Raw genomic sequence first — 56,511 nt, forward strand, 5'->3', positions numbered from 1 at the left:
CTATTGTTTTGTCGCCCCCACCCTTTTTCGTCTTGTCAAGGCGTCTTTCCAGCCTTGACAAGACGAAAAAGGGTGGGATAATTGGCGCAATCGGGGGTTAGCCCACAACGCCCACGCAGCCCACACCTTTCAGGCACACTGACAACGTGGTCGACACCGAAGTCCGAAAACGACGACGCGTAGGCGGCGGCGCGATGTCGGCGTTCATCGTCCTGCTGACCATCGCGTTCCTCCTGGCAGCAGGCCTCAGGCTGCTGGGCATCGACGGCACCCGCTACATGATCGCCACCACAGCCCTCACCCCGTACACCACCGCCGCCGGCGTCATCCTGGGCTGCCTGGCTCTCCTCCTCCGCCGCTGGGCAGCAGGCACAGTAGTGCTCCTGGTAGCCGTCGTACTCGTAGCAGCAGTAGCACCCAGAGCCTTCCCAGACTCCCGCCCCAACGGCGTAGGCACCGCCCTCCGAGTGATGTCCATCAACATGCTCGCAGGCCAAGCCAACCCAACGGCGATCGTGAACGCCATCCGCAACAACCAGGTGGACGTCCTCACCCTCCAGGAACTCACGACCCAAGCCGTGACAGCCCTGGACAACGCAGGACTCCGAGACCTACTCCCCAACCGCGTGTTCCAAGCCGACCCAACCGCCAGTGGCTCCGGCATCGCCTCCCGCTACCCCCTGACGGCGAAATCCCTCACCCCACCAGCCACGATGCGCCAACCGGCCGCCCTCGTAGACCTCCCAGGCAAACAGGACATCGAGGTCATCGCCGTCCACACCCTCCCCCCGACAGCACCCGAGGGCCCGGAAACCTGGCAGCGAGAACTGGCGGGCCTCCCCACCCGAGACCTCAACGGCCCACCCAGAATCCTCGCGGGCGACTTCAACGCCACCCTCGACCACGTGGGCCTCCGCAGACTCCTCCTCAACGGCTACGTCGACGCCGCAGACGAAACAGGCGCGGGCCTGGCTCCAACCTGGCCGGCAACCACCTTCTGGCCACCCCCGGTCACCATCGACCACGTCCTGGTCGACAACCGCTGCCCGGTGGACACCTACGCCACCATCACCATCCCCGGCTCAGACCACCGAGCCGTGGTCACCCAGTTCGTCGTGCCAGCTCCGTAAGCGCCTCAGCCGCCCCCATCGCCAACGACACCCCACGCCCGTGCCGCACCTCAGGCTCCCGAGGATTGATCCGGATCAACGCCCCACGAGCCGCACTGGCCAGTTCAGCCTGCCGCCGCACCGTAGGAATAGCGCTACCAGCACCGATCTCCACAACCACCAGCGACTTCCCGCGCAACCCCCGCCGCCAAGCCGCCAACGAATCCAACGCCACCTGACTACGCGCCCCGACCCACCCGTAATCCCCGAACATCAGGATGTTGGGCCGCGCCAACCCCCCACAGTTCCGACACCGAGGCAACGGCCCCACCGCACGCATCGTCTCCACATCCACCACCACGGACAACGAATCCGCAGCCCAAATGTCCTCGCTACAAGGCTCCACGCACTGAAGATGATGGATAGACCCGTGCACCTCGGCCACGTCCACGAACCCGGCCCGCTGGAACTGCCCGTCCACATTGGACGTGAACACCCTCTGCTCCGCCCCCCACCCGCGCAGAAGATCAAACCCCACATGCGGCACGGTGTCGCGGTACAGGTGCATCCGGTGCCCGTAGAACCCCCAAGCCAACCCCGGATCATCAGCGAAGTGCACCGGATCGGCCAGTTCGACGAAGCTCAGGCCGAGCCGCTCGTAAGGCGGGTACGCCTGCCAAAACCCCTGGTCCCCGCGAAAATCCGGCAGACCGGAGTCGACCCCCATGCCCGCACCGGCGCAGATCAGGACCGCGTCGGCGCGGGCGAGCAGCTCGGCTGCCTGCTCAAGCATCCTTGTGCGGGGTGGAGCTGAGCACGACCTCGAACTCCAGCAGGTCAGCCCCGCTGGCCACCGGCTTCGCGCGCTCCCCTGCGTGGGCCTCGCGAGCGCCGCCGTTCTTCCAGTTCTCGAAGTCCTCGTCGGTCTCCCAGCGGGTGTAGACGAAGTACCGGTCGTCACCCTGGACGGGGCGGAGCAGTTCGAAGCCCAGGAAGCCGGGGGACTGGTCCACCGTGCCCAGTCGGGCGGCGAACCGCTTCTCCAGCTCGGGGCCCGCGCCCTCGGGGACCTTGATCGCGTTGATCTTCACGACTGCCATGCGCTCCACCTTATCGGCGCAGCGTGCCCGGCAGCAGGTACTCGTCCGAGGGACGCTGGTCACCCCGGAACCACGCCGCGAAGAACCCCTTCAGGTCCTGTCCGGCGATCTTCTCCACGTGCTGCTCGAACTCCGGCCACGTCGCGTTGCCGTCCTTGTGCTGCGACGTCCAGCCCTTCAGGACCTGGTCGAACGCCGGGTCGCCGATCTGCCTGCGCAGCGCGTGCAGCGCGAGGATGCCCTTGTCGTACACGCCGCGGAACTCGTTGCCGCGCCCCATGTCGTAGAGCTTGTTGCCCCAGTAGCCGTCGTTGTCCTTGCGCTTCTCGATCTCGGCGCGGTACCGGTCGTCGAGGTTCGCGCCTTCCTTGGCCTCGGCCCACAGCCATTGCGAGTAGCTCGCGAAGCACTCGTTCAGGCAGATGTCCGCCCACGTCGACACCGACACCGAGTCGCCGAACCACTGGTGCGCGTTCTCGTGGACCACGGTCTCCAGGTCGGCCCACTGCGCGTAGATCGGCCGGGTCTGCGTCTCCAGCGAGAACCCGATGTTGTCCGACAGGTAGATGCCACCGGCCTCGTCGAACGGGTACGGCCCGAACTTCTCCGACAGGAACGCGAGGATCTCCGGCAGCTTGTTCTGCTGCGCCTTCTTGCCCTCCGCGCCGGGCGCGTAGGCGTTGACGATCTTCGTGCCGCCCGGCAGCTCCGACCGCTCGAACTGCCACTTGTCGATCGCCACGGTCGCCAGGTACGTCGCCAGCGGGGTGTCCTCGGTCCAGTTGAACGTGGTCCAGCCGTCCGCGCTGGCCGACGCGCCCTCCCGGCCGTTCGAGATCACCGACCAGCCGTTGGGGACGCGCGCGGCGAGGGTGAACTTCGCCTTGTCCTTGGGGGTGTCGTTGGCCGGGAACCACGCCGTCGCCGAGTGCGGCTCCCCGGCCGCGAACGCCCCGCCGGACGCGGAGATCTGCCACCCGCTCGTGCCCAGCGCCTTGTCGTCGAACGCTTGCGGCTCGCCCGCGTACGCCACGACCACGGTGAACGGCTGGTTCGCCGCCAGCGTCGCGGCGGGCGTGATCACCAGCTCGTGCTCGCCCTCCTGGGAGAACTTCGCCGACTGGTCGCCCACGCGCACCTCGCTGACCGTCAGCTTGTGCAGGTCGAGGTTGAACCGGGTGAGGTCCTCGGTCGCCTTGGCGGTGATCGTCGCCTTGCCGTCCAGCTTCTTCGTCGCCGGGTCGTAGCTGATGGCGACGTCGTACCGGTCCACGTCGTAGCCGGTGTTGCCGTCCGTCGCGTAGTACGGGTCACCGGCGCCGTCCCCGCCGATGCCGGGGGGAGTGGTGGGCGTGGGCGACGTCGACGTCGCCACGGCAGACCCGTCGGTCTGGCCGGGGAGTCTGGCGACCACCACACCGACGACGACCAGCACGACCGCGAGGATCAGCAGGTACGGGCGCGCCTTCGAGCTGATAGCCATGCGGCAATGATGCACGCATGGGCACCATCGAGTTCGGCGGATCCGGCCAAGGGATCCTCCTCCTGCACGGTCTGATGAGCCGCGCCAGCACGTGGTGGACGGTCGCGCGGTGGCTCACGCGGTACGGCCGCGTGGTCGCCGTCGACGCCCGCGGCCACGGCCGGAACGCCCGCGGCGGGCCGTGGCGCACCGAGGACTTCGTCGCCGACATCGCCGACACCGTCCGGGAACTGGACCTCGGACCGGCCGTCCTGATCGGCCACTCGATGGGCGGCCTGCACGCGCTGGGCGCCGCCGCGACGCACCCGGAACTGGTGTCCGCGCTGGTCGTGGAGGACGCCGTGCCGGACAACACCGGCAAGTCCGTCGAGGACTGGAAGTGGTACTTCGACGCGTGGCCGGTGCCGTTCCGGTCGCTGGCGCACGTGCGGTCGGTCGTGGACGTGCCGCGCGTGGAGGAGTTCTTCGAGGAGCGCGACGACGGCTACCACCTGCTGGCCCGCATGGAGGACCTGTACGAGATCGCCGCCGAGTGGGGCGTCCGCGACTACTGGCACCTCGTCGACGCCGTGAGGTGTCCACTTCTCGCCATCGAGGCCGGCCGCGGCGGGATGCGGCCGGGCCAGATGGCCGAGATGGCCCGCCGCACGGGTGGGACGCACCTGCTCGTGCCCGAGTCCGGCCACGTCGTCCACGACGAGGCCCCGGAGGTGTTCCGCGGCGCCGTCGAGGCGTTCCTGGCTAGGTGAGCTCGTCGACCTCGCCGGTCGCCGAGTCGACCACGCACACCCGCCCGACCTTGGCGCGGATCGGCGGCACCGGGTGCAGCGCGCCGAACCCGGCCACCATCTGCTCGTCGGACAGGCCGACCGCGAGCGTGCAGTGCGGCACCCAGTGGCCGGGCAGGTAGTACGCCGAGGAGTTCTTGACCTTGCGCGCCAGCACGTCGTGGATCGCCGAGTGCACCGCGAGCAGTTCGCTGTCCACGACGGCCGCGAGCATCAGCACGTTCTCGCTGGTCGCGAACGACGACAGGTTCTCCAGCGCCATGCCGGGAAGCCAGAGCCTGCCCAGCTCCTCGCGCAGCGCGGTCCGCGCCTTCGCCGGGATCGACCCCGCCAGCGCGTACGTCAGGTGCGGCGGGACCTTCTCGTCGGTCGGCACGCCGACCTCGGCCAGCTTCCGCCACAACGCCCGCACGGCCGCGTCTGCCTCGTCGTCGAAGAAGACGACCACCGCCTGCGCCATCAGTCGTGCTCGCCGGGCAACGCGAACAGGCCGGTCGCGGTCTGCTCGACCAGGCCGTCCACCAGCAGCGAGTGCAGGCACTTGTCCCGCTGGCCCGCGTCCGACCACACCACGTCCAGCTTCGCCTTGGGCACCGCGTCGCTGGTGCCGCGCAGCACGTCCAGCAGCAACCCGCGCACCTGCCGGTCCGTGCCCGCGAACTTCTGCGCCACCTTCGCGGGCCCGTCGTAGGCCGGTTTGCCCGCGATCTGCCACGCGCAGTCGCCGAACACCGGGCAGTCCGCGCACCGCGGCGCGCGCGCCGTGCAGATCAGCGCGCCCAGCTCCATCAGGCCCGCCGAGTAGACGGCGGCCTGCTCCTCCGGCAGCAGCGCGTCCACGTCCGCGAGGTCCCGCGTCGTCGACGGCGGCCCGGCGTCCGCGGCCCCGTGCACCGCCCGCGCGACGACCCGCCGCACGTTCGTGTCGACCACCGGAACCTTCTGCCCGTAGGCGAAAGCGGCCACCGCCCGCGCCGTGTACGCGCCGATCCCCGGCAGTCCCAGCAGGGTGTCCACATCGGACGGCACGACGTCGTCGTGCTCGGCCGCGATCACCGCCGCGGCGGCGTGCAGCCGCAGCGCCCGCCGCGGGTACCCGAGCTTCCCCCACGCCCGCACGACCTCGCCCTGGCTCGCGGCGGCCATCGCGGACGGCACGGGCCACCGCTCCAGCCACTCGCGCCAGATCGGCTCCACGCGGGCCACGGGCGTCTGCTGCAACATGATCTCGCTGACCAGCACGCCCCACGCCGTGCACTCCGGACGCCGCCAGGGCAGGTCACGGGCGGTTTCGGCGAACCAGTCGAGCACCAACTCGGTATCCAGGCTCATAACGCCGCCGATTCTCCCAGGCGTCGACGGCTCGCCACCAGCAGGGCGACCCCGAACGCGATCTCCCACGCGGTGATCGAGTACACGCCGCCGCGCTCCCAGACCCCGTCGATCTCCCCGGCCCCGACCCGGCCGAGCAGCAGGATGCTGACCAGGCCCGTTAAGGGCAGCACCGCGCTCAAGACCTTCAGCGGACTGCCCTTCGCGGTGCCGATGGTGAACGCGGCCGCGTTGCCCCCGGCGATCGCGAGGGTCGCGCCGATCACGTGGAAGCTCGATCCGGTGGAGCTGGGGAAGGCGGCGACCAGGACGTTGCCGACGGCGTGGGCGACGACGAACGCGGTGATCGGCAGGCGACGGGGGTGGTGCCGGGCCAGCAGCAGCCCGACGACCAGGAAACCCAGTCCTTGCAAGACGAACGCCGTGTTCATCACCGCCGACAACGGCGAGTCGATCACCCGTTGACCGCTGTCCGACCGGGGACCGGGCACCCCGAGGTCGCTGATGTAGTTGTAGGCGTACCGGTAGCTCGGGTCGTTCCACGCGGCCGCCGCGACGGCCTCCAGCACCACGTACTGGATCCCCGTCACCACCGCGAGCAGTCCCGCCCATGCCCTCATCACGAGTCCTCGGCGAGCAGGTGGCGCAGGTAGGTCTCCGGCCGTGCCAGGAACTCCCGCATGAGCCGCACCGGCAGCGCCTCGTCGTAGGTCGTGCGGGTGATCGCGCCGTCCTCGTCGATCTCGAAGATCGTCGCCTCCGGCAGTGCCAGCAGCACGGGCGAGTGCGTCGCCACCACGAACTGGCACCCCTGCGTGCTGAGGTCCGCCAGCCGCGCCAGCACGGCCAGGCACCCCCGGACGGACAGCGCGGCCTCCGGCTCGTCCAGGAAGTACAGGCCCTCCGGCCCGAACCGGTGGCTCACCAGGTCGACGAACGACTCGCCGTGCGACCGCTCGTGCGGCGACACCCCGCCGTAGGAGCGCAGGTGGCCCAGCCGCTCGATCTCGGTGGCCACGTTGTAGTACGACTCGGCTCTGAGGAAGAACCCGGTCTGGGGCTTGCGTCCCGACCACGACAGCACCAGCTCGTCGCCCAGCGACGACTCGGTGGCCCGCGTGGCGAACCGGAAGTTCTGGCTGCCGCCCTCGGCGTTGAACCCGCACGCCACGGCCATGGCCTCGACCAGCGTCGACTTCCCGCTCCCGTTCTCGCCCACCAGGAACGTCACGCCCGCGTCCAGGTCGAGCCCGTCGCCGATCAGCGCTTTGACCGCGGGCAGCGTGTACGGGTACCGCCGGGTGTCGGACAAGGGCTCGACCCGGACCCGCCGCACGAACCCGCCCGGCCCGCGCCGGGCTCGCCGCACCCTCATGGCCGCCAGGACCGCCGGACGTCGTCGAGCATCGCCGCCGTCGCGACCCCGCCGCCGTCCAGTGCTTCGAGCAGCGCCGCCACCTCCGGGCGCAACGCCGCCATGCGGGTCATCAGCCACCGGTAGACGTCGGTGTCGGCGTCCGAGCTCAGGAAGTCGTCCCACACCAGCTCGTGGTCCTCGTCCGGCGTGGTCGCGAAGCGGGTCAACCACTTGCGGCCTTCCTCGGTCAGCTCCGCGGGGTCGTCGTCCTCGACGTTCTCGCCCGCCTCGGCCAAGGCGGACAGGCAGCTCCCCAGCACCTCGACGGGAAGCTGTTGGGCGCGCAGGACGCGGATGAGCCACGCGAACGCGTCCGGGCTGGCGGGCCAGATGCTGGACTGGTGCACGATCGCCGACCCGAAGTGGCGGGCCGCGGCGACCTGGGCCTGCTCGTCGTCGCCCAGCAGCGCGACCAGGTGGCCGGGCGTGTCACGGGCGCTGCCGTACGCGTGCGGCCACGTCGTCCACTCCGCGCCGCCGAGGCCGTCGATCTCCAGCCGCAACTCCGTCACGTTCATGGCGTGCACCGTAGGACCACGATCCACTCCCCACGACGCCTAGGGCGCCCTGGGATGGGCCCCCGAAGTCACGACGGTAGCGCGGGGGTCCGACATCTCCACGAGATCAGGCCTCGGACCTGCTCGTTTCCTCGTGCAGCACGCCGGTGAGCAGCAGGTCGGTCAGCCGTCGGACGGCGGGCGTCGCCACGTCGACCGGCAGCCCCCGGAACGACGCGATGGCCATCAGGGCGACGCGGGCGTCCTCGACCGTCACCCGCGGGCGCACGGACCCGTCCGAGCGGGCCCGGCGCACCAGTTCGGCGAACGCCTCCGCGTGCGCGCGGCGCTGGTCGGCGTACCGCGGGGCCAGCAGCGCCTCGGTGAGGCCGCGGTCGCGCACCTGGCCCTCGCCGAACCAGACGATGGTGTCGCGCAGCGCCCGCCGGGGGTCGGGGTCGGCGAGCGCGGCGCGCAGCCGGTCGGCGCACCGCCGCACCTGCTCGTCCAGGACGGTCGCGAGCAGGTCCTGCCGGGACGGGAAGTGCCGGTAGACGGTGGCGACGCCGACCTCGGCGCGGCGGGCGACCTCGCGGATCGGCAGGTCCACGCCGTCGGCGGCGAACGCGGCCCGCGCGGTGTCCAGGACGTGCCGCCGGTTCTCCTCGGCGTCCGCACGGCGTTTCCGAGTCACTGCCGCTCCCGTGCTTCTCACTTCGCGTCGACCGAGCCCTTCGCTCCTACCGTAGGCCCGGAAGGAGGCCATCGTGCTCGCAGTCCAGTTCGACCGGTTCGGTCCGCCCGAGGTCCTGTTCGTCGGCCCGTTCGCCGAGCCCCACGCCGGGCCGGGGGAGGTGCGCGTCCGAGTCCGGGCCGCTGGCGTGTCGCCGGTCGACCTCGCGATCCGCGCCGGGAAGTCCTCCATGGCGGCGGTGCTGCCGCACGTCCCCGGAGTCGACGCGGCGGGAGTCGTCGACGAGGTGGGCGAGGGCGTCACCGGGGTCCGGATCGGCGACGAGGTGTTCGGCTCGGTCGACGTGAAACGGCTCGGCGGGGCCACCGCGGAGTTCGCCGTGCTGGCGTTCTGGGCGGCGAAGCCCGCGGCGTTGCCGTGGGAGCAGGCGGGCGCGGGCGGCACGAGCATCGAGACCGCGACCCGCGCGCTGGACCTGCTGGACGTGCGGCCGGGAAGCACCCTGCTGATCGACGGCGCGGCGGGCGGGGTCGGCAGCGTGGCCGTGCAGCTCGCGGGGGCCCGCGGCGCGCGGGTGATCGGCACGGCGAGGCCCGAGAGCCACGAGTTCCTCACCGGACTCGGCGCGATCCCGTGCGTGCGGTGGAACGGCGAGGTCGACCGGGCGCTCGACGTCATCGGCAAGGGCACGCTGCCCGAGCTGGTCGCGCTCACCGGCGACCCGGCCCGCGTCGTCACCCTCGCCGACTTCACCGGCCCGGAGCACGGCGTCCGGCTCTCGGTCGGCGACTTCGGCGGCGAGCCCCACGGCCGCCACGGACTCGCCGCGGCGGCCGCCCTCGCCGACGAAGGTCGGTTCCACGTGCCGGTGCAGGCGGTGTTCCCGTGGGAGCGGGCCGCCGAGGCCCACTCCGCTCCGGGACCGCGTCAGGGCAAGATCGCCCTGACCGTCACACCACCTCGGTGAGCACGCCGGTGCGCACGTCGTAGACGAACCCGCGCACCTGGTCCTTGTGCGGCAGGAAAGCGCTGTGCCGCAAGCGGTTCATCGACCCGCGCACGCTGTCCTTCACCTCGCGGAACGCCTCGACGGCCCACGTGGGGCGCATCCCGGAGTCCGTCTCCAGCTCGTCCTTGAACCCGTCCTCGGTCACGAGTTCCAGCCCGCAGTTGGTGTGGTGCACCAGCAGCACCTCGCGGGTCCCCAGCTTGCGCTGCGACAGCGCGAGCGAGCGGATCATGTCGTCGGTGACGACCCCGCCCGCGTTGCGCAGGACGTGGGCCTCACCCTGCTTGAGGCCGAAGATCTCGAACACCCGGATGCGGGAGTCCATGCACGTCAGGATGGCCACCTGGAGGGACGGCTTGGGGGTCGAGCGGTCTCCGGGCACGATGTTGCCCAGGTCGTCGTTGCGGCGCAGCAACTCGTCGATCGCGGTCACGGCACACCTCCTGTTCCCCACCATTGCAACGGGTGTTCACGCAGGTGCCAAGGGCTTTCGACGAACGTCACCTTTCACCGCATCGGGTTACTCCAGCGTCCCGCCCGCGACGGGTCCACCCGGTTACCGTCGGTGTCGTGATCGAGCCCACAGGGCCGCGACCGGCCTCGGTGTACTGGCGCCGTCGAGCGATAGCGCTCGGCGCGTCGCTCGTCGCGCTGCTCCTCGTGATCTGGCTCGTGGCGAGCCTCGTCGGCCACTCGGACCCGCAGCCGGAGTTGCAGGCGCTGACGTCCACGCCGCCGTCGACCCCGCCGTCCACGGCGCCGCCGAGCAGTTCCAGCACGTCACCGCCGCCGCCCCCGCCGCCCGCGGCCCCTCCGACGCCCACCCCGCCGCCCGGACCGCCCGCGGCCTGCGACGACGCGTCGGTCAACGTCGCCGCCGAGGTGGCCAAGCCGAGCTACGAGGTCGGCCAGCAGCCCGAGTTCAAGATCCACGTCTCGAACGTCGGCGCGCTGCCGTGCACGAAGGACATCGGCCGCGCGCTCCGCGAACTGGTCGTGACCAGCGCCGATGGCGCGACGCAGCTGTGGTCGAGCAACCACTGCTTCGCCACCGAGGGCTCCGAGGTGCGGGTCATGCAGCCGCGCGAGGTCTTCACCTACGGCCTGAGCTGGGCGGGCAGCACCTCGGACGAGGGCTGCCGCACCCACAGCAGGGTCGGGCCGGGCGACTACCTGCTCGTCGCCAAGGTCGCGGGCAAGGCCAGCAACCCCGTGGTGTTCCGGCTCAGCTGATCACGGCCCGAACCAGCGCTCCTCGGTGATCGTCCGGGGAGCCGCGGCGGTCGAGCCCGCGATGAGTTCCGTGCTCAGGTTCACCGAGCGGGGCCGGGTGCGCTCGCCGACGTCGAGCAGGAGCTTGCCCGCGGCGCGGCCCTTCTCCAGCACCGGCTGCCGCACCGTCGTGAGACCGACGCGCTCGGCCTCCTGGATGCCGTCGAACCCGGTGATCGTCAGGTCCTCCGGCACGCGCAGGCCGCGGCGCTTGGCCTCGTTCATCGCGCCGAGGGCCAGTATGTCCGAGGTGCAGATCAGCGCCGTGATGGACGGGTCGCGGTCGAGCACCTGGGCCGCGGCGGACTCGCCGGACGCCGTGTTGTGGTCGAACCGCTCGACCACGGGCACCTTCGACCAGTCGACGCCCGCCTCGCTGAACGCCATCGCGAGACCCGCGAGGCGCGCGCGCTGGACGTGGAAGTGCGCGGCGTGCTGCCGGTCGACCGACACGTAGCCGTCGTTGCGGTCGCGCGCCAGGCGCATGCAGACGACGCCGACGCGGCGGTGGCCCATCGCGATCAGGTGCTGCGCCAGCTCGTACATGGCGGCGCGGTCGTCGATGCCGACCCGGTCGACGTTGCCGATGTCCGGCTGGTCGCAGACGACCGTCGGCACCGGCCGTTCGAGGACGGCCGCGAGGTGCGGGTCGTCGTCCGGCACGGAGTAGACGACGAAGCCGTCCACGCCCGCGCGGTGCACCGCCGCCACGTCCTCGCGCTCCGGGCTCGCCGGGATCAGCATCAGCCCGGTCCCCGCGTCCTCGCACGCCAGCGCGAGGCCCTCCAGGAACCCGAGCGCCGCCGGGTCGCGGAACGCGTAGGACAGGTTCTCGGTGAGCAGCAGCCCGACCGCGCCCGCTTTTCGGGTCCGCAGTGACCGGGCCACGGGGTCCGGGCCCGGATAGCCGAGTCGCCTTGCCGTCTCCAACACCCGTCGACGCAGCTCTGGCGAGAGCTGGTCGGGCCGGTTGTACGCGTTGGACACCGTTGTCCGGGAAACGCCCAGCTCAGCGGCCAAGGAGGCCAGCGTCGCCGGACGTCGCACATGCATCGACCGCGCCATGGAGTGACCGTAACGGTTCAGAACCAATTACAGAAGCAAGTCGGGACGTGCGTCACGAGGTTACTGCATATGCCCAGGTCGGACCGTCTTGCGTGGAGAGTATTTGGTCTGGACCAATTAGGGGCGCCTCGGAGGGGCCGTGGACTCCCTCGACACCAGCCTAGGGCGGAAGACCCGCGTGTAGTTGCCCGATCCGCGCCTCTTCCTGTCCGGATCGAGCCGGTTCACCAGTTCGTCCACCGCCGCGGCCGCCATCTCCTCGATCGGCTGCGCCAGCGTGGTCAGCGAGGGGGAGCAGTAGGACGCGGGCGGGATGTCGTCGAACCCGACGATCGACAGGTCCTCCGGCACCGAAAGCCCCCGTTGGTGGGCTTCCCGCAGCGCGCCGAGCGCCATGTGGTCCGACGAGCAGATCACCGCGGTCGGCCGCACGGTGTCCAGCAGCGTCCCCAGTGCCGCAGCCCCGCCCGCGGGCCCGAACGGGCCGTGCGCCACGAACTCGGACTCCGCGGGCAGCGAGTCCTCCTCCAGCGCGGCCGCCCAGCCCGCGCGCTTCAGCCGCGACGGCAGCGACCGCGACGGGCCGGACACGAACCCGATCCGCCGGTGGCCCAGCTCGATGAGGTGCCGCGTGGCGGCGTAGCCCGCGAGCTGCTCGTCCACGGTCACGTCCGGCACGTCCAGCGCGGGCGTCGCGCCGTTGACGAACACCATGTGCACGCCGTCGGCCAGCAGCTTCGCGTAGTAGCTCGGCCGCGGCGCCTGCCCGAGCGGCACCTCGACGTTGGTGATCTCCGGCGACACGAACACCATGCCCTCGACGCCCCTGGCGAGCAGCATCCGGACGTACTCCTCCTCGCCCATCGCGGCCGTGCCGGTGCCGCGGGTGTTGCAGAGCAGCGACGAGTAGCCGAGCCGGGCGGCCCGCGTCTCCAGGGCCTCGGCGAACGCCGGGAACACCGGGTTCGACAGCTCGGGCACGAGCAGGCCGATCACACCGGTCCGCTGCAGCGCGCCGAGTCCGCGCGGGGTGTAGGGCATCTCGGTGAGCACGGCCAGCACGCGCTGCCGGGTCTCCTCGTTGACGCCCGCCCGCCGGTTCAGCACCCGGCTGACCGTAGAGATGCTCACCCCCGCGGCCCTGGCGATCTCGGACAACCCCGACAACCGTGCCTCCTCGTGTCGGGGCAAGCCTGCTCCGTGACGGCAAGTTCTTGCAACCGAAACACCCGAACGGTCCTGGGTTAACACTTCCGGCCTCGTCCGTTAAGGCGCAACTACGGGATAACCCTTGACCACCTTGGGTTCACGGGTATGAAATCCGCGGCAACCTTGATGCAAATCCTTGCAACATCCTCGTCGTCGCGACACGTCGGTGAGGCAAGCAGGAGGGAACGACAGCAACGATGCGACGTACAACCCTCGTGACAGCCACGGCAGCCTGTCTGACCGGCGCTCTGGTCCTCACCGCGTGCGGCGGCGGGGGCGGCTCGACCGACGCGGGCTCCGACACCGGCGAGGTGACGTTCTGGGACACCAGCGGTCCCAACGAGAGCCCGGTGTTCACCAAGATCGCCCAGGACTGCGCGACCAAGGGCGGGTACAAGGTCAAGACCGAGACGGTCGCCTTCGACGCGGCGCTCAACAACTACAAGACCGCCGCGCAGGGCGGGCAGGGCCCGGACGTGTTCCGCGCCGAGGTCGCGTGGGTGCCGCAGCTCGCGAAGAACTCCCTCGTGGTCGACCTCACCGACACCGACCTGGCGAAGGACACCTCCGACTTCCTGGAAACCCCGTTGGGCTCCACCAAGTTCGAGGGCAAGTCCTACGGCGTCCCGCAGGTCACCGACTCGCTCGCGCTGTTCTACAACAAGAAGCTGCTCACCGCCGCGGGCGTCCAGCCGCCGAAGACGTGGGCCGAGGTGAAGGACGTGGCCGCCAAGCTCGGCGGCGAGAAGTCGTTCTTCCTCAACAACGACGCGTACTACGCGCTGCCGTTCATCTACGGCGCGGGCGGCGACCTCGTGGACGCGGACTCGAAGAAGATCGTGGTGAACTCGGCGGCCAACGTGAAGGCGTTGCAGACCGCGAAGGGCCTGCTCGACGCGAAGGCGGCCTCCACCGCGCTGGACCCGAGCAACTCCTACAACAACATGCAGGCCGGGTTCTCCTCCGGCGAGGTCGCCATGGTCGTCAACGGTCCGTGGTCGGTGGCCGACTACCTCAAGGGCGCGGCCTTCACCGACGCGACGAACCTCGGCATCGCCCCCGTCCCCGGTGACACCGCGGGCAAGGGCAGCGCCCCCGTCGGCGGCCACGACTACGTGATCCGCCAGGGCACCAAGGCGAAGGCGTCGTCGGTCAAGTTCATCCAGTGCATGAGCGGCACCGACGCGCAGGTGCAGGTGGCGAAGGAGTTGGGCCTGCTGCCCACCCGCAAGTCCGCCTACGACAACGCGGACGTCAAGGCCCAGCCCGTCGTGGCCGCGTTCGAGCCGGTCGCGAAGGCCGCGCACGCCCGGCCGTGGATCCCCGAGGGCGGCCAGCTCTTCGACCCGTTGAAGATCGCCTACGCCGACTTCCTCGCGGGCAAGAAGGACGCCAAGACCGCGCTCGACGAGGTCGCCAAGGCCTACCAGGACCAGGTCGTCCCCGAGTACTCGATCGGCTGACCGGGCGGCCGCGGGCCAAGAGCCCGCGGCCTTCCCGTTCGGGGAATGGGGTTTCCGTGCGCAGATTCCTGGAACGCCACTGGTACGCCTACGCGATGGTGCTGCCGGTCGTGGTCGTCATCGCCGTGCTGGTGCTCTACCCGCTGGCGCAGGGCGTCTTCTTCACCTTCACGAACATCAACGAGGCCAACATCGCCAACCCGGTCCTCGACCGCGCGGCGACCTACATCGGCGTGGGCTTCCGCAACTACGCCCACGTCCTCTCCGGCGACACCAGCTACGGCAATTTCTGGTCCACGCTCGTCCGCACCTTGATCTGGACGTTCTCCTGCGTCTTCTTCCACTACGTCATCGGCCTGGGCCTGGCACTCCTGCTCAACCGCGAGGTCAAGGGCAGGTCGGTCTACCGGGTGCTGCTGATCCTCCCGTGGGCGGTGCCCGCGTTCATCAGCGCGTTCACGTGGAAGTACATGTTCAACGCCCAGTACGGCATCATCAACCAGGCCCTGAGGGCGGTGGGCGTCGACAACCCCCCGGTCTGGCTGGGCCAGAACGACTGGGCCTTGGTCGCGGTCATCATCGTCAACGTCTGGCTGGGCGTCCCGTTCATGATGGTGGCGCTGCTCGGCGGCCTCCAGTCCATCCCCGGCGACCTCTACGAGGCGGCGGAAGTGGACGGCGCGACCCCGTGGCAGCGCTTCCGCCACATCACGCTGCCGGGCCTGCGCTCGGTCTCCAGCACCGTGGTGCTGCTGGGCATCATCTGGACGTTCAACATGTTCGCGATCATCTACTTGATCACCGGCCCGAACCCCAACACCAGGATCCTGGTGACCTACGCGTTCGAGCGCTTCTTCTCAAGCGCGTCCCGCGACTACGCCATCGCGTCCACCTACGGCGTGCTGATCCTGTCGGTGCTCCTGGTGTTCGCCGGGGTGTACCGCCGAGCACTGCGCAAGCAAGGCGAGGTGTGGTAAATGACCTTGGACGCCAGCTCCCTCCAGGTAGTCCGCCCGGACCGCGTAACCCACAAACGCCACCACCGCACCCGCGCAGCCAGCACCGCCCTGCACGCAACGCTGGTGATCGCCTCCCTGATCGCGGTGTTCCCGGTCTTCTGGGTCCTGGTCACCTCGTTCAAACCAGACGCAAGAGCAGTCGAAACCACCCCGAAACTGCTCAACGAGTCCTCTTTGGACAACTACGCCCGCATCCTCTCGGGCGACAAGGGCAGCTTCCTGACCTGGTTCGGCAACTCGGTCCTCATCGCCCTGATGACCACCGTGGTAGCGGTCTTCCTCTCGGCTACAACGGGCTACGCCGCCAGCCGCTTCCGCTTCCCCGGCAAGCGAACGTTGATGATGTCTTTCCTAGTGGTCCAGATGTTCCCGTTCGCGGTACTCATCGTCCCGCTCTACAACATCCTCCTGACCCTGGGCCTGCAAGGCGAACAGTTCGGCCTGGTCCTCGTCTACTGCACCACAGCGGTCCCCTTCTGCACCTACATGCTGAAGGGCTACTTCGACACCGTCCCAACAGACATCGACGAGGCGGGAAGGGTGGACGGCCTGTCCCCGTTCGGCGTCTTCTGGCGCCTCATCCTCCCCCTGGCAAAACCCGGCCTGGCGGTAACGGCCTTCTACGCCTTCATCACCGCCTGGGGCGAGGTGGCCTTCGCCTCAGCATTCCTGTCAGCAGCAGACGAGTCGAAGACCTTGGCAGTAGGCCTACAGGTGTTCGTACAACAGAACCGCACCGAATGGGGCCACCTGGCAGCCGCCTCAATCCTGGTCGCAATCCCAGCCATCGCAGTGTTCTACCTGGTCCAGCGCTTCCTCGTAGCCGGCCTAGCCTCCGGAGCCGTCAAGGGCTGAGCACAGAGTCCGAGAACTCGCACCGCACGGGACTGGACCAAATATCTTCCGGCCCCCGGCCGGCACTCGCACCGATCGGGACCGGACTAAAAATCTTCCGGCCCCCGGCCGGCACCTGCACCGCACCAAAACCGCAACGTGCCGGCAGGGTCTTTCAACCCCCAACCCTGGCGGCCCCCGGTTGTTTTTGCGCCCCCACCCTCTTTCGTCTTGTCAAGGCGTCTTTCCAGCCTTGACAAGACGAAAGAGGGTGGGACAATCGGCGCAACCGGGGGTTCCCCCGAAGCACGGGACCACTCCAACAGGCCCTCAAGCGGACACACACCCTCGGGCCCTCCGGAGGACCACCCAAGCCCACCCCATCCCACCCCACCCAGAACTAGACCAATCCCCCCATTCCCGTAAGCGCTTGCAATCCATACGTTGGCCTCATCGCTAGGGATTGGAAAGGTGCGTCACATGGCTGAGGTCGCGTACGTCAAGGCTTCGCGGATCTTCTCCGGCAACCCGCCGGTCCGCGCGGTGGACGAGTTGTCCCTGGACGTCGCCGACGGCGAGTTCCTCGTGCTGGTCGGCCCGTCGGGCTCCGGCAAGTCCACTGCCCTCCGCATGCTGGCCGGGCTCGAGGACATCGACGAGGGCGCCATCGAGATCGGTGGCAAGGACGTCACGAACGTCCCCCCGAAGGGCCGCGACATCGCCATGGTGTTCCAGTCCTACGCCCTCTACCCGCACATGACGGTCGCCGAGAACATGGGCTTCGCGCTCAAGCTGCGCGGCGTCAACAAGGCCGAGATCAAGGAGAAGGTGGGCGAGGCGGCGAAGCTGCTCGACCTCACCAAGTACCTGGACCGCAAGCCGAAGGCGCTCTCCGGTGGTCAGCGCCAGCGCGTCGCGATGGGTCGCGCGATCGTCCGCGAGCCCGCCGTGTTCCTCATGGACGAGCCGCTGTCCAACCTGGACGCGAAGCTGCGCGTGGAGACCCGCGCGAACATCGCCGCCCTCCAGCAGCGCCTCGGCACGACCACGATCTACGTGACGCACGACCAGGTCGAGGCCATGACCATGGGTCACCGCGTGGCGGTCCTCAAGGACGGCCTGCTCCAGCAGTGCGACACCCCGCGCGCGCTGTACGACAAGCCCGCCAACGCCTTCGTCGCCGGTTTCATCGGCTCGCCCGCGATGAACCTCAAGACCGTGCCGCTGACCGCCGAGGGCGCGAAGCTCGACGGCATCGTCGTGCCGCTGCCGCGCGCCGCGCTGGACGCCGCGTCCGGCAAGAGCTTGTCCGAGGTCACGTTCGGCATCCGCCCGGAGGCGCTCGGGATCATCCCGTCGTCGTCCACCGAGGACGGTCTGGCGATGACCGTGGAGCTCGTCGAGGAGCTGGGCGCGGACGCGCTCGTGCACGGCGCGGTCCGGATCGGCGACTCGTCCGAGCGCTTCGTGGTCCGCGTCGACGGCCGCACGCCGCCCACGCTGGGCCAGGAGGTCAAGGTCGCTGTGCGTGACGCGTCCGAGATCCACCTGTTCCACCCGGAGAGCGGCGACCGCCTCACCGACTGACCCACCCGCAGCACCGACGAGGGCCACCCGTTCGAGGACGGGTGGCCCTCGTCGCACGTGGGGTGCTGGACAAAGTGGTCGCCGTCCGTTCTAAGATGAACTCGACAACGGTTTCCATCCCCAAAGCTTCACCCCGTCGAGGAGTTCACTGATGACGCTGCGTCACCTCCGTGCGGGCGCGGCCGTCGCCGCCGCCCTGCTCGCCCTCACCGCGTGCGGCGGCGGCTCCGACGCCCCGGCCGCGGCCGACGGCAAGGTCGCCGTGGTGGCCTCCACCAACGTCTGGGGCAGCGTCGTGCAGGCCGTGGGCGGCGATGCCGTGACCGTGCACTCGATCATCGACGACCCGTCGGCCGACCCGCACTCCTACGAGTCCAAGCCCGCCGACGTCGCCGCGCTCGCCAAGGCGAAGGTGGTCGTGTTCAACGGCGGCGGCTACGACGACTTCTTCACCAAGCTCATCGCCGACTCCGGCGACAGCGGCGCCAAGCAGGTCGACGCGTTCGGCCTCTCCGGCAAGGCCGACGGCACCAACGAGCACGTCTGGTACGACCTGCCGACCGTCAAGAAGGTCGCCGACAAGGTCGCCGAGGAGCTGTCCGCCGCCGCGCCGGACAAGAAGGACGCCTTCACCGCCAACGCGGCCAAGTTCGACCAGCAGGTCGACTCCCTCGCCGCCTCCGTCGCGAAGCTCGGCACGGACCACCCCGGCAGCAAGGTCGTCGTCACCGAGCCGGTGCCGCACTACCTCCTGGAGGCCGCGGGCGTCACCGACGCCACCCCGACCGAGTTCAGCGAGGCCATCGAGAACGAGACCGACGTCCCGGTCGCCGCGCTGACCGCCGCCACGGACCTGATCACCGGCAAGCAGGTCACCGCGCTGGTGAACAACACCCAGACCGAGAACAGCGTCACCCAGCAGCTCGTTTCCCAGGCCGGGACCGCGGGCATCCCCGTCGTCGGGGTGACCGAGACCCTGCCCGCCGGCGTTTCCGGATACCTTGACTGGATGACGAAGCAGGTGGACGCGTTGTCCACCGCCCTCAGCAAGAAATGACGCCATGACGACCGCACCGTCGACCACCACCGACGTGACACCGGCAGACCGCCCCGCGCAGCCGCGCGGGGCGGTCTCGCTGCGCGGAGCCGCCCTCGCCTACGGCAGGCGCGTGCTCTGGGACGGCCTCGACCTCGAGGTCCAGCCGGGCGAGTTCCTCGCCATCCTCGGCCCGAACGGCTCCGGCAAGACCAGCCTCATGCGGGTGCTCCTCGGCCTCCAGCCGCTGTCCGGCGGGGCCGTGGAGATCGCGGGCAGACCGCCGGGCCGGGGCAACCGCGAGATCGGGTACATCCCGCAGCAGCGCTCGCTCGACCCGACGCTGACGCTGCGCGGCCGCGACCTCGTCGGACTCGGGCTCGACGGCCACACGTGGGGCCTCGGGCTGCGCGGCCGCAAGAACCGCAGGGCCCGCGTGGACGAGGTGCTCGCCGCCGTCGGCGCCACCGACTACGCGGACGCCCCGATCGGCCTGCTGTCCGGCGGCGAGCAGCAACGGCTGCGCGTCGCCCAGGCGCTCGTCGGCGACCCGCGAGTGCTGCTGTGCGACGAGCCGCTGCTGTCGCTGGACCTCGCCCACCAGCGGGTCGTGAGCGACCTGATCGACACCCGCCGCAAGGCCGCCGACACCGCGGTCCTGTTCGTCACGCACGAGATCAACCCGGTGCTGCCGCTCGTGGACCGGGTCCTGTACCTGGTGGACGGTCGCTTCCGGATCGGCCCGCCGAGCGAGGTCATGACGTCGGAGACCCTGTCGGAGCTGTACCGCACCACGGTCGACGTCGTGCGGGTGCGCGACCAGATCCTGGTCGTCGGCGCCACCGGCAAGCTCTGCGAGGACCAGCCGCACCACGTCGTGGATGAGAGCTGATGGACACCTTCTTCGACTTCGGCCTCACGGCGGAGCTGCTCGGCCTGGACATCGTGCACCGGGCGCTGATCGCGGGCGCCGTGCTCGGCCTGCTCGCGGGCGTGCTCGGGCCGCTCGTGGTGACCCGCAAGATGTCGTTCGCCGTCCACGGCACCAGCGAGCTCGCCTTCACCGGCGGCGCGGCGGCCCTGCTGCTCGGCGTCAGCGTCGGCTACGGGGCCATCGGCGGGGCCGTGCTCGCGGCGCTGCTGCTGGGCCTGCTGAGCCAGCGGGACTCCGAACGGGACTCGGTGATCGGCGCGGTGCTCGCGTTCGGACTCGGGCTCGGCGTGCTGTTCCTGGCCCTCTACGACGGCCGCGCCACGACCAAGTTCGGCCTGCTCGTCGGCCAGCCGTTCGGCGTGGCTGCGGACAACGTGTGGCAGCTCGTGGGCACGGCCGCCGTCGTGCTCCTCGTGCTCGCGTTCCTCTACCGGCCGCTGCTGTTCGCCAGCGTCGACCCCGACGTGGCCGCCGCCCGCGGCGTGCCCGTGCGGGTGCTCACGCCGGTGTTCGCCGTGCTCGTCGGCATCGCCACGGCGCTGAGCGTGCAGATCGTCGGCGCGCTGCTGGTGCTGGCGCTGATGATCACGCCCGCCGCGGCCGCGTGCCGCGTCACGTCCAGCCCCGGCCGCGCGACCGTCCTCTCGGTCCTGTTCGCCGAGGTCGCCGTGCTGGGCGGGATCGTGCTCTCGCTCGCGCCCGGCCTGCCGGTCAGCGCGTTCGTCACGGCGATCTCGTTCGCCATCTACGTGGGCTGCCGGATCGTCGGCCGGGTCCGCGTGCGCCGCATCGGCGACCGCAGGGTGGCCGTCGCCGCCTGACTCAGGCCGACCGGCTGATCTGGGAGTCGTCCGCCGTGGACTGCTGGTCCGTCCGCGGGCTGGGCAGGTCCGGCAGCACCGGCATCACGGGCAGCGCCGGGAGCGACACCCGCGCGCCCGCGCCGATGTCCAGGTCGGCCACCCGCACCTGGTTGCGGCCGTTCTCCTTGGCCACGTAGAGCGCGGCGTCCGCGCTGTGCTGCGCCAGCGCCAGGCTGTCGCCGTTGTCCGGCACGACCGCGACCCCGATCGACGCCGAGATCGCCCGCACGTCCGGGCCGTCGTCGTCGGCGGGCGGCAGCGCCCGGCCGCGCAGCGTCACGGTGTTGCGGTGCTTGTCCGTCGTGGACACCGTCGCCTCGGCGATGGCCTCGCGGATGCGCTCGGCGATGGAGATGCCCTGTGCGAGCCCTGTGTCGGCCAGCACGACGAGGAACTCCTCGCCCCCATCCCGTCCGGCCACGTCGCCCGGCCGGAGCTTCTCGCGCAGGATGCGGCCCACTTCCGCGAGCACGGCGTTGCCCGCGGGGTGCCCCCACGTGTCGTTGATGCGCTTGAAGAAGTCGAGGTCGATCGCGAGCACGGTCACGGGCTGCCCGTCGTGCCTGGACCGCTCGGTGAGCCGGTTCGCGTACTCGGCGAGCCCGTTGGTGTTGAGCAGGCCCGTCCGGTAGTCGGTGTGGGCGTCCTCGGCGAGCTGCTGGTGCAGCTGCTCCTGCTCGCTGAGCAGCCGTTCGAGGTGGGCCCGCCGTTCTGCGGCGTTGTTCAGCAGCGCGTTGACCAGGATGACGGGAGCGACCAGCAACAGAGGACCGACCCAGTGCGATGTGATCAGCATGCCCAGCATCGCGCCCGCGCCCAAGGTGGTGACCTCGAGCATGTTGTCGTTCTTCGAGCCGAGGAACTCGACGAGCCTGGTGTGCGGGGTGACGATCTTCAGCGCGATGGCGATGGTGGCGACCTGGGCGAACCAGTTCAGCGCCGCGGCGAGCGCGAGCACGAGGACGAGCCCGAGGTCGGTCGGGATGTGGCCGGTCGCGGCCAGGGAGAAGCCCGAGAGGTGGACCACGGCCCACGCCAGCATCGTGCTGCCCAGGATGCTGGACGAGCTGAACACGAACCGGTACGGCTGGCGGCGCGCGATGGGCTGGATCAGGATCCGCATCCACAGCGTGACGATGACCGCGAGACCACCCGGCAGGGCGATGGCGGCGGCGAACGTCCACACCGACGTGAGGTCGATGTGCGGGCCGGCCGACTCGTTGCGGCGCGACTCCTCGGCGCGCTTGACCATCACCAGGTGAATCGTGATCGCGACCAGGATCGCGCCGAACCGCATCCAGTCCGTGGTCGAGACGGTGCCGAGCGCGCTGAGCAGCCAAATGGCGGCTCCCGCTACGGCCGATTCGACCAGGAGGAAGAACGCGAGGGCCGCGGGGCGCAGCGTCCAGAGGTCCCAGTTCCTGATCGGTACCCAACGAGTTGCCCTGGAGGGCTGGTCGTCAGTCAAACTGTTCTTCACCACGTCCCCCCGACATTCCCACGGCGGTGTCCGCACACCATCGTGCAGTTGGGGTACCCGCTACTTGCACCAGTCGCTGCCCGACCACCGTGCGAAGGAGGGTTTGCCATGCGCAACCGCGACATGTGAGACCACCCTCCCTTCAGTTCGGGGCCTGAATCTCACCGTACGTATCCGAATCCTCGCTGGACGCGCACGAAGGGGCTGTCATGTTTGACAATCGCGATATGTGATGAGTCCGTTTCAGCTGACCACCACCTTCCGGTCGCCGCGCATCCGTGCCCGGTGCCAGGAGAGCGTGGCCTGGGCTGCGAGAAGCAGCCCGATGCCACCGGCGCCCGCGATGGTCGCGGTGATGGAGCCCACAGCGTGGGCCACCACTCCGGCCACCGCCATGCCGCCACCCTGGCTGGACCGCAGGGCGGCCCTGCCGATTCCATATGCCCGGCCGCGGTACGCGTCGGGCAGCATTCTCATCCAGGCCGAACGCGCGGGCGTGTGGTACGCGCCCGCCATGCCCGCGATGACGAGGAGGGCGATCGTCCAGGTCAGGTTCGGGTTCAAGGCGAACATGACCAGCGGCGCCAACGACAGAATAGCGAGCGGTCCGATCAACCGCTCCCGTTTGGCGGGTTCCCGAACCCAGCGGAACAGCACCGCGACGCCCAGGACGTTCGCGGCGGGCTCGATGGCCAGGATCAGCCCGACGGCCCACACGGCGTCGAGGCTCGCGGCCAGCGGCACGGCCAGGCCCTCGGGGACCATGGCCAGCCCGGCCAGCAGGCGCATGCCCATCAGGCTGCGCAGCCGCGGCTCCGTGACGAGCAGCGTGAACACGCCCTGGCGGGGCGGTTCGCCGGACGTGTCGGCCTTGCGGTGCCGACGGGGGTCGGCGGCGGGCCGGTGCTTCACCGACGTGTGCACCAGGATCGCGACGAGCACGAACGTCACCGCGTCGATGGCGAGCGCGACGCTGGGGCTGGAGGCGGTCACGATGAACCCCGCGGCGGCCAGCCCGGCCATCTGCGCCACGTCGACCGACGTGCCGAACAGGGCCACCCCGTCGTCGTAGCGCTTGTCCGGGAGCACGGACGGCAGGCTCGCCTCCTGCGCGGCGAGGAACGGCGAGGCCACCATCTGGACGGCGACCAGCAGCACGATCATCAGCCACAGCGGCATCCCCGGCAGGGCCATCAGCCCGACGATCGCGGCTTGGAGCCAGGCGCAGATGATCATCACCGTGCGGCGGGGGAAGCGGTCGGCGAGCCAGGCGAGCAGTGGACCCGCGATCAGCGGTGGGAACAGCGTCAGCGACCACGTGAGCGCGGTCCAGAGGGGGGATCCCGTGCGCTCGAACACCAGGAGTGACAGCGCGACGGCCGCGAGCTGGTCACCCGCGGTGGACACCGTCGAGCCGATCCACAGCCCGCGGAACTCGCGGTCGCTCACGAGCGCGCGCAACGTTCCCCCGGAGGTCACAACCCCTCCAGGTCGTTCGGCCCCGAAGAGCGAGTCACGTTACCCCCACCCGAAGTAACCTATTTCTCCGTTAGCACGGTAGAAGCTGTCGGTTGTGCAATCTCTGTCCTACCACACTGTGTACCTGAACGGAGTAGGTCGGTTACATAAGGTAGTTATGATACAAATTTTGGCCTGGTTAATATTGACAGTTGACGTTCGCTTGCCGGTGCGGAAGCCTACGTTGCCCACGCTCCGTCGAACTTCCCTTGGCGGGCGCCTCGCGGGTTGCGCCGAGTGGGCCAGCTGGATTCATGCTTATCGCCCAATGCCCGGACGCGCGCGGTTATTCCCCCGCCTCAGAACTGGTAGTACAGGAACGGGCTGAACGTCCCTCCCGCGACCAGGATTGCCGCGTAGGCCAGGCCGACCGTCATGAGCGAGATCCGGGCGACGTTGGCGATCTTGTCCCGTGAGGACTCCAGATACGGGCCGCTCACAGGGGCTGTGGGCAGCACGACAATAGCCAGTGCCACGACCAGGATCACCACCCGCTGGTTCGTTGTGGCCGCGCTCACAGCATCGGATACGCCGGAGAAATCGGGCAGCAGCAGATGCCCCAGCATCGCGAGAGCCCGGCCGAGGTCGGACGAGCGGAAGAACACCCAGCCGATCATCACGAGCGCCATCGTCAATGCCCGCCGAGCGATCCGGACCCTTTTCGCCGCAGGCGTGGAATCCCATCCAAAACCGCGTTCCATAACCAGCAGGGCCCCGTGGAACAAGCCCCACACGAGGAACGTCCAGTTCGCTCCGTGCCAAAAACCGGTGAGCACGAACACGATTCCGAGGTTCCGGTACGTCTTCACGACACCGTGCCGGTTGCCGCCGAGCGGTATGTATACGTAGTCACGGAACCAGCGCGAGAGCGACATGTGCCAGCGCCGCCAGAACTCGGTGATCGTCACCGACGAGTACGGTCTCGCGAAGTTCTCCGGGAGCCGGAAGCCGAGCATCCGGCCCAACCCGATCGCCATGTCGGAGTAGCCGGAGAAGTCGAAGTACAACTGCAGCGTGTAGCCGATCGCGCCCAGCCAGGCGATGGCGAACGTCATCTCGTGCGTCGGCGTGGCGAAGCAGGCGTCGACGAGCGGGGCCAGCGAGTCGGCGACGATGACCTTCTTGCAGAGCCCCAGCGCGAAGCGCGGGAAGCCCGCGGCGATGTCGTCGAGGCGGTGCGTGCGCTGCTGGGGGAGCTGGTCGGAGATCTCCCGGTACCGGACGATCGGACCGGCCACGAGCTGCGGGAACATCGCGATGTAGGTGATGAACGAGACCGGGTCGCGCAGCGCCTTGCGCTCGCCGCGGTAGATGTCCACCACGTACGAGATGTGGTGGAAGGTGTAGAAGGAGATGCCGATCGGCAGGGCCAGGTGCACGATCGGGAAGTCCCCGCCGACGACCCGCGCGATGGCGGCCAGCTGCTCGGTGGCGAAGCCGAGGTACTTCCAGACGACCAGCACCGAGAGGTCGAAGGCGATCACGCCGATGAGGATCTTGCGCCGCAGCGCCGGGTCCGGGCGGCCGGGCAGGTCGTGGCGCTCCGCGGCCGGGTCGACCTCCAGCCGCGGCCCGGCCAGGTAGTTGACCACCATGCAGGCCACGAGCAGCAGCGTCGTGCCCCCGGCGCCGCTGGCGTAGAACACGAGGCTCGCCACGGCCACCACGCCGTTGCGCCAGTTCCTGGGTGCCACGAGCAGTGCCGCGAGCAGCAGCGGCATGAAGAACCACAGGAAGAGGGGGCTGGCGAATGACATCGCGGGAACCCTAGCTGGCGACTTCGGGCGCCCGCTCGCGGTCCGGTCGTATTAGGGGTGCCGAACTTCCGGCCGGGCCGCGTGCGCGACCCGGCCGGAGGCGTTCGACCTAGCCCTTGGCGGCGACCCGGCGGCGCCGGGCGACCTCGGCCAGCACCACGCCCGCCGCCACGGAGGCGTTGAGCGACTCGACGCCCGCGGCCATCGGGATCGACACCGTCTGGTCGCACGTCTCGCGCACCAGCCGGGACAGCCCGCGGCCCTCGGAGCCCACGACGACCACGAGCGGGCCGGTCGCCAGCTCCAGGCCGTCGACGTCCACGTCGCCGTCCGCGTCCAGGCCGACGACCATGAGGCCCTCGTCCGCCCAGTCGCGGAGCGTGCGGGTCAGGTTCGTCGCCATGGCGATCGGCACCTTCGCCGCCGTGCCAGCGCTGGAGCGCCACGCGACCGCCGTGATGCTCGCGGACCGCCGCTGCGGCAGCAGCACGCCCTGCGCGCCGAACGCGGCCGCCGAGCGCACGACGGCGCCCAGGTTGCGCGGGTCCGTCACGCCGTCCAGCGCGACCAGCAGCGGCTGCTCCCGCGTCTGGCGGGTGAACTCCAGCAGGTCGTCCGGGTGCGCGTAGTTGAACGGCGGCACCTGGAGGCCAAGGCCCTGGTGCAGCGCGCCGCCGGTGATGCGGTCGAGCTCGCCGCGCGTCACCTCCAGGACGCTGATGCCGCGGTCCGCCGCGAGGCTCACGGACTCGGCGACGCGGTCGTCCGAGTCGATGCCGAGCGCCACGTACAGCGCGGTCGCCGGGATGCCCGCGCGCAGGCACTCGACGACCGGGTTGCGGCCCGCGACGGTCTCGGCCTGGCCCTCGTTCTTGCGCCGGGCGCGGGCCTTCTCGGTGTTCGCCGCCTTGGCCGCGCTCGTCGCCCGGCGGTAGGCCGGGTGGTTCGGGCGCTCGATCGCCTTCGGGGTCGGGCCACGACCCTGCAGGCCCTTGGACTTCTGCCCGCCGGAACCGACGACGGCACCCTTCTTCGAACCGGGGTTGCGCATCGCGCCCTTGCGCTTGGAGTTACCAGCCACGAGCTCAGTCGTCCCTCAATGTCCACTGCGAACCGTCGGGGTTGTCCTCGACGGCGATCCCTGCGGCCTTCAGGCGGTCGCGCAACGCGTCCGCCGTGGCGAAGTCCCGGTCCTTGCGGGCCCGCAGGCGTTCTTCCAAGACGTGCTCCACCAGCGCGACGAGCGCTTGGCGGGCACCGGTGTCCGTGCTGGTGGCCTCGTTCCACTTGGGGGACAACGGGTCCAGTCCCAGCAGATCGGCCATCCCGCGCACGCAGCCCGCGGCTTCCCGCGCGGCCTGGTCGTCCCCCGCGTCCATCGCGGTGTTGCCCTCGCGCACCTTGTTGTGCAGCGCGCCGATCGCCAGCGGGGTGCTCAGGTCGTCGTCCATCGCGGCGACGAACTCCGGGCACAGGTCCTCGCCGAGCGGCACCACGCCCGTGCGCTGCACGACGCGGCGCAGGAACGACTCGATGCGGCGGTAGGCCGACACCGACTCCTCCAGCGCGCCCTCGGAGTACTCGATGGTCGACCGGTAGTGCGGCGTCACGAGGTAGTAGCGCAGCTCGGGCGCGCGCACCCGGTTCAGCATCTCCGGGATCGACACCACGTTGCCGAGCGACTTCGACATCTTCTCGCCGCTCATGGTGACCCAGGCGTTGTGCATCCAGTACCGGGCGAAGCCGTCGCCGACCGCCCGCGACTGCGCCTGCTCGTTCTCGTGGTGCGGGAAGATCAGGTCGATGCCGCCGCCGTGGATGTCGAACTCCGCGCCGAGGTACTCCGTCGCCATCGCCGAGCACTCGAGGTGCCAGCCGGGACGGCCGGGACCCCACGGCGTCGGCCACGACGGCTCACCGGGCTTCGCGCCCTTCCACAGCGTGAAGTCGCGGGGGTCGCGCTTGCCGCGCACCTCGCCCTCGCCCTGGAACACCTCGTCCAGCTTCTGGCCCGACAGCGCCCCGTACTCGGGGAACGAGCGCACCGCGAAGTAGACGTCGCCGTCCGCCGCGTACGCGTGCCCCTTGTCGATGAGCCGGTGCATCAGCTCGACCATCTGCGTCACGTGCCCGGTGGCGCGCGGCGCGTACGACGCGGGCAGGCAGCCCAGCTGGTCGTACGCGTCCTCGAACGCCCGCTCGTGCGTGAACGCCCACTCCCACCACGGCCGCCCGTGCTCCGCGGCCTTGGCGAGGATCTTGTCGTCGATGTCCGTGACGTTGCGCACCAACCGCACGTCAGCACCGTCGCGCGCGAGCCAGCGGCGCAGCACGTCGAAGTTCAGCCCGCTGCGCACGTGGCCGATGTGGGGCACGCCCTGCACGGTCGCCCCACACACGTAGATCGACGCCGTACCGTTGACCAGCGGGTGGAACTCCCGCATGGACCGGGTCGCGGTGTCGTACAGGTGGAGGCTCACATCACGAATGGTACGGGCGCGGCCTATATCGAGGTGAATCGACCGCTCAAACGGGGATAATGCCGTGCGATCGCAGCGAGTCGACCAGCGCGGTAGGCCGCTCGGCCGTCACGAGCGCCTCGACGATCGCGACCTTCGCCCCGACCGCCCGAGCCCCACCGTCGGCCTCCTCGCTGTCACCGACCATCAGCACGTCCCGCGGATCGATGCCCAGCCGTTCACACGCGGTGAGGAAGATCTTCGGATCCGGCTTGATCACGCCCTCCTCGTACGAGAGGACCACCTCGTCGACCAGGTGGGCGACCCCGAACTTGGTCAACACGACCCGGATGTCCCACCCGATGTTGCTCACCACGGCGACCAGCAACCCGGCCTCGGACGCCGTCCGGAGGGCCTGCACGGTGTCCGGGTAGGCCCGCCAGTAGGCGGCGCTGATCAACCGCTCGTAGAAGGCCAACGCCTCCCCGTCTTTGTCGAGCCCAGCGGCCTGCAACGCGTTCACGTGAACGTCCCTGTGCAGGTCCCGGTCCAGGTCCCTCCGGTGCCACGCGTCAGCCATCTCGGGGCTGAGCCCGTCGGCCACGCCAACCGGCGCGGTCAACGCCCGCATGAGGTCACCGTGCTCCTCGAGAGCTTCGTGCTCGAGTCGGAAGAGCGTCCCGGAGAAGTCGAAGAGCACCGCGCGAATGGCCACGTCAGCAGCTTAGGTTGGTCTGGACCATCTAGGGGAGCCTTTGTGACCGCCCTGGCAGCCAGGGCCGCGGGGCGGCCCTGGCGAGGGTGGCTAGGCGGCGTTGCCGGTGATCTTGTCCGGAGTGAGGCGGACGACCACGCGGACCGCTTCGGGGCCGTCGTTGGTGTAGTCGGCGCCGGTGTACTTGTTCGACAGCTCGTCGATGAGTTCCCTTCCGCCCTCCTCGACGAGCTGGACGGTGCCGCGGAACTCGACGTAGTTGTACGGCTGGGCCAGGTCGAAGACGCTCACGCTGACGCGCGGGTCGCGGCGGAGGTTCTTGTCCTTCTTGCGGCCGACCACGGTGGACATGAGCACGTCGTCGCCGTCGCGCTTGATCCACACGACGGACGTCTGCGGGCTGCCGTCGGGGTTGATGGTGGCGATGGTGGCGAAGTTCTTGGCGTCCAGCAGCGCGCGGCTGGCGTCGTTGAGAGTGAGACCCATGCCCACCAGGCTAGGCATCCTCAGGCGACGTGTCCGGTGACCTTCGTGGGGGTCAGGCGGAGAACCACCCGGACGTGGCCCTCGGGGGCGGGCTCGTGGTCGCGACCGTCGTACTTCCGGGACAGCGCGTGGCCCACGACGAGCCCGATGTCCTCGGTGATGGTCACGGTGCCGCGGATCTCCGCGTACGCCTCCGGGTCGGCCAGGTCGAAGATGCTGACGCTGGCCCGCGGGTCACGGCGCAGGTTCCGCTCCTTGCGCCGGTCGCGCAGGGTGGAGAACAGCAGGTCGTCGCCGTCGCGGAGGACCCAGATGACGGACGACTGGGGGCTGCCGTCGGGGTTCGTGGTGCACAGGACGGCGTAGTTCTTGGCGTCCAGCAGCGCTCGGACGGCGGTGTTGAGGATCACGGGGCCACCACCAGCAGCGCGGTCGCCATGGCGGCGATGCCCTCGCCGCGGCCGGTGAGGCCGAGGCCGTCGGTCGTGGTGCCGGAGACCGAGACGGGCCCGCCGACGGCGTCGGACAACTCCGTTTCGGCTTCGGCGCGGCGCTTGCCGATCTTCGGGTTGTTGCCGATGACCTGCACGGCCGCGTTGCCGACCCGGTAGCCCGCATCCTCGACCAAGCGGCGGACCTCCTTCAACAACGTCGTGCCGCGCGCGCCGGACCAGCGCGGGTCGCTGGTGCCGAACACCGCACCCAGGTCGCCCAGGCCCGCCGCCGACAGCAGGGCGTCGCACAGCGCGTGCGCGGCCACGTCGCCGTCGGAGTGGCCCGCGCAGCCGTCCACGCCCTCCCACAGCAGGCCCGCGACCCAGCAGTCGCGGCCCGCCTCGACGGGGTGGACGTCGGTCCCGATGCCGACCCTCACGTGGTTCCTCCAGCGAGCAGCGCCTCGGCGATCGCGAGGTCGAACGGGGTGGTGATCTTCATGGCGTTGGCGTGGCCCGCGACGGTGGTGACGGGCACGCCGAGGCGTTCCACGAGACCGGCGTCGTCGGTGGCCTGGATCCCGGACGCGTGGGCGCGCAGCAGCACCTCGGCGGTGAAGCCCTGGGGGGTCTGCACGACGCGCAGCGCGGCGCGGTCCGGGGTCGCGACGACGGTGCCGTCGGCGTCGACCTGCTTCACGGTGTCCGCCATCGGCAGCACCGGGATGACCGCCGGATGACCCGCCTCGACGGCGTCGACGACCCGCCGCACGACCTCGCCGGGCGTGAACGCGCGGGCGGCGTCGTGGACCAGGACGATCCGGGTGTCGGGGATCTCACGGAGCGCGAACTCCAGCGCGAGACGAACGGAGTCGGTGCGCTCGGCACCCCCCGCAAGCACGTGCACCGCCCCGCCGGCCGAAGCCAGCGAGGCGGTCACGGTGCACATCGTGTCCACATCGGACGGTGGGGCAGCGACTACCACGTGTTGCACGCATCCCGCGTCGAGCAGGCCGCGCACGGCACGAACCAGAAGCGAAACCCCGTTGACCGGCACGAGCGCCTTGGCCATCCCGTAGCCCAAGCGCTCACCCCGACCCGCCGCGGGCACGAGCGCGACAACACTCACGTCCGCGGTCCGAGTGGAGTTCGTGCGATCAGGACGCGGTAGCCAGGACCTCGTCGAGGAGCACTTCGGCCTTGTCCTCGTCGGTGCCCTCGGCCAGCGCCAGTTCGCTAACCAGTATCTGCCGAGCCTTCGCCAGCATCCGCTTCTCGCCCGCGGACAACCCGCGATCCTTCTCGCGCCGCCACAGATCACGCACCACTTCGGCTACCTTGTTGACGTCGCCGGAGGCGAGCTTCTCAAGATTTGCCTTGTACCGCCGCGACCAGTTGGTCGGCTCCTCGGTGTGGGGAGCACGCAAGACCTCGAAGACTTTGTCGAGACCCTCTTGGCCGACAACGTCGCGCACGCCTACGATCTCGGCGTTGTCAGCGGGCACGCGGACCGTAAGATCGCCTTGTGCGACCTTGAGGACGAGGTACTTCTTCTCCTCGCCCTTGATCAGCCGGGTCTCGATTGCTTCGATGAGAGCGGCACCGTGGTGCGGGTAGACGACGGTCTCTCCGACCTTGAAAACCATGTGTCCTCTGCCCCTTTCGCTACCCCCATCCTAACACGCCGGGCAATCCCCTCACCGGTCTCCGGAGTTGGGTAATGGCTGGTCAGGGCCATGCGGGGGGTTGACAAACCACGTGTTGACGTGCCACACCTATGGTCGGACGCTCTCCGTTCACGTCCCAGGTGGGGCCGAACGCGCCCTCCGGGGCACCACGTGCCGCCTGTCGAACACCACCCGGTTAGGCTCCTGCACTGGTGGTCTGCCCTGTTCCCGGGTCGGGCCCTATCGCCGGTACACCAGGAAGGATCCTGCAACCGTGGGTCGCGCAGAGCAGAAGTCCCGCCTCGCCGTCGTGGTCGCGCTCGCAACGGGCCTCGGGCTCGCGGCGGCCGGGTGCGGCGCCGGGCAGATCACGCAGACCGACACCCAGGTGGCCGTGGTCAACGGCGCATCGGGCCAGGTCGGCTCCATCGCGGTGCGCGACGCGCAGTTCGCCTTCCCGATCTCGGCGAAGGAGTACAAGTCGGGTGACGAGGCCGCGGTCGTCGTGACGATCGTGAACAACGGCTCCTCGGTCGACAAGCTCCTCTCCGTCACCAGCGAGATCGGCGGCCCCGCCGCGCTCGACGGCGACGTGGACATCGAGCCGCAGAGCTCCATCGCCTCGCTGTTCGCCGACCTGGACCGCAGCAGCAGCGCCCACTCGACGCCGTCGCTCACCACGACCTCCACCCCTTCGGGTAGTTCGTCGGTGTCGCCCTCGTCGTCGTCCTCCTCTTCTTCGGCCGTGTCGGGCTCCTCGGAGTCCTCTTCGGTCTCCACCACGGGCACCAGCACGCCGTCCGGTTCGGCGTCGTCCTCGGCCTCGTCGTCGGGCCGCCCCTCGGCCGGCGCGTCCTCCTCGGCCGCGCCCGCCGAGCCCGGCAAGGTCGGCATCGTCCTCAAGCTGACCGCCGAGCTCCGCCCCGGCCACACCGCCAAGGTGACCTTCCTGTTCGAGAAGGCCGGCCCGATCACGCTGGACCTGCCCATCGGTGCCGACCCGGCCCCGCGTCCCGAGGGCAAGACCGAGCACTGACCTCTCTCGTCGGAAGGGCCCCGCCTGAACCAGGCGGGGCCCTTCCTGTTTCCGGGAGTGTCGGACCCCTGCTCTAACGTCTGCGGCGTGCCAAACAAGGTTCGTGCCACTCGACCCCAGTACCGGTGCGCGGAGTGCGGGTTCGAGTACGCCAAGTGGGTCGGCAGGTGCTCCGAGTGCCAGGCGTGGGGGAGCGTCGAGGAGCGCGGGTCGGCCACCCCGCTGGCGCGGATCGTGGCCGGTGCGCCGACGTCCAAGGCGCGGCCCATCGGCGAGGTCGACATCGAGTCGGCGCGGGCCACCAAGACGGGCGTGGACGAGCTGGACCGGGTGCTCGGCGGCGGGCTGGTGCCGGGCGCGGTGGTGCTCATGGCGGGCGAGCCGGGCGTCGGCAAGTCGACGCTGCTGCTGGAGGTGGCCTACCAGTGGTCGTCGACGGTGGGGCGCAGCCTCTACCTGACCGGTGAGGAGTCGGCGGGCCAGGTGCGGCTGCGGGCCGAGCGGACCGGCAACCTGCACGGCGAGATGTACCTGGCGGCCGAGAGCGACCTGTCCGCCGTGCTGGGGCAGGTGGACGAGGTGAAGCCCAGCCTGCTGATCATCGACTCGGTGCAGACCATGTCGTCGATGAACGTGGACGGCGTGGCGGGCGGCGTCAGCCAGGTGCGGACGGTGGCCGCCGGGCTGATCGCGCTGGCCAAGGAGCGGAACCTGCCGGTCGTGCTGGTCGGCCACGTGACCAAGGACGGCTCCGTGGCCGGGCCGCGGGTGCTGGAGCACCTGGTGGACGTGGTGCTCCAGTTCGAGGGCGACCGGCACTCCACGCTGCGGCTGCTGCGGGGGATCAAGAACCGCTACGGGGCCGCGGACGAGGTCGGCTGCTTCGAGCTGCGCGACGACGGCATCGTCGGCGTGCCGGACCCGTCAGGGCTGTTCCTGAGCCGCCGCGACCAAGCCGTGGAGGGCACGGCCGTGACGGTGATCGTGGAGGGCAAGCGGCCCATGCTCGGCGAGGTCCAGGCCCTCGTGACGAAGACGAACCTGCCCGCGCCCCGCCGCGCGGTGAGCGGCCTGGACTCGGCGCGGATCGCGATGGCGCTGGCCGTGCTGGAGAAGCGCGGCAAGGTCAACCTGTTCCAGAAGGACGTGTTCACGGCGACGGTCGGCGGTATGAAGCTCACCGAACCGGCCGCGGACCTTGCCGTGGTGCTGGCGGTGGCGTCGGCCGAACGTGAGATCGCTTTGCCTGCGGACCTGGTGGTGCTGGGGGAGGTGGGGTTGGCGGGGGAGATCCGACGGGTGAACGGGGTCGGTAAGCGGCTGGCGGAGGCGTTGAGGCTGGGGTTCACGAAGGCGCTGGTGCCGCCGGACGCCGGGCCGTTGCCGGACGGGGTGCGGGCGTTGGTGGCGCACGACCTGTTGACGGCGTTGGAGGTGCTGGGGTTGAACAAGGGGAAGTGAGGGGTTGGGGGTCTCGCTGTGGCTGTGGGGGCCGGCGTGGTCGCCCCTGCGGCTCTTGTTCCAGCCGGGTCGCCCGGCGGCTCTTGATCCGGGTTGGTCACCCAGCTGGCTCTTGTTCCAGCGTGCTGTGGCCGATTTGACTCGGGGACCCCTCGTTTTGCCCCTTTGTCGGGCCAAAACGGCAGGTGGAAAGCTTGCCGCCCGACAAATTTTAAGGGGCAAAACCCCCGAGTAAAATCGGCCACGTTCCGTGGCCTGCGCGCGCCGGTGCCGTCGTGGTCACCAGCTGGCTGTCAGCACCGCCGTGGTCACCAACTGGCCCGCTGGTCCCGTCGTGGCTACCAAGCCCTGGCGCCACTCTTGTCGCGGTCGCCAGTTGACCCGCTGGTCCCGTCGTGGCTACCAAGCCCCGGCGCCGCTCTTGTCGCGGTCGCCAGTTGACCCGTTGGTCCCGTCGTAGCCGCCAAGCCCCGCGCCACTCTTGTCGCGGTCACCAACTGACCCGCCGATCCCGTAGTAGTCGCCAAGCGGCCGCCAGCTGGCGTGGCTCGGGCTAGCGGCTGCTGGTGGCGTCCGGGCGGCCCTTGGGGGTGGTCGAGCGGCCGGTGGAGCGGCCCGTTGCCGAGCGGGAGGCGCGGTGGACGCGGGTGGTGCGGAGCTGGTGGCCGTGGCGGTTGTCGTCGTTCATGGCGTGACCTCGCTTGCGTCCGGCGTCGGCTGGGCACCTTCAACACGGACGTCTGGCGTGAACGGTTCAACGGAAACGCCGAAGGCCCCCACGGCGTCGCCGTGAGGGCCTTCCGGACCTAACGTTCTACTGCGCCGACAGCAGCTGGGCGCAGCGGATCAGGCCCAGGTGGCTGTACGCCTGCGGGTGGTTGCCCAGCGAGCGCTCGGCGACCGGGTCGTACTCCTCGGGCAGCAGGCCGGTGGGGCCCGCGGCGTCGACCATCTGCGCGAACAGCTCTTCCGCCTCCGTGCGCCTGCCCGTGAGCAGGTAGGCCTCGATCATCCAGGCCGCGCACAGGTGGAAGCCGCCCTCGTCGCCGGGCAGGCCGTCGTCGCGCCGGTAGCGGTAGACGGTCGATCCGCTGCGCAGCTCGGCCTCGATCGCCGTCACCGTGGACTGGAACCGCTCGTCGGTCGGGTCGATCAGGCCCGACAGGCCCACGTGCAACGACGCCGCGTCGAGGTCGTAGTCGTCGTACGCGGTGGTGAACGACTGGGCCTCGTCCTTCCAGCCGTTCTTCAGCACGTCGTTGGAGATCGTGTCGCGCAGCACCGGCCACGAGGGGTCGATGTCGCGGCCGTAGGTCTCCGCCAGCTTCACCGCGCGGTCGATCGTGACCCAGCACATGACCTTCGAGTACACGTGGTGGCGCGGCGCGTGCCGCTCCTCCCAGATGCCGTGGTCGGGCTCGTGCCAGCGGCGGGCGACGGCCTCGGCCATGGCCTGCACCATCCGCCAGTCCTGGTCGGTCACCGAGCCGCGGGCCTCCGCCAGCTTCACGACGAGGTCGACCACGGGGCCGAACACGTCGAGCTGGACCTGCTGGTTCGCGAGGTTGCCCACGCGGACCGGGCGGGAACCGGCGTAGCCGGGGAGGGTGTCGATCACGGCTTCCGCGCCGAGCATCGTGCCCTGCAACGTGTACAGCGGGTGCAGCCGCTCCGGGCCGGGCAGCGTGGCGAGCACGCCGTGCACCCAGCCCAGGAACGCCTCGGCCTCCGCGGTCGAGCCCACCGACACCAGCGCCTGCGCGGTCAGCGCCGCGTCGCGCAGCCAGCAGTAGCGGTAGTCCCAGTTGCGGATGCCGCCCAGCTCCTCGGGCAACGACGTCGTCGCGGCCGCCATGATCGCGCCGGTGTCGGCGTGCACGAGGCCCTTCAACGTCAGCGCCGAGCGGGACACCAGTTCGGTCTGCAACGGCGGCAGCTTCAGCGTCGCCGCCCAGTCCGACCAGTACGCGCCCGCGCGCTCCCGGCGGTCCGCCTCGCTGAGGGTGGCGTCGGACAGGTCGTCCGTGCCGCACCGCAGCTCCAGCAGGATCGGCGCGCCCTCGCGCGGCCGGACGATCGCCTTGGCGGTCTCCTGGAGGCCGTCGGAGGTGATCTCCCAGTCGACGCCGGGGGAGCGCAGCACCATCGGGTCGGACGTGCCGACCACGCGCAGGCCGTCGCGCTCGCGCAGCAGCCGCACGGGCACCTGGCCGAACTCCGGCCGCGGCGCGAACGTGATCACCGCGTTGGTCGAGCCGCTGATCCGGCGGATCAGGTCCGTCCGGTGCGAGGCGCTGAAGTGGTCCAGGTAGTCCGACACGAGCAGCCGGGACCACCGGGTCTCCACGATCATGGTTCCGGGCACGTAGCGCTGTCCCAGGGGCAGCGAGCCGTGCTCGGGCTTGATCGAGAAGTGGCCCGCCTCGGGCCCGCCGAGCAGGTCGGCGAACACCGCGGCCGAATCGGGCTCCGGGTGGCACAGCCAGTTGATCCGCGCGTCCGGGGTGACCAGCGCGACGGACCGCTCGTTGGCGAGCATCGTGAGCCGCTCGATCGGCACCGCCTGGTCGCCGTGCAGCCAGTTCCGCCGCTCCTCCAGGAGGAACGCCAGGACCGTGGCGACGTCGGTGGTGTCGTCGATCGTGTACTCGGCCAGGGACTCGCCCTCGCCGACCTTGATGCCGACGTCCGGCCCGGACAGCCGGGCGAACGCCTTCTCGTCGGTCACGTCGTCGCCGACGAAGACCGCCGCGGTCGCGCTGACCCGGTGGCGCAGCACGTCGAGGGCGTGGCCCTTGTCGGTCTGCACCACGGCCAGCTCGACGACGGCCTTGCCCTCGGTGACGTGGACGCCGTCCCAGGTGCACGGGCCGGAGCGGACCGCGTCGAGCACGGACTGCCCGACGGACGCCTCGGCGCGGCGGACGTGCACCGCGATGCTGGCGGGCTTGACCTCGAGCCCGACGCCCTCGTTGCCGTCGACCAGCTGCTCCAGCTCGGTCTCGAGCCTGCGGTGCAGGGCCTTGGCGTCGGCGTCGAGCGCGTGCACGAAGCCGACGTCGAACTCGGAGCCGTGGGATCCGACCAGGTGCACCTCGGACGGGAGTCGCGACAGCGTCGCGAGGTCCCGCAGGGCGCGGCCGGAGATGACTGTCGTGGTGGTCTCGTGGAGCCCGGCCAGCGAGCGCAGCGCACCCACGGACTCGGGCAGCGGGCGGGCCTGTTCGGGGTCGGCGACGATCGGTGCAAGTGTCCCGTCGTAGTCGCACGCCACCAGCAGTCGTGGGGTGCGAGCCAACTGCACGATCGCTCGGCGCAGGTCCGCGGGGAGGGCCTCGGCGGTCAACGCCCCTCCTCAGTCTTTTCGATGGGACAGGTCAGGGGTCTGAAAGGATTCAGATCGCGGTCTGCGTGCCGAGCGCCTCAAGGAACGACCTCGCCCACCGGTCGACGTCATGGGTCAGGACTTGGCGTCGCAGGGCGCGCATCCTACGGCGGCCTTCGGCGGGGTCGATGGTGAGGGCGGACTCCAGGGCGTTCTTCACGCCGTCCAGGTCGTGGGGGTTCACGAGGTACGCGCTCGTCAGTTCGGCGGCCGCGCCGGCGAACTCGCTGAGCACCAGCGCGCCACCCAGGTCGTACCGGGTGGCCACGTACTCCTTGCACACCAAGTTCATGCCGTCGCGGACCGGGGTGACCACCATGACGTCGGCCGCGGTCATGAACGCGGCCAACTCCTCGCGGTCGACCGACTGGTGCAGGTAGTGCACGACCGGCCTCCCAACCCTGGCGAACTCGCCGTTGATTCTGCCCACGATCTGCTCGATGTCGCCTCGCATCTGCTTGTAGTGCTCGACGCGCTCCCGGCTCGGCGTGGCCAGCTGGACCATCGCCACGTCCTCCGGATCGATGCGGCCGTTCTCCAGCAGCTCGTGCAGCGCGCGCAGCCGGACGTCGATCCCCTTGGTGTAGTCGAGGCGGTCCACCCCGAGCAAGATCTTCTTCGGGTTCCCGAGGTCTTCGCGGATCTGCTTGGACCGCGCCTGGACGTCCTTGCGGCGCGCGAGCGCGTCCAGCCCGGCCGAGTCGATCGAGATGGGGAACGCGCCCACGCGCACCGTGCGGTCGCCGACCTGCACGACACCGGGCCGGGTGCGCACGCCGACCGCGCCGCGGCTGGGCTCCAGGCCGACGAGCCGCCGGGCCAGCCACAGGAAGTTCTGCGCGCCGCCGGGCCGGTGGAAGCCGACCAGGTCCGCGCCCAGCAGGCCGCGGATGATCTCCGTGCGCCACGGGAGCTGCATGAACAGCTCGACCGGCGGGAACGGGATGTGCAGGAAGAAGCCGATCTTCAGGTCGGGCCGCTGCTCGCGCAGCATCGCCGGGACCAGTTGCAGCTGGTAGTCCTGCACCCACACCGTCGCGCCCTGCGCGGCGACCTTCGCGGTCGCGTCGGCGAACCGCTGGTTCACCCGCGTGTAGGCGTTCCACCAGTGCCGGTGGAACGCCGGGGGCGCCACCACGTCGTGGTAGAGCGGCCAGAGGGTGCCGTTGGAGAAGCCCTCGTAGTAGTCCTGCACCTCGTCGGCGCTCAGCCGCACCGGGTGCAGTTGCAGGCCCGCTTCCTCGAACGCCTCGACCTCGGCGTCCGCGACGCCGGGCCAGCCGATCCACGCGCCGCTGTGCGTGCGCAGGAACGGTTCCAGCGCGCTGACCAGTCCACCGGGGCTGTGCTTCCACCGCTGGGTGCCGTCGGGCAACCGCTCCAGGTCGACCGGCAGGCGGTTCGCCACGACCAGGAAGTCCGCCCCGTTTTCGCCAATGCCGCTCACCGGAAAAGCGCCTCCTGTGCTCGATTCGCCCAGTTGAAGGGTAGTGGGCCCGTGCTACGGGGTATGCCCCCGCGTCGCAGCCGTCACACCGAGTTCACCCGAGCCGACGCCGTGCGGGTCGCCACGAACCTCCGTTCGAGGCGGCTGAGCCCGCTGCGCACGGGCCGCGCCAGGTGTTCGCCGAGCACCACGCCGCCCGCGAGGGCCAGCGCGATGCCGGTCGCCAGCACGAGCGTGGACAGGCCTTCGGAGTCGCCGTCGGCGGTCAGCTGGTAGAGCCCGCGGTACACCGTCCAGCCCGGCAGCAGCGGCGTGATGCCCGCGACCGACACCACGAGCGTGGGGATGCGCAGGCGGCGGGACATGACCGCGCCGCCGAAGCCGACCAGCGTCGCCGCGACCGCCGAGCTGGTGATCGCGTTCGTCCCGGTCACCGCGAGCAGCCCGAACGACGTCGTGCCGACCGCGCCCGCGATGGCCGCGACCAGCAGCGCCCTCGGCTGCGCGTAGCTCGCCATCGCGAAGCAGAACGACGTCGCCGCGCCCGCCGCGAACTGCACCGGCACGTCGGTGATCAGCGCGGGCAGCGGCTCGGCGATCGACGTCTGCACGCCGAACTGCACGCCCGCCCGCAGCGCCAGCGCGACCCCGGAGATGAGCCCCGCGGTGAGCAGCACGATCTCCATCGTCCGGCCCGCGGCCGTGACGTTGTACCCGCTTATCGCGTCCTGCACGGTGCTGACCAGCGACAACCCGGACAGCAGCACCACGATGCCCACCGCCACCAGCAGCGACGGCCGCACGGTCGGCAGCAGGTCCGTCGCGTACATCGCCAGCGCCACGGCCGTCGCCAGCCCGCCGCCGACCACCTGTTGGAAGAAGAACGGCAGGTTCCGCCGGTTGAGCAGCCGCCCGACCCGGTCGATCACCGCCGTCACGACCGCCGCCAGCAGCGCGAGCAGCAGCCCGCCGCCGACGAGCACCGCGACGGCCGCCGCCATCCCGGCCCACGCGACCGTCGCCACCCAGCGCGGGTACGGGTGCGGCGCGGTCGTGATCCGGTCAAGCTCGGAGTAGGCGTCGCGGGCGGTCACCGTGCCCGCCTTCATCCGGCTGATGAGGTGCTCCAGCTCGGCGAGCCGGGTGAAGTCCAGGCTCCGCGACCGCACCACCCGCAAGGTGGTGATCGGCGCGGCCTCCGTCCCCCGGTGGCAGCAGACCGTGATCGCGGTGAACGTCACATCCACTTCGGTGTGGGGAAGGCCATACGCGCCGGTCACGTCGATGATCGTGGCCGTGACGTCCGCCGCCCCGACCCCGCTCGCCAGCTGCGCGTCCCCGACCCGCAACGCCAGGTCCAGCACCAGGTGCACGGTCGGCTCGTCCAACGGCTCCGGCCCGAACAGCTGTTCCTGCTGGTCAGGGCTGGTTTTCCGGGTTCGGCGCAACCACGCGGGTCGTCCACGACCGAGGCCCACGCGGAGCCACCTCCTCAAGTTCGTCCCGTAGCGGATCGGGTCGCCACGCCCGACCGTTGCACACTTCCGTCTGTGGTGTCGGACACCCCTGAACGGGTTACCCAGGCGGGGGGATCCGGTCACACAGAGTTGATCATGAAGTGGTCTTGGTCGGGGGGTCTGTGCAGCGGTTTCACGTTCTGCCGGAGCGACCCGAACGAAGCGCATGAGCCCATTTGGAGCAATCGACACGCACCCGGCCCACAACGTTCGCCGCAGGTAGCAGCCCTTGCAGGCGCTTAGGATGTCTCAGGCCTCATGGCCAAGCCGGTGTAGCTCAATTGGCAGAGCACTCGCCTTGTAAGCGAAAGGTTAGGGGTTCAAGTCCCCTCACCGGCTCCAGCTCTTCTTCCGTGAAGCCCATCTCGGGTGGACGTGACATCGTGGTGGGATGACGTACCTCCCGGAAGAGTCGCGGTATGAGCGGATGGCCTACCGCAGGTCAGGGCGCAGCGGGTTGAAGTTGCCCGCCATCTCGTTGGGGTTGTGGCACAACTTCGGGGACGACCGGCCGTACGAGAGCGGGCGGGCGATCGTGCGGCGGGCGTTCGACCTCGGGATCACGCACTTCGACCTGGCGAACAACTACGGGCCGCCGTACGGGTCCGCGGAGACGAACTTCGGGCGGCTGCTGGTCGACGACCTCAAGCCCTACCGGGACGAGCTGGTGATCTCCACGAAGGCCGGCTACGACATGTGGCCGGGGCCGTACGGGGACTTCGGGTCGCGGAAGTACCTGCTGTCGTCGCTGGACCAGTCGTTGGGGCGGATGGGCCTCGACTACGTCGACATCTTCTACTCCCACCGGTTCGACCCGGAGACGCCGCTGGAGGAGACCGTCGGTGCGCTGGTCAGCGCCGTGCAGCAGGGCAAGGCGCTGTACGTCGGCATCTCCTCGTACTCCGCGACCAAGACGCGCGAGGCCGCCGAGCTGCTCCGGCAGGCCGGGGTGCCGCTGCTGATCCACCAGCCGTCCTACTCGATGCTGAACCGGTGGATCGAGCCCGAGCTGCTCGACGCGCTGGAGGAGATCGGCGCGGGCTGCATCGCGTTCTCGCCGCTGGGCCAGGGGATGTTGACCGACAAGTACCTCGGCGGGGTGCCGGAGGGGTCGCGGGCGACGCAGGGCAAGTCCCTGTCGACGGACCTGCTGTCGGACGAGAACCTCGGCCGGGTGCGGGCGCTCAACGACATCGCGTCGAGCCGCGGGCAGTCGCTGGCGCAGCTGGCCCTGACGTGGACGTTGAGGGACCCGCGCGTCACGTCGGCGTTGATCGGCGCCAGCTCGGTGAAGCAGCTGGAGGACAACGTGGCCGCGCTGGACGCGCCGCCGTTGACCGACGACGAGATCGCGGAGATCGACAAGCACGCCGTGGAGTCCGGGATCGACCTCTGGGCCCCGTCACACGCCGTCTAGCCGGACGGTGAACGCGGTGCGGCCGGGCTCGCTGCTCAGCTCCACGACGCCGCCGTGCGCGGCGACCAGGGAGTCGACGACGGCGAGCCCCAGGCCGCTGCCGCCGCGCTTGCGGGCGCGGGAGTCGTCGACGCGGTAGAAGCGGTCGAACACGCGGGCCCGGTCGGCGTCCGGGATGCCGGGGCCGGCGTCCGCGACGACCACGCCGGTGCGGAACACGGTCAGCGACACGGCCGTGCCGCTCGGCGTGTGCACGGCGGCGTTGGTGAGCAGGTTGTCCAGCACCTGCCGCAGCCGCATCGGGTCGGCCCGCAGCCGGACCGGCGACGGGCCGAGGTCCGTGGTCAGCGGGTGGTCCGGGTGGGCGGCGGCGAACGCGCTGGCCGCGTCGGACGCCAGTTCGCCCAGGTCCACGTCCTGCTTCCGCAGCGGGGTCTCGGCCTCGGCGGAGTCCAGCCGGGCCAGCAGCAGCAGGTCGTCGAGCAGCACGCTCATCCTGGCGGCCTCGGCGCGCATCCGCTCCAGGTGCGCCTCGCGCTCCTCGGGCTCGTTGGCGGCCGCGTAGCGGAACAGGTCGGCGTAGCCGCGCAGCGACGTCAACGGGGTGCGCAGCTCGTGCGAGGCGTCCGCGACGAACCGGCGCAGCCGCTGCTCGGCGGCGGTGCGGGCGGCCAGCGACGAGTCGATGTGGTCGAGCATCGTGTTGAACGCGGTCCGCAGCTCCTCCACCTCCACGCCGCCGCCCTGCCCGGAGGCGCGCACCGGCAGCCGTCCGGTGTCGGTCAGGTCGTGCGTGGTGATGTTGTGCGCGGTGTCCGCCATGTCGCTCAACGGCCGCAGCCCTCGCCGCAGCACCCCGCGGCCGACCAGCACGAACGCGATCAGCGCGGCCACGAAGACCACGACCTCCAGCCCGACGAGCTGCCGCAGGATGCTGTCGCGGTCGCCGGTCGGGGCCGCGCTGACCAGCACCAGCCCGTCGACCACGGCGCACGCCCGCACCCGGTAGGTGCCCTCGTCGTAGAGGTGGACGGTCCGGTAGACGTCCCCGCCGCGCGCCTCCAGGGCGATCCTGCCGAGGTCCTCCACGTCCTTGGGCCGGTCGCCGCTCTTCAGCTCGGCGGTCCCGTCCTGGACGGCGAAGACGATCGAGTACCAGCCCTGCGGCACCTTCTTCACGTTGCCGTAGGTCTTGACCGTCTCGGTCTCGGCGATCTGGGTGGTCCGCATCTGCTCGTCGAGCTTGCCGTCCAGGTAGCTGCGCATGCTGGTCGCCATGACCGTGCCGACGGCCGCGAACACGACCAGCGCCAGCACCCCGAGGCCCAGCACCAGCCGCGTGCCCAGCCGGAGCCCGCGCAGCCGCACCCTCACGGGGACGCCTGCCGCAGCACGTAGCCGACGCCGCGGACGGTGTGGATCAGCGGCTCCTCGCCGTCGTCGAGCTTGCGCCGCAGGTGCGACACGACCAGCTCCACCACGTTCGACCGGCCGCCGAAGTCGTACTCCCACACGTGGTCGAGGATCTGCGCCTTCGTCAGCACGGCGGGGGAGCGGCGCATCAGGTAGCGCAGCAGCTCGTACTCGGTGGGCGTCAGCGTGACCAGCCTGCGGCCGCGCCGCACCTCGCGGGTGTCCTCGTCCAGCGCCAGGTCGCCGACCTTGAGCACCGACCGCTGCCACGCGGGCCCGGTGCTGCGCCGCAGCACGGCCCGCAGCCGGGCCATCAGCTCCTCCACCGAGAACGGTTTCACCAGGTAGTCGTCGCCGCCCCTGGTGAGGCCCGCGACCCGGTCCGCGGTGCCGTCGCGCGCCGTGAGGAACACCACGGGCACCATCGTGCCGGACTCGCGCAGCCGGTCCAGCACGGAGAACCCGTCGATGTCCGGGAGCATCAGGTCCAGCACCACGATGTCGGGGTCGAAGTCGGCCGCTTCCTTCACCGCCGCCTCGCCCGTACCGGCTGTCACCGCCTGCCAGCCCTCGTAGCGGGCCACCGTGGCGACCAGGTCTGCGATGTGCGGCTCGTCGTCGACGACGAGCAATCGAACCGAATCGGCCTTGTCCACGTGCTCATGGTGCGGCACCGCTCCTCGGGGAGCGAGGCGATCGGACACCTCCACGCCGATCAACAGCTAGTCGACAGCGAACCCTCAGTCGGCGCTCAGCTGGGCCACGGAAGCTTCGGGAACACAGTCGGCCAAGAGGAGTTCGCCCCGTGACCACGGTCCAGACACCACCAGGCAGGACACAGGTCCAAGCCGCTGGAACGAGTCCCAAGACCGTTGCCAGGACCGGCCTGTACGCACTGATGGGCGCCAACGTCGTCGCCGTGACCTACTTCTTCACCGAGAGCGGGTTCGGCACCAACGCGCTGATCCTGCTCGGCCGGGTCACCGGCCTGTACGCCGCGCTCGCCATGGCGTTCCAGTTCGTCCTGATCGCCCGCCTGCCGTGGTTCGACCGCAGGCTCGGCATGGACCGGCTGACGACGTGGCACCGCTGGACCGGCTTCACGCTGCTGTGGACGCTGCTCGCGCACGCCGTGTTCATCACCCTCGGCTACGCCCAGCTCGCCGACCTGCCGCCGGTCGACCAGTTCGTGGAGCTGGCGACCACCGTCGAGGGCGTGCTGCGCGCGGTCGTGGCGCTGGTGCTGATCATCGTGATCGGCGGCGCGTCGGCCCGGTTCGCCCGCCGCCGGATGGCCTACGAGACCTGGCACTTCATCCACTTCTACGCCTACGTCGCCGTGGTGCTCGCGTTCACCCACCAGATCGCCGTCGGCTCGACGTTCGTCGGCTCGCCCGCCGCCACCGCGTACTGGTGGGGCCTGTGGACGTTCGCGCTCGGCTCGGTCGCGGTCGGCCGGTTCGGGCTGCCGCTGTGGCGCAACTGGCGCCACCAGCTGCGCGTCGCGGCCGTCGTGCCGGAGGCGGACAACGTGGTGTCGATCTACATCACCGGCAAGGACCTGCACAAGATCCCGGCGCGGGCGGGCCAGTTCTTCCTGTGGCGCTTCCTCACCAAGGACCGCTGGTACAAGGCCAACCCGTTCTCGCTGTCCGCCGCGCCCGACGGCCGCTCGCTGCGGCTGACCGCGAAGGCGCTCGGTGAGGGCAGCGCGAGCCTGCGCGGCGTCCGGGTCGGCACCCGCGTGTTCGCCGAGGGCCCGTACGGCGCGTTCACGTCCATGCACCGCACCAAGACCAACACCGTGCTCATCGCCGGTGGCGTCGGCATCACCCCGATCCGGGCGCTGCTGGAGGAGCTGCGCGGCCACGTCGTCGTGCTCTACCGGGTCAGCAACCCCGACGACGCCGTGCTGATGAACGAGATGCGCGCGCTGGCCCACGCCCGCGGCGTGGTGCTGCACCTGCTGGCGGGCCCGTCCAGCAGGCCGACGCCGCGCGGCCCGATCCTCGGCCCGCACAGCATCATCGGGATGATCCCCGACGTCCGCGACCGCGACGTCTTCGTCTGCGGCCCGCCCGCCATGACGAACGCCGTGATGGACAGCCTCCGCGAGTTGAAGGTGCCCAAGCAGCAGGTGCACGCCGAACGCTTCAGCATGGCCGGTTGAGAGAGGACGACATGAAGATCCACAGGGCCATCCCCATCGCCGTGCTCTCGGTCGCCGGGCTCGTGCCGCTCTGGCAGTACGAGGCCCACCCGGCGTCGACCACGGAGGCCTCGGCCGACGTGGGCGTCGTGCCCGAGGCCCAGACGCAGACCACGTCCGAGCCGCCCACGACGTCGGCGCAGCCCGGAACCGGTTACGGCACGCCTCCCACGACGACCACCAGCAAGGCCCCCGCCACGGCGGCGGCGAAGACCGTGAACGGCCCGGTGGTCGACACCCCGCACGGCGACGTCCAGGTGCAGGTCACGTTCACCGGCGACAAGATCACCGGCGTCAAGTTCCTGAAGGCGCCCAACACCGGGCCGACCAAGTCCGCGGTCCCGACGCTCATCCAGGAGACGCTGAAGGCCGGGTCGGCGAAGGTCGACAGCGTGTCCGGCGCGACCCAGACCAGCGAGGCCTACGTCCGGTCCCTGCAAGCCGCCATCGACGCCAAGGGGAACTAGCCGTGCTGACCGGTGTGCGCAGGGTCGAGCAGGTCATGGGGTTCCCCGTCTCGGTGGACCTGCGCGACGGCGACGACGAGTCGGTCCCCGCCGTGGACCGGGCGTTCGCCTGGCTGCGCGAGGTCGACCTCCGCTTCAGCCCGTTCATCGAGGACAGCGAGGTGTCGCGCTTCGGCCGCGCCGAACTGGACCCCGCCGACCTCAGCGACGACCTGTCGCAGGTGATCGGCCTGTGCGACTTCTACGAGGAGAGCACCGGCGGCGCGTTCACGTCGTGGCTGCCCGGCCGGGGCTTCGACCCGTGCGCCATCGTCAAGGGCTGGGCCGTCCAGGGCGCGGCCGCAATGCTGCACGACGCGGGCGCGCGCCGGTTCTGCGTCAACGCGGGCGGCGACGTCGTCACGTTCGGCGAGTCCGAGCCGGGCGTGCCGTGGCGCGTCGGCGTCCGCCACCCGGACCACGCGGACCAGCTGTGCGTGGTGCTGTCGCTGCGCGACGGGGCCGTGGCCACGTCGGCGTCCTACGAGCGCGGCGACCACATCCTCGACGGCCGCACCGGCGAACCCGCCCGCGGCCTGCTCAGCATCACCGTCGTGGCGGCCGACCTGACCACGGCCGACGCGGCGGCCACCGCCGCCTACGCGATGGGCGTCGAGGGCATCGCCTGGGCGGCGGCCCAACCGGGCTGCGAGGTGTTCGCCGTGGACTCCGAACGCCGCGTGTTCCGCACACCGGGCCTGCCCGTGGCGTCGTAGCCGGACGGCGGAGCCCGACTCTGCCTGAACTGTGGTGACGGTCATATCGGGGAAGTCGTCAGGTCCCCGGCGGGTCAGCTCGCGTAGCGGGACAGGCGGAGGCCGGAGAGCAGGAGTTGGAGGCCGTGCTCGAAGCGCTCGTCGGGGTCTGAGGTCAGGTCGGCCCGTGCTCGGGCGGTCAGCGGGAAGCGGTCGTCTTCCTCCGGGGCGGACTGGTCGGCCTGCTCCTCGACGGTGAAGCCCTGGACGTAGGAGTAGACGGACGTGATGCCGCGGGCGGCGTCCCGGACGGTGAAGCCCGCGTCGCACAGGGTGCGGAGCGCGAGTTCCAGCGGACGGCCCGCGTTGGTCAGGTACGTGCCGGACAGGACGCGCGCGCCGTCGCGGTAGGCGAGCATCGCGGCGCGGAGGCGGCGGGCGGTCTCGGCGGTCCACTCCACCCAGGACTCGCCTCGGCGCGGAACCTCCAAACCGGACAGTGCGTCGGCGAAGATCATCGCCGCCATGCCGTCGAGCAACTCCCGCTTGTTCTTCACGTGCCAGTACAGGGCCGGGGCCTGGACGTCGAGCTCCGCGGCGATCCGGCGCAGGGTCAGCCCGTCCAACCCGACCTCGTTGAGCTGGTCCAGAGCTGTCCTCACGACCACCGTCCGGTCCAAACGCATCGCCACACCATAGGCGCGCGGCGGCGGCTCGCGGGTCAGGCGACATCGGAGCGTCGACCGGGGGTGACTATGCGCACAGGGCTCTGCTATCTTGCTGTGCAAGGGAGTTCTACTCCCTCTCCACGGATGTTGATCAAGAGCAAGTCGGGTTTCGCGCTCGGGGTGAGACCCGAACTGCTGTCGACCAACCCGTGGACGGACGGCCCCGCGCACTCGTCTTCGGGAGCTTGTGCGCCGGGGCCGTCCCCCACGTCAGACGTAGCGCGACTCGTCGAACTCCTCGCCCGAAGCGGACCTGCCCAGGTCGCGGCCGAGCTCGGTCAGCTCGTCCACCAGTTCCAGCCCGACGAGCCAATCCCTTGGCAGCACAGCGGTTCCGTGCATCGCGCCGAGGATGTTGCCGGTCAGCGCGGCGGTCGCGTCGCTGCCGCCGGAGTGGTTCGCCGCCGCCCGCAGCGCGTCCACGAACTCGGACTTGCGCGGGTACACCAGGACGGTGTGGACGGCTATCGCCAACGCCTCCGGCCCGGTCCAGCCGCTGCCCAGCCGGTCGACGCGCACCGAGTCCAAACCCAACTCGCGGTGCTCCTCGGCGAACACGACCGCCCGGTTCAACGCGTTCGCGGTGTACGGGTCGTCGCGCAGCACGCGGCCGATCACCTGGTCCACCGCCTCGCGCACCGGCCGACCGCGCACCGCGAGCAGGTGCACCAGCAGCGCCAGCGCCCCGCCGGACACCCAGCCGCCCGTGCCGCCGTGGGTGAGCGCGGCGAACCGGCAGCCGAGGTCGTAGGCGATGGCGGCGCTCGGCGCGAACCCGGCGGGCGCGGTCCGGGTGACCCCGTTGCAGCCCGACGACTCGTTGTGCGGCGCCTCCGGCGTCGGCGGCACGTCCGCGGCCAGCGCGCGCAGGCACGTGAGGCCCGGCGACCGGCTGGAGTAGAGCCGCTCGTTCGCCAGCAGCCCGGTCGCGCCCGGCTCGGGCGCGGCGATCTGCTGCGTCACCAGCCACCGCCGGTAGCTGTGCCACACGGTCTCGATGGGCTCCCAGCCGCCGGTCTTGCGGCCGTGCACGTACGCCCGCAGGTAGCCGTCCGCGGTGAACAGGGTGAGCTGCGTGTCGTCCGTGACCAGCGCGGGCCGAGGAGGCGCGACGACCCCCTCGGGGCCGTGCTCGCGCTGGATGTCGGCCCAGCCCAGGTACTGCACCGGTGCGCCCAACGCGTCACCGAGCGCCCCTCCGAGCAGGCACGCGGCTCCACGGTCGACCACCGCCAAAGGGTCGCGCGGCACATGCCCTCCTGCTCTGCCGGTCGTGAGTCCAGAACCCTAGTCGTCCCGTCCACGTCGGGTCACCGGAGTCGTGCGTTCTCGAACCAACCAGGCGTGGCAGGTATCTGACAGGACGCCCGTGACACCTGAACCAGTGACTGGTCGAACACCGAGAGCGGGGGGTGCGCATGGCGGAGGAGGAGCACAGAGCGCACGACGGGACCGGACTCGGGTTCGGGGTCCTCGGTCCGCTCCAGGTCCTCGCCGACGGCCGCCCGGTGGTGCTGGGTCGCAAGGGGATGCGCGGACTGCTGTCCATGCTGGTCCTGGAGGCGAACCGGGTCGTGCCGATCGACGAGATCGTGGACCGGATCTGGGCCGAGGGCCCGCCCGTGACCGCCAGGACCATCGTGCACGGGTACGTGTCGAAGCTGCGCAAGATGCTGGAGGAGGCCGACCCGTCCGGGTCGGCGGCGATCCTCACCACACCGCCCGGCTACCAGCTGTCCGTGGACCCGTGGCGCCTCGACCTGCACCGGGCCCGGCAGCTGATCTCGTCGGCGCGGGGCAAGCCCGCCGCGATGCGGGCCGGGCTGCTGCGCGAGGCGCTCGGGCTGTGGCGGGGGCCGGTGCTCGCGGACGTGCCCGGCAACCCGATCACCACGGACCTGGACGAGCTGCGGCTGTCGGCCGTGGAGGAGCGCATCGACGCCGAGCTGGAACTCGGCCGCCACCTCGAACTGGTTGGCGAACTCCGGCAGCTCGTCACCGAGCACCCGTTCCGGGAACGGCTCGTCGCGCACTCGATGCGCGCCCTCTACCGGTCCGGCCAGCGCGCCGACGCGCTGGAGGCCTACCAGCGGTTCCACCGGCGCGCGGTCGAGGAGCTGGGCATCGACCCCGGCCCCGACCTGCGGCAACTGCACGAGCGGGTGCTCCGCGACGACCCCGTGCTCAGCGACCCGCGCGGCTTGGACCACCGGGTCGTGGAACCGCGCCCCGGTGTCGTGGTGCCGCAGCAGCTGCCCGCCGCGGCCAGCGGGTTCATCGGCCGCGCCGCCGAACTGGGCTGGCTGGACCGGCTGGCCGAGCAGCGCGACGTGACCGCCACCACCATCGCCGTGCTGGACGGCGCGCCCGGCGTCGGCAAGACCGAGCTGGCCGTCACGTGGGGCCACCGCAACGCCGAGCTGTTCCCCGGCGGGTCGCTGTTCGCGCCGCTGCACGGGTTCGAGGGCGACCGCACGCCGGTCGGGCCGTCCGAGGTGCTGGCCCGGTTCCTGCACGCGCTGGGCGTGCCGTCGGACGCCGTGCCGGAGGACCTGCCCGACCGGGTCGGGCTGTACCGCTCGCTGCTCGCCCGCCGCCGGGTGCTGGTCGTGCTCGACGACGCGTGGGACCCCGACCACGTCCGGCTGCTGCTGCCGCCCGGCGCGGGGTCCGTGGTGCTGATCACCTGCCGTCGCAGGCTGGAAGGCCTCGTGGTGAGCAACAGCGCCCGGATGCTGACGCTGGGCACGCTCAGCGAGCACGAGTCGACCAGCCTCGTCGACGAGGTCGTCGGCCGAGCCGTGTCGCACCGCGAGCCGGCGTCCACGCGGATGCTCGTCGAGCTGTGCGGGTACCTGCCGCTGGCGTTGCGCATCGCGGCGGCCAGGCTGGCGATGAGTCCGGAGTGGACGGTCGAGCAGCTGGTCACCGAGTTGTCCGACGACGCCCAGCGGCTGCGGTCGTTCGACCTGCCGGACAGCGGCGTCGGCGTCCGGCGCGCGCTGGAGGTGTCCTACCGGTCGCTGGCCCCGGAACTGGCGAGCGCCCTGCGCGCGGCGGGCCTCGTGCCGGGCCGGTGGGTGAGCCCGCACGCCGTCGCCGCGATCACCGACACCGACGTGCCGACCGCGGGCTCCCGGCTCTCCGACCTGGCCGACGCCCACCTGCTCGAACAGCCGTGGAGCGGCGGTTTCGTCCTGCACGACCTGGTGCGGCTGTTCCTCCAGGAGGTCGGCGGCGACCCGACGGCCCGCGCCGCGGCGCTGCGGGCGTTGATGCGGCACTACCTCGCGGCGTGCGACCGCGCCAGACGGCTGATCCGCCCCAGCAAGGACGGGCTCGTCTTCCCGCTGTTGTCCACAGTGGACGGTCCACGGACGTCGGGCGAGGCGCTGGCCTGGTTCGACCGCGAGTGGCCGAACATCGTGGCCTTGGTGCACGCGGGCTCGGAAGCCGGTCTCCACCAGGAGGTCTGGCAGCTCGTGCGCCTGGTCCACACGTACTGCCTGGCCAGAACCGTGGCACGGGAGTGGGTCGCGCTCGTCGGCTTCGGCCTGGCGTCCGCGCGGGTCAGCGGCGACGAACTCGGTGAGTTGTTGCTGCTGCACGCCGTCAACGCCACCAGCGCCCGCCTGGGCATGCTGGCGGCGTCCCTGCCCGAGGCCCGGCGCGCGCACCGCATCGCGGTCGCCCTCGGCGACCCCCGCTACCAGGTGCTGACGCTGGGCCAACTCGCCAACGCCCTGGCCGCCGTCGGCGACCACGAAGAGGCCCTGCTGCACCACTGGGAGTCCATCGACCTGGCCAAACGGGAGGACGACGCCCTCGGCCAGGCCACCGGGCTCAACAACGTGGCGCAGGTCGAGCAGTCGCTCGGCCGCCGCGAGACCGCCGCGGCCCACCAGTACCAGGCGATGGAGATCTACCACCGCTCCGGCGACGAGCGGGCGTACGTGCTGGCCGTGAACAACCTGGCCGAGCTGTACGTCGAACTGGGACGGCTGAGGGAAGCCGAGGAGTACGCGAGGCAAGGCGTGGAGTTGGCGCACGCGGGCGCGATGCCGTTCGAGGAGGCGTTCGGACGGCAGGTCCTCGGCGCGGTGCTGGCCAGACGCTCGGAGAGGGTCGCGGCCCAAGCCGAGTTGACGGAATCCCTCCGCCTCTTCGAACAGGTGGGTTCACCGAGAGCGGTGCTGGTCAGAACAGCACTGGAGGTCTTGACCTCCGAGGTTTAGCGGCTGTTTAGCCCTCGGGGCCCGAGGTCTGGCAGCTTGGACGTGGGCGCTGATCAACCACTGGCTGGTCGGCGTCCGGGGTGGCACTTGAGGGGGGAACTCAAGGGGGGCGCCACCCAACCCGGTCGGCCGGCATTCGGGGGAGAGTGCCGGCCGACCGGACCTAACACCCCAGCCGAGTCCCACTCGCCACTCGCACCGCCCGGCCGCCACCATCCGCATGTCGCCGCCGGTCAGGGCTCGGCCCACTCGCACCTCCAAGCGACCACCGTTCGCACGTCGCCGCTGGTCGGGTCGCTGGTCGGCCACTCGCGCTGCCCGACCGCCACCGTTCGCACGTCGCCGCTGGTCGGCCACTCGCGCCGCCTAGCGGCCACCGTTCGCACGTCGTCGCTGGTCGGGTCGCTGCCTGCCACCCGCGCAGCCCAGCGACCACCACCTGCGGTCGGACCGGCTCCCACCCGACCTGTCACAAGATCGACTCCCGTTTTTGTCGGTGCCACCCGCTAGCGTTCAGTTCGGGGGGCGTTCACGACCAGGCGACCCCTGCGACAGCTCGCGCGGGCCCGGATTTCACCGCTGGCCGAGGCCTCGAAGGCCTCTTCGCGAGGACCGGCCGAGGCAGGTCGGTGGGGTGGCCAGGTCCAGCCGAACGGGCAGGTGGGCCGGGTGAGGGCAGATCGGGGTGGCTGGGCCAAGGCGGGCGGGCCGGCGCTCGCGGTGATGTGGGGTAGGTGGCCCTGGCAGGTCTTGCTGGTCGGGTGGGAGTGGCCCGAAGTTGACCAGTTGCCAAGGCTCTGCGGTGGGGGACACGGGCCGGTGGCTCCTGCTGGGAAAGCAGGTGGCCTTGCGGGCGGTGTGTCGTGCCGGGCAGCCACGTGTGCGGGGGCGGCTGGGGCCGAGGTGGCCGCGGCAACCGGGCCCCTGGATCGTTGGCCGGGTGGGTTGCTGGAAAGAGGTCCCCCGTCGTGTGAGGCCCCCCGAAACAGAACGCTACTCCGGGGGTCCGACAAAAACGGGACCCCGATAATCGATCTTGGAATAACCCGACGGTGGATCTTGGAATTGGCTAGTCGGCGCTGACCGGGAGTAGTTCCGGGCGTTTTGGGGCCAGGCCGTCGCCGGTGGATTCGCCTCGGACCAGTCTGCCCACCCACGGCATGACGTGTTCGCGTGCCCACTTCAGGTCCCTGCGGCGTTGGGTCATCCAGTCGGACTCCTCCGACGGGGGCCACGGGGTGTCCCAGGCCTCTTCCGTCTTGTAGCCGAGGACTTCGGCTGTGCGCAGGGCCACGCGGTGGTGGCCTTCCGGGGAGAGGTGGAGGCGGTCTTCACTCCACGCCCTCGGGTCGTGCAGGATCGACATGGCCCACAGGTCCACGACGTGGCAGTGGTAGCGGTCGGCCACGGACCACAGGTGCGTGTTGTAGATGGCGATCTTGCCGCGCAGCGAGCGCAACAACGGGGTGGTCTTCGTGTCGAAGCCGGTGAAGATGATCACCTCGCTGCCCGCGGCGCGGAGGTCGGCGACGGCGATCTCGTAGATCTCGGCCAGCGCGTCCGGGTCGGTGCCGGGGGTGAGGATGTCGTTGCCTCCGCCGCAGAACGCGACGAGCTGCGGTTTCAACGAGGTGGCGAGCGGTAGCTGCTCCTCGACGATCTCGTGCAGGGTCTTGCCGCGGATGGCGAGGTTGGCGTAGCGGAAGCCGCTGTTCTGCGCGGAGATCATCGCCGCGAGGCGGTCCGCCCACCCCATGAAGATGCCGTCGGGTCCGGGGTCGTCCATGCCCTCGGTGAAGCTGTCCCCGATCGCCACGAAGCTGTCCAAGTCCTGCACCTGCGATCCCCTCCCTCTGCGCGACCCGTGCCGATCCCCTCCGAGGTCGCGCGGACAAGCATGCCTCCGGCCCGTCCGACCGCGCCACCGAAGGGTGGCGCACGTCGCCACCGACGTAAACCGAATTGACCGGGAATGGATTCCCGCGGTCTCCCGTCTTGTGATGCGGCCGTGTCTTTCCGTCACTCTTTCGAGGGACGGGATGTGCTTATTGGGCGGTTTATCGCAATTCGCGCCCTAGGATTTGTCGTCCCGCCGCCTGTCGATCGCGCCTGGAGAGGCCTTGCCTGTTCGCCTGCCCCTGCCCGTCATTTCCGTGGGCGCCGTGGCCGCGCTCGTCGGCCTCGCGCTCGGCATCGGGCTCGGGGGCACCGCGGAGCACCCGCGCGGCGAGCGCGGCGCGGCCGACCCGAGTCGCAGCGGTGATCCGGAACGCCGCCAGAGCGGTGGGGACCTGCCGCCGATGGACTTCGAAGGTCGAGTGGTGTCGACGTCCCCGAGCCCGTCGAGGACGACCACGACCACCCCGCGCGCCTCGGCCGGGCCCAGTTCGACGGCGTCGACCAGCGAGTCCGCGCCACCGCGTTCCGACGAGGTGACGAGCGCGGTGGGGGTCACGCCGACGCCGGAACTGCCCGCGCTGCCGTCGGTGCCGGAGGTGCCCGTCAGCTCGCTCGTGGAGGCACCCTCGTCGTCGGCTCCCGCCGGTCCGTGAGGAAGCCCCCGCGGCCCGTCCCGGTCGGGGGCGGGGACGGGCCACGGGGGCGGTCTGGCCCGGTGCGGGGGAGCGCCGCCGCCGATCAACTCCCCCGCACCGAGGTCTACTCCTCCGGTACCCGAGCACCGGGAGCCCTAACCGGCGCCTGAGCGCCGGAACCCGGTGACCAGCACCGGGACCGGGAAATTAACAGGCCCCGCTCGACTTCGAGTGGGGCCCGGTGCAGGGCAGCGCCGCCGCCGATCAACTGCCCCGCACCGGGGTCTGGGGCCGACGCGGGGGAGCGCCGCCGCCGATCAACTCCCCCGCGTCGGTGTCCTAGGGGCTAGAGCAGCGCCTCAGCACGCTGCTTTCGCCAACCGACCCGACCCCTCTCGGGTCGGTCTTCCCCAGCGAAGACACCCCGCCTTCGCCGTGACAACGCGATCACCCTCCTGCCGCGACGCCGAGCGCCGGTTCCGCCGGCAGGTCCGCGTACGCCGAGCGCAGGCGCAGTTCGGCGGCCGGGCTGGTGCCGATGGTGTCCAGGCCCAGCAGTGCCGCGCCCACGACCGGCGGCAGGTCCACCACGCGGATCCGCGCGTGCGGCGCGCCCGCCGACAGCCGGTCGCGCACGGCCCCGACAACGATGTCGCCGGTACCCGTGAGCACCCCGCCGCCGAGCACCACGTCGACCCGCTCCTCCAGCAGGTCCAGCCGCCGCAGCGACACCTCGGTGAGCACGGTGACCTCCTCGACCAGCCGCGCCACCACGTCCAGCGCCACCTGGTCGCCCGAGGCGGCCACGTCGAACAGCACCTGGCACAGCGCGTGCTCGTCCGCGTCCGCCTCGCCGAAGTGGATGCGCTCCACGGCTTCGGCGATGGTCGTCGTGCCGAAGTGCGCGATCACGGCGTCGAGCAGCGCGGTGGGCGTCCCGCGGCCGTCCTCCGCCCGCACGGCGAGCCACAGGGCCTCGCTGCCGATGTGCCCGCCGCCGCCCCAGTCGCCGGAGATCCGGCCCAGCGCGGGGAAGCGGTGGGTGCGGCCGTCCTTGGCGACGGCGACGCAGTTGATGCCCGCGCCGCACACCACCGCGACGCCGATGCCGTCGGTGGTGCCCGCCCGCAGCAGCGCGAACGTGTCGTTGCCGACGACCGAGGTGTCGGACCAGCCGTGCCGCTCGATCTCCGCTTGGAGTTCGCGTTCCTCCCGCGGCAGGTCGGCTCCCGCGAGGTAGGCGGCGGTGTGCCTCGCTATCCGCTCGTCCGGGGACAGTCCAGCCTGCCGGGCCACGTCGCGGACGAGCCCGTCGAAGATTTCCAGGCTGCGCTCCAGGCCGACGTTCTGCGGAGAGGCTCCGGGCCCGCGCACCTGCGCGAGCACCTGCCCGTCCGCGTCGACCAGCAACACGGCTGTCTTGCTGTTCCCGCCGTCAATGGCGAGCACCCGGTCGGTCATGCTTCCAAGCTCCTCGTGGGCCTGTGTTTGATCAAGGACGAGCGGTCTCCGGTCAGGAGTCCTTCGCCCACGGCAGGAAATCCTTGTTCTGCGCGATCAACTCGTCGGCCAGTTGTTCCGCGGTGGCGTACTGCCCGATCAGCGGGTGGGCGAGCAGCGCGGTGGCCACCCGGTCCCGTCCGCCGTGCACGGCGGCGTCCAGCGCGAGGTACTCGTACCCGGTGACGTTCGCGATCAGCCCGGAGAACAGCGGTTCCACGGGGTCGATCGGCAGCGGCACCGCGCCTTCCGGGGTGACGGTGGCGGGCACCTCGATCACGGCGTCGTCCGGCAGGAACGGCAGCGTGCCGTCGTTGCGCACGTTCACCACGTGCTGCTCCGCGCCCGTGCCGCCGGTGAGCGAGTGCACGAGCTGCACCGCCGCCTCCGAGTAGAAGGCGCCGCCGCGCTGGGCGAGCTGCTCGGGCTTGGTCACCACGCTGGGGTCCGCGTAGATGTCCATGAGCTCCTTCTCCACGGCGGCAACGGTTTCCGCGCGCGGCACCTCGACCTTCTGCTTCTCCACGACCGCGTCGTGGTTGTAGAAGTAGTTGAGGTAGTAGGACGGCACCGCGCCGATCCGCCGCATCAGCGACAGCGGCAGCCCCATGTGCTCGGCCAGCGCGTCGCCGTGCTCGCCCAGCAGGTCGGGCAGCCGGTCCACGCCGTCGACGACCACGCCGCGTTCCCACGTCAGGTGGTTGAGGCCCACGTGCTGGAGCTGCACGGCGTCCGCCTCGACGCCGAGCACTCCCGCCGCCCAGCGCTGGAAGCCGATGGCCACGTTGCACAGCCCGACGGCCTTGTGGCCCGCCTGGAGCAGCGCGCGGGTCACGATGCCGACCGGGTTGGTGAAGTTGACGATCCACGTGTCCGGTCCGGCGATCTCCCGGACGCGGTCGGCGATGTCCAGCACCACCGGCACGGTCCGCAGCGCCTTCGCGAGGCCGCCCGCGCCGGTCGTCTCCTGGCCGACGCACCCGCAGGCCAGCGGGAACGTCTCGTCGACCCGCCGGGCCGCCTGCCCGCCGACGCGCAGCTGGAGCAGCACGGCCGACGCGCCCTCGACACCTTCTTCGAGGCTCGCGGTCGTGGTGATCTTGGCCGGGTGGTCCGCGTGCGCCAGCAGCCGCTGGGCGAACGGGCCGATGACCGACAGGCGGTGCGCGTCCGGGTCGACCAGGACGATCTCGTCCACGTC

54 protein-coding genes and 1 tRNA gene (1 of these 55 only partly in view) are annotated in these 56,511 nt (G+C 70.7%); 20 read left to right on the plus strand and 35 right to left on the minus strand.

The window, feature by feature from the left end; all coding sequences use genetic code 11:
• The first annotated feature begins 146 nt into the window (after positions 1-146).
• A complete protein-coding gene (locus ACFWW9_RS20965; protein WP_390380185.1) occupies positions 147-1,130 on the plus strand; it encodes an endonuclease/exonuclease/phosphatase family protein in 984 nt (327 codons plus the stop codon).
• On the opposite strand, the gene ACFWW9_RS20970 is transcribed toward ACFWW9_RS20965, so the two are convergent.
• From ACFWW9_RS20970 to ACFWW9_RS20980, 3 genes are read right to left on the minus strand one after another with little or no spacing between them, the layout of a single operon-like run.
• On the minus strand, positions 1,102-1,902 hold the full coding sequence (locus tag ACFWW9_RS20970) for an NAD-dependent deacetylase (protein ID WP_390380188.1): 801 nt from the start codon (positions 1,900-1,902) through the stop codon (positions 1,102-1,104). The genes ACFWW9_RS20965 and ACFWW9_RS20970 overlap by 29 nt on opposite strands.
• On the minus strand, positions 1,895-2,209 hold the full coding sequence (locus ACFWW9_RS20975; RefSeq protein WP_390380191.1) for an antibiotic biosynthesis monooxygenase family protein: 315 nt from the start codon (positions 2,207-2,209) through the stop codon (positions 1,895-1,897). The genes ACFWW9_RS20970 and ACFWW9_RS20975 overlap by 8 nt, the downstream gene beginning before the upstream one ends.
• A gap of 10 nt (positions 2,210-2,219) precedes the next feature.
• The gene (locus ACFWW9_RS20980; RefSeq protein ID WP_390380194.1) at positions 2,220-3,692 is read right to left on the minus strand and encodes a M1 family metallopeptidase; all 1,473 of its coding nucleotides are present in this window, start codon (positions 3,690-3,692) and stop codon (positions 2,220-2,222) included.
• A 17-nt stretch (positions 3,693-3,709) separates the two neighbouring features.
• Here ACFWW9_RS20980 and ACFWW9_RS20985 point away from each other — a divergent pair, with 17 nt between their 5' ends.
• The gene (locus tag ACFWW9_RS20985; RefSeq protein WP_390380197.1) at positions 3,710-4,441 is read left to right on the plus strand and encodes an alpha/beta fold hydrolase; all 732 of its coding nucleotides are present in this window, start codon (positions 3,710-3,712) and stop codon (positions 4,439-4,441) included.
• Here ACFWW9_RS20985 and ACFWW9_RS20990 read toward each other — a convergent pair.
• The 6 genes from ACFWW9_RS20990 to ACFWW9_RS21015 all read right to left on the minus strand — a co-directional run bounded on the left by ACFWW9_RS20990 (position 4,434) and on the right by ACFWW9_RS21015 (position 8,420).
• Entirely contained in the window at positions 4,434-4,940 is a 507-nt protein-coding gene (locus ACFWW9_RS20990) for a 2'-5' RNA ligase family protein (RefSeq protein WP_390380200.1), read from the minus strand. The two genes, ACFWW9_RS20985 and ACFWW9_RS20990, sit on opposite strands and share 8 nt — an antisense overlap.
• Positions 4,940-5,812: an A/G-specific adenine glycosylase gene (locus tag ACFWW9_RS20995; RefSeq protein ID WP_390380203.1), complete on the minus strand. Its 873-nt coding sequence runs from the start codon at positions 5,810-5,812 to the stop codon at positions 4,940-4,942. Before ACFWW9_RS20995 ends, ACFWW9_RS20990 begins: the two co-directional genes overlap by 1 nt.
• Positions 5,809-6,432 (minus strand): DUF998 domain-containing protein, encoded by a 624-nt coding sequence (locus ACFWW9_RS21000; RefSeq protein WP_390380205.1) that lies wholly within the window; start codon positions 6,430-6,432, stop codon positions 5,809-5,811. Before ACFWW9_RS21000 ends, ACFWW9_RS20995 begins: the two co-directional genes overlap by 4 nt.
• Positions 6,432-7,187 (minus strand): AAA family ATPase, encoded by a 756-nt coding sequence (locus tag ACFWW9_RS21005; protein ID WP_390380208.1) that lies wholly within the window; start codon positions 7,185-7,187, stop codon positions 6,432-6,434. Before ACFWW9_RS21005 ends, ACFWW9_RS21000 begins: the two co-directional genes overlap by 1 nt.
• Positions 7,184-7,747 carry a hypothetical protein gene (locus tag ACFWW9_RS21010; RefSeq protein WP_390380211.1) on the minus strand — a complete coding sequence of 188 codons (564 nt, stop codon included), beginning with the start codon at positions 7,745-7,747 and terminating at the stop codon, positions 7,184-7,186. The genes ACFWW9_RS21005 and ACFWW9_RS21010 overlap by 4 nt, the downstream gene beginning before the upstream one ends.
• Before the next feature lie 106 nt (positions 7,748-7,853).
• A complete protein-coding gene (locus ACFWW9_RS21015; protein WP_390380214.1) occupies positions 7,854-8,420 on the minus strand; it encodes a TetR/AcrR family transcriptional regulator in 567 nt (188 codons plus the stop codon).
• Between the two features lie 73 nt (positions 8,421-8,493).
• Between ACFWW9_RS21015 and ACFWW9_RS21020 the strand changes: the two genes are divergently transcribed.
• The gene (locus ACFWW9_RS21020) at positions 8,494-9,387 is read left to right on the plus strand and encodes an NADP-dependent oxidoreductase (protein WP_390380217.1); all 894 of its coding nucleotides are present in this window, start codon (positions 8,494-8,496) and stop codon (positions 9,385-9,387) included.
• Here ACFWW9_RS21020 and ACFWW9_RS21025 read toward each other — a convergent pair.
• Complete coding sequence (locus ACFWW9_RS21025; protein WP_390380220.1) at positions 9,371-9,862, minus strand: beta-class carbonic anhydrase; 492 nt, start codon at positions 9,860-9,862, stop codon at positions 9,371-9,373. The two genes, ACFWW9_RS21020 and ACFWW9_RS21025, sit on opposite strands and share 17 nt — an antisense overlap.
• 137 nt (positions 9,863-9,999) lie before the next feature.
• On the opposite strand from ACFWW9_RS21025, the gene ACFWW9_RS21030 reads away from it, so the two are divergent.
• Entirely contained in the window at positions 10,000-10,662 is a 663-nt protein-coding gene (locus ACFWW9_RS21030; RefSeq protein ID WP_390380223.1) for a hypothetical protein, read from the plus strand.
• Here the strand turns inward: ACFWW9_RS21030 and ACFWW9_RS21035 are convergent, their stop codons facing one another.
• Positions 10,663-11,766 carry a LacI family DNA-binding transcriptional regulator gene (locus tag ACFWW9_RS21035; protein ID WP_390380225.1) on the minus strand — a complete coding sequence of 368 codons (1,104 nt, stop codon included), beginning with the start codon at positions 11,764-11,766 and terminating at the stop codon, positions 10,663-10,665.
• A 117-nt stretch (positions 11,767-11,883) separates the two neighbouring features.
• On the minus strand, positions 11,884-12,933 hold the full coding sequence (locus ACFWW9_RS21040; RefSeq protein ID WP_390380227.1) for a LacI family DNA-binding transcriptional regulator: 1,050 nt from the start codon (positions 12,931-12,933) through the stop codon (positions 11,884-11,886).
• Between the two features lie 257 nt (positions 12,934-13,190).
• Between ACFWW9_RS21040 and ACFWW9_RS21045 the strand changes: the two genes are divergently transcribed.
• The 7 genes from ACFWW9_RS21045 to ACFWW9_RS21075 all read left to right on the plus strand — a co-directional run bounded on the left by ACFWW9_RS21045 (position 13,191) and on the right by ACFWW9_RS21075 (position 20,669).
• Positions 13,191-14,438 carry an extracellular solute-binding protein gene (locus ACFWW9_RS21045; RefSeq protein ID WP_390380230.1) on the plus strand — a complete coding sequence of 416 codons (1,248 nt, stop codon included), beginning with the start codon at positions 13,191-13,193 and terminating at the stop codon, positions 14,436-14,438.
• Between the two features lie 56 nt (positions 14,439-14,494).
• On the plus strand, positions 14,495-15,415 hold the full coding sequence (locus ACFWW9_RS21050) for a carbohydrate ABC transporter permease (protein ID WP_390380233.1): 921 nt from the start codon (positions 14,495-14,497) through the stop codon (positions 15,413-15,415).
• On the plus strand, positions 15,416-16,312 hold the full coding sequence (locus ACFWW9_RS21055) for a sugar ABC transporter permease (protein ID WP_390380236.1): 897 nt from the start codon (positions 15,416-15,418) through the stop codon (positions 16,310-16,312).
• Positions 16,313-16,771: 459 nt separating this feature from the next.
• On the plus strand, positions 16,772-17,878 hold the full coding sequence (locus ACFWW9_RS21060; protein WP_390380239.1) for an ABC transporter ATP-binding protein: 1,107 nt from the start codon (positions 16,772-16,774) through the stop codon (positions 17,876-17,878).
• A 151-nt stretch (positions 17,879-18,029) separates the two neighbouring features.
• Positions 18,030-18,935 (plus strand): metal ABC transporter solute-binding protein, Zn/Mn family, encoded by a 906-nt coding sequence (locus tag ACFWW9_RS21065; RefSeq protein ID WP_390380242.1) that lies wholly within the window; start codon positions 18,030-18,032, stop codon positions 18,933-18,935.
• A gap of 4 nt (positions 18,936-18,939) precedes the next feature.
• On the plus strand, positions 18,940-19,806 hold the full coding sequence (locus ACFWW9_RS21070) for a metal ABC transporter ATP-binding protein (protein ID WP_390380245.1): 867 nt from the start codon (positions 18,940-18,942) through the stop codon (positions 19,804-19,806).
• Positions 19,806-20,669 carry a metal ABC transporter permease gene (locus ACFWW9_RS21075; protein ID WP_390380248.1) on the plus strand — a complete coding sequence of 288 codons (864 nt, stop codon included), beginning with the start codon at positions 19,806-19,808 and terminating at the stop codon, positions 20,667-20,669. Before ACFWW9_RS21070 ends, ACFWW9_RS21075 begins: the two co-directional genes overlap by 1 nt.
• Position 20,670: 1 nt before the next feature.
• On the opposite strand, the gene ACFWW9_RS21080 is transcribed toward ACFWW9_RS21075, so the two are convergent.
• The 11 genes from ACFWW9_RS21080 to ACFWW9_RS21130 form a co-directional block, all read right to left on the minus strand.
• The gene (locus tag ACFWW9_RS21080) at positions 20,671-22,179 is read right to left on the minus strand and encodes a GGDEF domain-containing protein (RefSeq protein WP_390380251.1); all 1,509 of its coding nucleotides are present in this window, start codon (positions 22,177-22,179) and stop codon (positions 20,671-20,673) included.
• A gap of 255 nt (positions 22,180-22,434) precedes the next feature.
• The gene (locus ACFWW9_RS21085; protein WP_390380254.1) at positions 22,435-23,670 is read right to left on the minus strand and encodes an MFS transporter; all 1,236 of its coding nucleotides are present in this window, start codon (positions 23,668-23,670) and stop codon (positions 22,435-22,437) included.
• 338 nt (positions 23,671-24,008) lie between these two features.
• Positions 24,009-25,466 (minus strand): MBOAT family O-acyltransferase, encoded by a 1,458-nt coding sequence (locus ACFWW9_RS21090; RefSeq protein ID WP_390380257.1) that lies wholly within the window; start codon positions 25,464-25,466, stop codon positions 24,009-24,011.
• A gap of 109 nt (positions 25,467-25,575) precedes the next feature.
• A complete protein-coding gene (gene rlmB, locus ACFWW9_RS21095; RefSeq protein ID WP_390380260.1) occupies positions 25,576-26,547 on the minus strand; it encodes a 23S rRNA (guanosine(2251)-2'-O)-methyltransferase RlmB in 972 nt (323 codons plus the stop codon).
• A 4-nt stretch (positions 26,548-26,551) separates the two neighbouring features.
• Positions 26,552-27,946: a cysteine--tRNA ligase gene (gene cysS, locus ACFWW9_RS21100; RefSeq protein ID WP_390380263.1), complete on the minus strand. Its 1,395-nt coding sequence runs from the start codon at positions 27,944-27,946 to the stop codon at positions 26,552-26,554.
• Positions 27,947-27,992: 46 nt separating this feature from the next.
• Positions 27,993-28,640, minus strand: coding sequence for an HAD family hydrolase (locus ACFWW9_RS21105; RefSeq protein ID WP_390380266.1), 648 nt, complete (start codon positions 28,638-28,640; stop codon positions 27,993-27,995).
• Between the two features lie 90 nt (positions 28,641-28,730).
• Complete coding sequence (locus tag ACFWW9_RS21110) at positions 28,731-29,126, minus strand: PPOX class F420-dependent oxidoreductase (RefSeq protein WP_390380269.1); 396 nt, start codon at positions 29,124-29,126, stop codon at positions 28,731-28,733.
• A 20-nt stretch (positions 29,127-29,146) separates the two neighbouring features.
• The gene (locus tag ACFWW9_RS21115) at positions 29,147-29,533 is read right to left on the minus strand and encodes a PPOX class F420-dependent oxidoreductase (RefSeq protein ID WP_390380376.1); all 387 of its coding nucleotides are present in this window, start codon (positions 29,531-29,533) and stop codon (positions 29,147-29,149) included.
• Positions 29,533-30,000, minus strand: a complete 468-nt coding sequence (ispF, locus tag ACFWW9_RS21120; RefSeq protein WP_390380273.1) for a 2-C-methyl-D-erythritol 2,4-cyclodiphosphate synthase — start codon at positions 29,998-30,000, stop codon at positions 29,533-29,535. The genes ACFWW9_RS21115 and ispF overlap by 1 nt, the downstream gene beginning before the upstream one ends.
• Complete coding sequence (ispD, locus tag ACFWW9_RS21125) at positions 29,997-30,689, minus strand: 2-C-methyl-D-erythritol 4-phosphate cytidylyltransferase (protein ID WP_390380276.1); 693 nt, start codon at positions 30,687-30,689, stop codon at positions 29,997-29,999. The genes ispF and ispD overlap by 4 nt, the downstream gene beginning before the upstream one ends.
• Positions 30,690-30,717: 28 nt before the next feature.
• On the minus strand, positions 30,718-31,206 hold the full coding sequence (locus ACFWW9_RS21130) for a CarD family transcriptional regulator (RefSeq protein WP_015097852.1): 489 nt from the start codon (positions 31,204-31,206) through the stop codon (positions 30,718-30,720).
• Positions 31,207-31,501: 295 nt separating this feature from the next.
• Between ACFWW9_RS21130 and ACFWW9_RS21135 the strand changes: the two genes are divergently transcribed.
• Positions 31,502-32,263, plus strand: coding sequence for a hypothetical protein (locus ACFWW9_RS21135; protein ID WP_390380280.1), 762 nt, complete (start codon positions 31,502-31,504; stop codon positions 32,261-32,263).
• An 87-nt stretch (positions 32,264-32,350) separates the two neighbouring features.
• A complete protein-coding gene (radA, locus tag ACFWW9_RS21140; protein ID WP_390380283.1) occupies positions 32,351-33,724 on the plus strand; it encodes a DNA repair protein RadA in 1,374 nt (457 codons plus the stop codon).
• 553 nt (positions 33,725-34,277) lie between these two features.
• On the opposite strand, the gene ACFWW9_RS21145 is transcribed toward radA, so the two are convergent.
• From ACFWW9_RS21145 to ACFWW9_RS21160, 4 genes are all read right to left on the minus strand, one after another.
• Entirely contained in the window at positions 34,278-34,412 is a 135-nt protein-coding gene (locus ACFWW9_RS21145) for a hypothetical protein (RefSeq protein ID WP_390380286.1), read from the minus strand.
• Positions 34,413-34,538: 126 nt separating this feature from the next.
• Positions 34,539-37,070, minus strand: coding sequence for a trehalose-phosphatase (gene otsB, locus ACFWW9_RS21150; protein ID WP_390380289.1), 2,532 nt, complete (start codon positions 37,068-37,070; stop codon positions 34,539-34,541).
• A gap of 49 nt (positions 37,071-37,119) precedes the next feature.
• Positions 37,120-38,556, minus strand: coding sequence for a trehalose-6-phosphate synthase (locus ACFWW9_RS21155; protein WP_390380292.1), 1,437 nt, complete (start codon positions 38,554-38,556; stop codon positions 37,120-37,122).
• Positions 38,557-38,639: 83 nt separating this feature from the next.
• Positions 38,640-40,034, minus strand: coding sequence for a threonine/serine exporter ThrE family protein (locus ACFWW9_RS21160; RefSeq protein WP_390380295.1), 1,395 nt, complete (start codon positions 40,032-40,034; stop codon positions 38,640-38,642).
• 305 nt (positions 40,035-40,339) lie between these two features.
• Between ACFWW9_RS21160 and ACFWW9_RS21165 the strand changes: the two genes are divergently transcribed.
• Together ACFWW9_RS21165 and mgrA are read left to right on the plus strand one after the other, a co-directional pair.
• A tRNA-Thr gene (locus tag ACFWW9_RS21165) sits at positions 40,340-40,415 on the plus strand.
• 49 nt (positions 40,416-40,464) lie between these two features.
• On the plus strand, positions 40,465-41,490 hold the full coding sequence (gene mgrA / locus ACFWW9_RS21170; protein WP_390380298.1) for an L-glyceraldehyde 3-phosphate reductase: 1,026 nt from the start codon (positions 40,465-40,467) through the stop codon (positions 41,488-41,490).
• Here mgrA and ACFWW9_RS21175 read toward each other — a convergent pair.
• Both ACFWW9_RS21175 and ACFWW9_RS21180 read right to left on the minus strand, forming a co-directional pair.
• Positions 41,476-42,864, minus strand: coding sequence for a sensor histidine kinase (locus tag ACFWW9_RS21175; protein WP_390380301.1), 1,389 nt, complete (start codon positions 42,862-42,864; stop codon positions 41,476-41,478). The genes mgrA and ACFWW9_RS21175 overlap by 15 nt on opposite strands.
• Positions 42,861-43,559 (minus strand): response regulator transcription factor, encoded by a 699-nt coding sequence (locus ACFWW9_RS21180; protein ID WP_390380304.1) that lies wholly within the window; start codon positions 43,557-43,559, stop codon positions 42,861-42,863. The genes ACFWW9_RS21175 and ACFWW9_RS21180 overlap by 4 nt, the downstream gene beginning before the upstream one ends.
• Before the next feature lie 149 nt (positions 43,560-43,708).
• Here ACFWW9_RS21180 and ACFWW9_RS21185 point away from each other — a divergent pair, with 149 nt between their 5' ends.
• From ACFWW9_RS21185 to ACFWW9_RS21195, 3 genes are read left to right on the plus strand one after another with little or no spacing between them, the layout of a single operon-like run.
• The gene (locus ACFWW9_RS21185) at positions 43,709-45,073 is read left to right on the plus strand and encodes a ferric reductase-like transmembrane domain-containing protein (RefSeq protein WP_390380307.1); all 1,365 of its coding nucleotides are present in this window, start codon (positions 43,709-43,711) and stop codon (positions 45,071-45,073) included.
• A gap of 11 nt (positions 45,074-45,084) precedes the next feature.
• A complete protein-coding gene (locus tag ACFWW9_RS21190) occupies positions 45,085-45,579 on the plus strand; it encodes an FMN-binding protein (RefSeq protein ID WP_390380310.1) in 495 nt (164 codons plus the stop codon).
• Positions 45,580-45,581: 2 nt separating this feature from the next.
• Complete coding sequence (locus ACFWW9_RS21195) at positions 45,582-46,334, plus strand: FAD:protein FMN transferase (RefSeq protein WP_390380313.1); 753 nt, start codon at positions 45,582-45,584, stop codon at positions 46,332-46,334.
• Between the two features lie 74 nt (positions 46,335-46,408).
• On the opposite strand, the gene ACFWW9_RS21200 is transcribed toward ACFWW9_RS21195, so the two are convergent.
• Both ACFWW9_RS21200 and ACFWW9_RS21205 read right to left on the minus strand, forming a co-directional pair.
• On the minus strand, positions 46,409-46,999 hold the full coding sequence (locus tag ACFWW9_RS21200; RefSeq protein WP_390380316.1) for a TetR/AcrR family transcriptional regulator C-terminal domain-containing protein: 591 nt from the start codon (positions 46,997-46,999) through the stop codon (positions 46,409-46,411).
• Positions 47,000-47,251: 252 nt separating this feature from the next.
• On the minus strand, positions 47,252-48,271 hold the full coding sequence (locus ACFWW9_RS21205; protein WP_390380319.1) for an ADP-ribosylglycohydrolase family protein: 1,020 nt from the start codon (positions 48,269-48,271) through the stop codon (positions 47,252-47,254).
• A 188-nt stretch (positions 48,272-48,459) separates the two neighbouring features.
• Here ACFWW9_RS21205 and ACFWW9_RS21210 point away from each other — a divergent pair, with 188 nt between their 5' ends.
• Positions 48,460-51,276 carry a BTAD domain-containing putative transcriptional regulator gene (locus ACFWW9_RS21210; protein ID WP_390380321.1) on the plus strand — a complete coding sequence of 939 codons (2,817 nt, stop codon included), beginning with the start codon at positions 48,460-48,462 and terminating at the stop codon, positions 51,274-51,276.
• A gap of 233 nt (positions 51,277-51,509) precedes the next feature.
• Here ACFWW9_RS21210 and ACFWW9_RS21215 read toward each other — a convergent pair whose 3' ends face one another.
• Positions 51,510-51,692: a hypothetical protein gene (locus tag ACFWW9_RS21215; RefSeq protein ID WP_390380324.1), complete on the minus strand. Its 183-nt coding sequence runs from the start codon at positions 51,690-51,692 to the stop codon at positions 51,510-51,512.
• A 653-nt stretch (positions 51,693-52,345) separates the two neighbouring features.
• Complete coding sequence (locus ACFWW9_RS21220) at positions 52,346-53,113, minus strand: SGNH/GDSL hydrolase family protein (protein ID WP_390380327.1); 768 nt, start codon at positions 53,111-53,113, stop codon at positions 52,346-52,348.
• 283 nt (positions 53,114-53,396) lie between these two features.
• On the opposite strand from ACFWW9_RS21220, the gene ACFWW9_RS21225 reads away from it, so the two are divergent.
• Entirely contained in the window at positions 53,397-53,828 is a 432-nt protein-coding gene (locus ACFWW9_RS21225) for a hypothetical protein (protein WP_390380330.1), read from the plus strand.
• A gap of 429 nt (positions 53,829-54,257) precedes the next feature.
• On the opposite strand, the gene ACFWW9_RS21230 is transcribed toward ACFWW9_RS21225, so the two are convergent.
• Together ACFWW9_RS21230 and ACFWW9_RS21235 are read right to left on the minus strand one after the other, a co-directional pair.
• Positions 54,258-55,271, minus strand: coding sequence for an N-acetylglucosamine kinase (locus ACFWW9_RS21230; protein WP_390380333.1), 1,014 nt, complete (start codon positions 55,269-55,271; stop codon positions 54,258-54,260).
• A gap of 52 nt (positions 55,272-55,323) precedes the next feature.
• Positions 55,324-56,511, minus strand: partial view of a 6-phospho-beta-glucosidase gene (locus ACFWW9_RS21235; RefSeq protein ID WP_390380336.1) — the 3' portion only. 81 nt of this gene lie beyond the right edge of the window; only the last 1,188 of its 1,269 coding nucleotides appear in the window; the start codon falls outside the window, past its right edge; the stop codon is at positions 55,324-55,326.

Origin of the sequence: Umezawaea sp. NPDC059074 (assembly GCF_042738955.1) — a bacterium.
Classification (GTDB): domain Bacteria; phylum Actinomycetota; class Actinomycetes; order Mycobacteriales; family Pseudonocardiaceae; genus Umezawaea.

Excerpts from the sequence above, each read along its gene's own strand:
- ACFWW9_RS20970 (WP_390380188.1), bottom strand. The coding sequence starts at position 1,902 with ATGCTTGAGCAGGCAGCCGAGCTGCTCGCCCGCGCCGACGCGGTCCTG.
- ACFWW9_RS20975 (WP_390380191.1), bottom strand. The coding sequence starts at position 2,209 with ATGGCAGTCGTGAAGATCAACGCGATCAAGGTCCCCGAGGGCGCGGGC.
- ACFWW9_RS20980 (WP_390380194.1), bottom strand. The coding sequence starts at position 3,692 with ATGGCTATCAGCTCGAAGGCGCGCCCGTACCTGCTGATCCTCGCGGTC.
- ACFWW9_RS20985 (WP_390380197.1), top strand. The coding sequence starts at position 3,710 with ATGGGCACCATCGAGTTCGGCGGATCCGGCCAAGGGATCCTCCTCCTG.
- ACFWW9_RS20990 (WP_390380200.1), bottom strand. The coding sequence starts at position 4,940 with ATGGCGCAGGCGGTGGTCGTCTTCTTCGACGACGAGGCAGACGCGGCC.
- ACFWW9_RS20995 (WP_390380203.1), bottom strand. The coding sequence starts at position 5,812 with ATGAGCCTGGATACCGAGTTGGTGCTCGACTGGTTCGCCGAAACCGCC.
- ACFWW9_RS21000 (WP_390380205.1), bottom strand. The coding sequence starts at position 6,432 with ATGAGGGCATGGGCGGGACTGCTCGCGGTGGTGACGGGGATCCAGTAC.
- ACFWW9_RS21005 (WP_390380208.1), bottom strand. The coding sequence starts at position 7,187 with ATGAGGGTGCGGCGAGCCCGGCGCGGGCCGGGCGGGTTCGTGCGGCGG.
- ACFWW9_RS21010 (WP_390380211.1), bottom strand. The coding sequence starts at position 7,747 with ATGAACGTGACGGAGTTGCGGCTGGAGATCGACGGCCTCGGCGGCGCG.
- ACFWW9_RS21035 (WP_390380225.1), bottom strand. The coding sequence starts at position 11,766 with ATGGCGCGGTCGATGCATGTGCGACGTCCGGCGACGCTGGCCTCCTTG.
- ACFWW9_RS21055 (WP_390380236.1), top strand. The coding sequence starts at position 15,416 with ATGACCTTGGACGCCAGCTCCCTCCAGGTAGTCCGCCCGGACCGCGTA.
- ACFWW9_RS21060 (WP_390380239.1), top strand. The coding sequence starts at position 16,772 with ATGGCTGAGGTCGCGTACGTCAAGGCTTCGCGGATCTTCTCCGGCAAC.
- ACFWW9_RS21065 (WP_390380242.1), top strand. The coding sequence starts at position 18,030 with ATGACGCTGCGTCACCTCCGTGCGGGCGCGGCCGTCGCCGCCGCCCTG.
- ACFWW9_RS21070 (WP_390380245.1), top strand. The coding sequence starts at position 18,940 with ATGACGACCGCACCGTCGACCACCACCGACGTGACACCGGCAGACCGC.
- ACFWW9_RS21075 (WP_390380248.1), top strand. The coding sequence starts at position 19,806 with ATGGACACCTTCTTCGACTTCGGCCTCACGGCGGAGCTGCTCGGCCTG.
- ACFWW9_RS21090 (WP_390380257.1), bottom strand. The coding sequence starts at position 25,466 with ATGTCATTCGCCAGCCCCCTCTTCCTGTGGTTCTTCATGCCGCTGCTG.
- ACFWW9_RS21110 (WP_390380269.1), bottom strand. The coding sequence starts at position 29,126 with ATGGGTCTCACTCTCAACGACGCCAGCCGCGCGCTGCTGGACGCCAAG.
- ACFWW9_RS21130 (WP_015097852.1), bottom strand. The coding sequence starts at position 31,206 with ATGGTTTTCAAGGTCGGAGAGACCGTCGTCTACCCGCACCACGGTGCC.
- ACFWW9_RS21145 (WP_390380286.1), bottom strand. The coding sequence starts at position 34,412 with ATGAACGACGACAACCGCCACGGCCACCAGCTCCGCACCACCCGCGTC.
- mgrA (WP_390380298.1), top strand. The coding sequence starts at position 40,465 with ATGACGTACCTCCCGGAAGAGTCGCGGTATGAGCGGATGGCCTACCGC.
- ACFWW9_RS21190 (WP_390380310.1), top strand. The coding sequence starts at position 45,085 with ATGAAGATCCACAGGGCCATCCCCATCGCCGTGCTCTCGGTCGCCGGG.
- ACFWW9_RS21200 (WP_390380316.1), bottom strand. The coding sequence starts at position 46,999 with ATGCGTTTGGACCGGACGGTGGTCGTGAGGACAGCTCTGGACCAGCTC.
- ACFWW9_RS21210 (WP_390380321.1), top strand. The coding sequence starts at position 48,460 with ATGGCGGAGGAGGAGCACAGAGCGCACGACGGGACCGGACTCGGGTTC.
- ACFWW9_RS21230 (WP_390380333.1), bottom strand. The coding sequence starts at position 55,271 with ATGACCGACCGGGTGCTCGCCATTGACGGCGGGAACAGCAAGACAGCC.